At 61.2% G+C, this 57,671-nt stretch carries 44 protein-coding genes (1 of these 44 running past the window's edge); 18 read left to right on the top strand and 26 right to left on the bottom strand.

What is annotated here, in order from left to right; all coding sequences use genetic code 11:
- From AC1Q6Y_RS05855 to AC1Q6Y_RS05830, 6 genes are all read left to right on the top strand, one after another.
- Positions 1-14 carry the final stretch of a winged helix-turn-helix transcriptional regulator gene (locus tag AC1Q6Y_RS05855; RefSeq protein ID WP_090456076.1) on the top strand. 682 nt of this gene lie to the left of the window's left edge, so only the last 14 of its 696 coding nucleotides appear in the window; the start codon falls outside the window, past its left edge; the stop codon is at positions 12-14.
- A gap of 668 nt (positions 15-682) precedes the next feature.
- Positions 683-1,933, top strand: coding sequence for an OprD family outer membrane porin (locus AC1Q6Y_RS05850; protein WP_492624166.1), 1,251 nt, complete (start codon positions 683-685; stop codon positions 1,931-1,933).
- Between the two features lie 148 nt (positions 1,934-2,081).
- The gene (locus tag AC1Q6Y_RS05845; RefSeq protein ID WP_492624165.1) at positions 2,082-3,437 is read left to right on the top strand and encodes a spinster family MFS transporter; all 1,356 of its coding nucleotides are present in this window, start codon (positions 2,082-2,084) and stop codon (positions 3,435-3,437) included.
- Positions 3,438-3,522: 85 nt separating this feature from the next.
- On the top strand, positions 3,523-4,497 hold the full coding sequence (locus tag AC1Q6Y_RS05840) for an AraC-like ligand-binding domain-containing protein (protein ID WP_349736905.1): 975 nt from the start codon (positions 3,523-3,525) through the stop codon (positions 4,495-4,497).
- Positions 4,498-4,593: 96 nt separating this feature from the next.
- Positions 4,594-5,700, top strand: coding sequence for an NAD/NADP octopine/nopaline dehydrogenase family protein (locus tag AC1Q6Y_RS05835; protein WP_492624164.1), 1,107 nt, complete (start codon positions 4,594-4,596; stop codon positions 5,698-5,700).
- Positions 5,700-6,698 carry a 3-hydroxybutyryl-CoA dehydrogenase gene (locus AC1Q6Y_RS05830; RefSeq protein WP_492624163.1) on the top strand — a complete coding sequence of 333 codons (999 nt, stop codon included), beginning with the start codon at positions 5,700-5,702 and terminating at the stop codon, positions 6,696-6,698. Before AC1Q6Y_RS05835 ends, AC1Q6Y_RS05830 begins: the two co-directional genes overlap by 1 nt.
- A gap of 50 nt (positions 6,699-6,748) precedes the next feature.
- Here the strand turns inward: AC1Q6Y_RS05830 and AC1Q6Y_RS05825 are convergent, their stop codons facing one another.
- Positions 6,749-7,450: an EthD domain-containing protein gene (locus AC1Q6Y_RS05825; protein WP_492624162.1), complete on the bottom strand. Its 702-nt coding sequence runs from the start codon at positions 7,448-7,450 to the stop codon at positions 6,749-6,751.
- Positions 7,451-7,731: 281 nt separating this feature from the next.
- On the opposite strand from AC1Q6Y_RS05825, the gene AC1Q6Y_RS05820 reads away from it, so the two are divergent.
- Both AC1Q6Y_RS05820 and AC1Q6Y_RS05815 read left to right on the top strand, forming a co-directional pair.
- On the top strand, positions 7,732-8,889 hold the full coding sequence (locus AC1Q6Y_RS05820; protein WP_349736909.1) for an HD-GYP domain-containing protein: 1,158 nt from the start codon (positions 7,732-7,734) through the stop codon (positions 8,887-8,889).
- Positions 8,890-8,940: 51 nt separating this feature from the next.
- Positions 8,941-13,350 carry a response regulator gene (locus AC1Q6Y_RS05815; protein WP_492624161.1) on the top strand — a complete coding sequence of 1,470 codons (4,410 nt, stop codon included), beginning with the start codon at positions 8,941-8,943 and terminating at the stop codon, positions 13,348-13,350.
- Between the two features lie 4 nt (positions 13,351-13,354).
- Here the strand turns inward: AC1Q6Y_RS05815 and AC1Q6Y_RS05810 are convergent, their stop codons facing one another.
- Together AC1Q6Y_RS05810 and AC1Q6Y_RS05805 are read right to left on the bottom strand one after the other, a co-directional pair.
- A complete protein-coding gene (locus AC1Q6Y_RS05810) occupies positions 13,355-13,990 on the bottom strand; it encodes a response regulator transcription factor (RefSeq protein ID WP_102672425.1) in 636 nt (211 codons plus the stop codon).
- 10 nt (positions 13,991-14,000) lie between these two features.
- Positions 14,001-16,271 (bottom strand): PAS domain-containing sensor histidine kinase, encoded by a 2,271-nt coding sequence (locus tag AC1Q6Y_RS05805; RefSeq protein ID WP_154861928.1) that lies wholly within the window; start codon positions 16,269-16,271, stop codon positions 14,001-14,003.
- A 230-nt stretch (positions 16,272-16,501) separates the two neighbouring features.
- Here AC1Q6Y_RS05805 and AC1Q6Y_RS05800 point away from each other — a divergent pair, with 230 nt between their 5' ends.
- From AC1Q6Y_RS05800 to AC1Q6Y_RS05785, 4 genes are all read left to right on the top strand, one after another.
- On the top strand, positions 16,502-18,124 hold the full coding sequence (locus AC1Q6Y_RS05800) for an acyl-CoA synthetase (protein WP_150813940.1): 1,623 nt from the start codon (positions 16,502-16,504) through the stop codon (positions 18,122-18,124).
- 118 nt (positions 18,125-18,242) lie between these two features.
- Positions 18,243-20,015: an acyl-CoA dehydrogenase C-terminal domain-containing protein gene (locus AC1Q6Y_RS05795; RefSeq protein WP_492624160.1), complete on the top strand. Its 1,773-nt coding sequence runs from the start codon at positions 18,243-18,245 to the stop codon at positions 20,013-20,015.
- 86 nt (positions 20,016-20,101) lie between these two features.
- Positions 20,102-21,058 (top strand): LysR family transcriptional regulator, encoded by a 957-nt coding sequence (locus tag AC1Q6Y_RS05790; protein ID WP_492624159.1) that lies wholly within the window; start codon positions 20,102-20,104, stop codon positions 21,056-21,058.
- A 50-nt stretch (positions 21,059-21,108) separates the two neighbouring features.
- Positions 21,109-22,137, top strand: coding sequence for an AraC family transcriptional regulator (locus tag AC1Q6Y_RS05785; protein WP_492624158.1), 1,029 nt, complete (start codon positions 21,109-21,111; stop codon positions 22,135-22,137).
- Positions 22,138-22,204: 67 nt separating this feature from the next.
- Here AC1Q6Y_RS05785 and AC1Q6Y_RS05780 read toward each other — a convergent pair whose 3' ends face one another.
- The 12 genes from AC1Q6Y_RS05780 to AC1Q6Y_RS05725 all read right to left on the bottom strand — a co-directional run bounded on the left by AC1Q6Y_RS05780 (position 22,205) and on the right by AC1Q6Y_RS05725 (position 37,301).
- Complete coding sequence (locus AC1Q6Y_RS05780; RefSeq protein WP_492624157.1) at positions 22,205-23,128, bottom strand: transporter; 924 nt, start codon at positions 23,126-23,128, stop codon at positions 22,205-22,207.
- Between the two features lie 108 nt (positions 23,129-23,236).
- Positions 23,237-24,421 carry a methyl acetate hydrolase AcmB gene (gene acmB, locus AC1Q6Y_RS05775; RefSeq protein ID WP_492624156.1) on the bottom strand — a complete coding sequence of 395 codons (1,185 nt, stop codon included), beginning with the start codon at positions 24,419-24,421 and terminating at the stop codon, positions 23,237-23,239.
- 178 nt (positions 24,422-24,599) lie between these two features.
- Positions 24,600-25,280, bottom strand: coding sequence for a TetR/AcrR family transcriptional regulator (locus AC1Q6Y_RS05770; protein WP_492624155.1), 681 nt, complete (start codon positions 25,278-25,280; stop codon positions 24,600-24,602).
- Positions 25,277-26,905, bottom strand: coding sequence for a methyl-accepting chemotaxis protein (locus AC1Q6Y_RS05765; RefSeq protein WP_492624154.1), 1,629 nt, complete (start codon positions 26,903-26,905; stop codon positions 25,277-25,279). Before AC1Q6Y_RS05765 ends, AC1Q6Y_RS05770 begins: the two co-directional genes overlap by 4 nt.
- Before the next feature lie 66 nt (positions 26,906-26,971).
- A complete protein-coding gene (locus AC1Q6Y_RS05760) occupies positions 26,972-28,078 on the bottom strand; it encodes an acyl-CoA dehydrogenase family protein (protein WP_492624153.1) in 1,107 nt (368 codons plus the stop codon).
- 150 nt (positions 28,079-28,228) lie between these two features.
- Positions 28,229-29,317, bottom strand: coding sequence for an enoyl-CoA hydratase/isomerase family protein (locus AC1Q6Y_RS05755; protein WP_492624152.1), 1,089 nt, complete (start codon positions 29,315-29,317; stop codon positions 28,229-28,231).
- A gap of 2 nt (positions 29,318-29,319) precedes the next feature.
- Entirely contained in the window at positions 29,320-30,210 is an 891-nt protein-coding gene (gene mmsB / locus AC1Q6Y_RS05750) for a 3-hydroxyisobutyrate dehydrogenase (protein WP_492624151.1), read from the bottom strand.
- Between the two features lie 89 nt (positions 30,211-30,299).
- Positions 30,300-31,808, bottom strand: coding sequence for a CoA-acylating methylmalonate-semialdehyde dehydrogenase (locus AC1Q6Y_RS05745; RefSeq protein ID WP_492624150.1), 1,509 nt, complete (start codon positions 31,806-31,808; stop codon positions 30,300-30,302).
- A gap of 101 nt (positions 31,809-31,909) precedes the next feature.
- Positions 31,910-33,613, bottom strand: a complete 1,704-nt coding sequence (locus AC1Q6Y_RS05740) for an AMP-binding protein (protein ID WP_492624149.1) — start codon at positions 33,611-33,613, stop codon at positions 31,910-31,912.
- A 288-nt stretch (positions 33,614-33,901) separates the two neighbouring features.
- A complete protein-coding gene (locus AC1Q6Y_RS05735) occupies positions 33,902-35,152 on the bottom strand; it encodes an OprD family porin (protein WP_492624148.1) in 1,251 nt (416 codons plus the stop codon).
- Between the two features lie 173 nt (positions 35,153-35,325).
- Positions 35,326-36,975, bottom strand: a complete 1,650-nt coding sequence (locus AC1Q6Y_RS05730; RefSeq protein ID WP_090456028.1) for a cation acetate symporter — start codon at positions 36,973-36,975, stop codon at positions 35,326-35,328.
- Positions 36,972-37,301 (bottom strand): DUF485 domain-containing protein, encoded by a 330-nt coding sequence (locus tag AC1Q6Y_RS05725; protein ID WP_090456027.1) that lies wholly within the window; start codon positions 37,299-37,301, stop codon positions 36,972-36,974. The genes AC1Q6Y_RS05730 and AC1Q6Y_RS05725 overlap by 4 nt, the downstream gene beginning before the upstream one ends.
- Before the next feature lie 394 nt (positions 37,302-37,695).
- Here AC1Q6Y_RS05725 and AC1Q6Y_RS05720 point away from each other — a divergent pair, with 394 nt between their 5' ends.
- Positions 37,696-38,673, top strand: coding sequence for a LysR family transcriptional regulator (locus AC1Q6Y_RS05720; protein ID WP_090456025.1), 978 nt, complete (start codon positions 37,696-37,698; stop codon positions 38,671-38,673).
- Between the two features lie 183 nt (positions 38,674-38,856).
- On the opposite strand, the gene AC1Q6Y_RS05715 is transcribed toward AC1Q6Y_RS05720, so the two are convergent.
- The 6 genes from AC1Q6Y_RS05715 to AC1Q6Y_RS05690 form a co-directional block, all read right to left on the bottom strand.
- On the bottom strand, positions 38,857-39,294 hold the full coding sequence (locus AC1Q6Y_RS05715; RefSeq protein ID WP_407516412.1) for a DUF6130 family protein: 438 nt from the start codon (positions 39,292-39,294) through the stop codon (positions 38,857-38,859).
- 124 nt (positions 39,295-39,418) lie between these two features.
- On the bottom strand, positions 39,419-40,312 hold the full coding sequence (locus AC1Q6Y_RS05710) for a LysR family transcriptional regulator (protein WP_407516411.1): 894 nt from the start codon (positions 40,310-40,312) through the stop codon (positions 39,419-39,421).
- 80 nt (positions 40,313-40,392) lie between these two features.
- Positions 40,393-41,448, bottom strand: coding sequence for an alpha/beta hydrolase (locus tag AC1Q6Y_RS05705; RefSeq protein ID WP_492624147.1), 1,056 nt, complete (start codon positions 41,446-41,448; stop codon positions 40,393-40,395).
- 50 nt (positions 41,449-41,498) lie between these two features.
- A complete protein-coding gene (locus tag AC1Q6Y_RS05700; protein WP_492624146.1) occupies positions 41,499-42,569 on the bottom strand; it encodes an alpha/beta hydrolase in 1,071 nt (356 codons plus the stop codon).
- A gap of 2 nt (positions 42,570-42,571) precedes the next feature.
- A complete protein-coding gene (locus AC1Q6Y_RS05695; RefSeq protein ID WP_492624145.1) occupies positions 42,572-43,357 on the bottom strand; it encodes a carboxymuconolactone decarboxylase family protein in 786 nt (261 codons plus the stop codon).
- A gap of 73 nt (positions 43,358-43,430) precedes the next feature.
- Entirely contained in the window at positions 43,431-43,922 is a 492-nt protein-coding gene (locus AC1Q6Y_RS05690; protein WP_492624144.1) for a (R)-mandelonitrile lyase, read from the bottom strand.
- A 650-nt stretch (positions 43,923-44,572) separates the two neighbouring features.
- On the opposite strand from AC1Q6Y_RS05690, the gene AC1Q6Y_RS05685 reads away from it, so the two are divergent.
- Positions 44,573-44,917: a DUF6124 family protein gene (locus AC1Q6Y_RS05685; RefSeq protein ID WP_492624143.1), complete on the top strand. Its 345-nt coding sequence runs from the start codon at positions 44,573-44,575 to the stop codon at positions 44,915-44,917.
- A gap of 155 nt (positions 44,918-45,072) precedes the next feature.
- On the opposite strand, the gene AC1Q6Y_RS05680 is transcribed toward AC1Q6Y_RS05685, so the two are convergent.
- From AC1Q6Y_RS05680 to AC1Q6Y_RS05665, 4 genes are all read right to left on the bottom strand, one after another.
- Positions 45,073-46,812 (bottom strand): dipeptidase, encoded by a 1,740-nt coding sequence (locus AC1Q6Y_RS05680; protein WP_492624142.1) that lies wholly within the window; start codon positions 46,810-46,812, stop codon positions 45,073-45,075.
- Between the two features lie 160 nt (positions 46,813-46,972).
- Positions 46,973-47,272, bottom strand: a complete 300-nt coding sequence (locus tag AC1Q6Y_RS05675; RefSeq protein ID WP_090456009.1) for a hypothetical protein — start codon at positions 47,270-47,272, stop codon at positions 46,973-46,975.
- 167 nt (positions 47,273-47,439) lie between these two features.
- Entirely contained in the window at positions 47,440-48,654 is a 1,215-nt protein-coding gene (gene gltS / locus AC1Q6Y_RS05670) for a sodium/glutamate symporter (protein ID WP_492585788.1), read from the bottom strand.
- Between the two features lie 223 nt (positions 48,655-48,877).
- Positions 48,878-49,438 carry a lipid-binding SYLF domain-containing protein gene (locus AC1Q6Y_RS05665; protein WP_492585786.1) on the bottom strand — a complete coding sequence of 187 codons (561 nt, stop codon included), beginning with the start codon at positions 49,436-49,438 and terminating at the stop codon, positions 48,878-48,880.
- 941 nt (positions 49,439-50,379) lie between these two features.
- Here AC1Q6Y_RS05665 and nirB point away from each other — a divergent pair.
- The 4 genes from nirB (at position 50,380) to AC1Q6Y_RS05645 (ending at position 55,583) form a co-directional block, all read left to right on the top strand.
- Complete coding sequence (gene nirB / locus AC1Q6Y_RS05660) at positions 50,380-52,941, top strand: nitrite reductase large subunit NirB (protein WP_492624141.1); 2,562 nt, start codon at positions 50,380-50,382, stop codon at positions 52,939-52,941.
- The gene (gene nirD, locus AC1Q6Y_RS05655; protein WP_090456004.1) at positions 52,941-53,327 is read left to right on the top strand and encodes a nitrite reductase small subunit NirD; all 387 of its coding nucleotides are present in this window, start codon (positions 52,941-52,943) and stop codon (positions 53,325-53,327) included. The genes nirB and nirD overlap by 1 nt, the downstream gene beginning before the upstream one ends.
- 101 nt (positions 53,328-53,428) lie before the next feature.
- On the top strand, positions 53,429-53,869 hold the full coding sequence (locus AC1Q6Y_RS05650) for a CBS domain-containing protein (RefSeq protein ID WP_090456003.1): 441 nt from the start codon (positions 53,429-53,431) through the stop codon (positions 53,867-53,869).
- A 94-nt stretch (positions 53,870-53,963) separates the two neighbouring features.
- Entirely contained in the window at positions 53,964-55,583 is a 1,620-nt protein-coding gene (locus tag AC1Q6Y_RS05645; RefSeq protein WP_492624140.1) for a methyl-accepting chemotaxis protein, read from the top strand.
- 66 nt (positions 55,584-55,649) lie between these two features.
- Here the strand turns inward: AC1Q6Y_RS05645 and AC1Q6Y_RS05640 are convergent.
- The coding region (locus AC1Q6Y_RS05640; protein ID WP_492624139.1) for an Ig-like domain-containing protein at positions 55,650-57,671 on the bottom strand (2,022 nt) is incomplete at its 5' end.

Raw genomic sequence — 57,671 nt, 5'->3', positions numbered from 1 at the left:
AGCCTTTGCAATAGCCATCTCGAGATTGCGATAGAGCATCAGCAGCTTGTCCGCCTCCGGATGGCCCGGCGCCAGGGGATGGGCTTCCAGTTCGCCGGATGGCCCGGCGCCAGGGGATGGGCTTCCAGTTCGCCGAATGGCGCGGCGAAGTACTGTTGCTGCTGGGGGGCTCCCAGGCTGCAGTCCTGAGGCAGTCTGCATCAGGCTGCGCAATTGGAGAATCGCCTGCGCAATCGGGGAGGTTGGCAGGCAGGGCAATCGCTAGCTTAGGGCCCATCCAACAACAAGACCTCGCTTAAGGAAGGCTTATGCAATTCAGGCTTGCCATCTCCCACCGTGTGCCCTGCGCTTTTGAGTCGACTAAGGGAAACCTTTAGCCGGGTTGAAGTTTTCCCCTCAACGGATGCTGTTCATCTCGATATCGGCGCGGCGCCTACTCACTTACCTTGGGTAGACAAGAGGCGTGTCGTCTTGGCTGGCTGTTCCACTGAGCCCGCCTGGCGCTTTACCCCATAACAACAATAGGTCTGACAATGCTCGAACCCATCGTTCTTTATATCCCTGATGCAATCCGCCTTGCTGCTCAAGAGGGCTCGGTGTTCGGCTGCCGGCATTTTTAGTTTTAGTTCGAATCTGCTCCTATAAATACAGTGCCCAGCACATACAGATGTGGAGAAGTTAGATGTATCAGGTAAAGCAATTTTGCCGTGGGCTCGGTATTGCCGGCGTGTTGGGAATTATCTGTTCGCCATTGACAGCCTATGCCGATGTTGTTGATGACAGTCACTTGAAAGTGGATACGCGAAACTTCTACTTGCACCGTAACTACACCAATACCAATGCGCCGGTTTCTGAAGTGCATAGTTGGTCCCAGGGTTTCGATGCACAGTTTACCTCCGGTTACACCGACACGGCCCTGGCAATCGGCCTTGATGTGGATGCGCAGTACGCGGTGCGCCTGGACTCGTCGGGCAACGACGGTTCGCTGCCGTACAGCGTCCGCGACCAGCAGACGGCCGATGACTACAGTCGCGCCGGTGCAACTTTCAAGATGCGCTACAGCAAGACCGAGTTGAAGGTCGGTGACCTTCGTCCACAACTGCCGGTGGCGTCCGATGACCCCAGTCGGCAACTGGATACGATCTATCAAGGCGCCGTGGTCGAGTCCAGGGAAGTCGATGGGTTGATGATGACCGGTGGCCGTTTCTGGTCCGCCGTGACACGGGAATCTTCCAACCACGAGAAGCTATACAAGTTTGGCTCCACCGATAATCTCGACAGTGACGGCCTGGACTTCGGCGGCGCAACTTACGACATTACCAAGAACCTGCAAGCCAGTTATTTCTACGGCGTGTTGCACGACATTTATCAGCAACACTATTTCGGCCTGATGCATATGGCTGACCTGGGTAGTGGCTACAAACTTAAAACCGACTTGCGCTACTTCAATAACAATGAAGATGGCAATGCCTTGAGCGGTGAGATCGACAACCGTTCCTACGGCGCCTTGTTCACCTTGCTCAAAGGCGCCCACATGTTTGGCCTCAGTTACCAGCGCATGCTCGGTGACAGCGTGTTTCCAACGATGAACGGTTTTATCCCGCAACCTTACCTGGTGCACTGGTCGTCCCTGGGGTTTGTCCGCCCGGATGAAAAGTCCTGGGGGGCGCGCTACAGCTATGACTTTGCCGGAATGGGCGTGCCGGGGCTGAAGCTCTACACCCGCTATATCAAGGGTACCAACTGGGACCGTGGCAACAACCTGAGCGACAACCAGGAAAGCGAACGCTTTCTGGGGCTCAGCTACGTGGTCCAGAGCGGGGCGCTGCAAGGCCTGGGGCTGGACCTGCGCAACATCGACGTGAAACAGAAGTACGGCTACGACTACAACGAATTCCGTGTCGCCACGACCTACACCTGGAAGTTCTGGTAAGCCCGGTCCACCCGGGATTTGCCCCCATAACAATAAGAGGCCTGACCATGTTCGAACCCTTTGTCCTTTGCATCTGCCCCGCAACTTTCCAGTCGTTGTTCTGCGCATCGCTGCGCGCATGAGCGGATTCCAAGAGGAGCAAACACTAGTGAATATCCAGGTCGATAACGCGGTCCTGCAGAAGAAGAAAACCTACATTTACGAGTGGTATGTGGTCGGCCTGTGCATGATCGCCTACATCTTTTCATTCGTGGATCGGCAGATCCTGGCGCTGATGATCGAGCCGATCAAGGCCGACCTGCAGATCAGCGACACCCAGTTCAGTTTGCTGCACGGGCTGGCCTTTTCGTTGTTCTACGCGTTCATGGGCATGCCCATCGCCTATCTGGCCGACCGCTTCTCCCGACCGAAGATCATCGCCGTCGGCGTCGTGTTCTGGAGCCTGGCGACTGCAGCCTGCGGCCTGAGCAAGAACTTCCTGCACATGTTCCTCGCCCGCATTGGTGTCGGTGTCGGCGAGGCAGCCCTGTCGCCCTCGGCCTACTCGATGTTCAGCGACATGTTCCCCAAGGAGAAACTCGGCCGCGCGGTGGGCATCTACTCGATCGGCTCGTTCGTCGGTGGTGGCCTGGCCTTCCTGGTGGGCGGCTATGTGATCGCGATGCTCAAGGACATGAACACCATCGAGGTCGCCTTTCTCGGTGCGATGAAGGCCTGGCAGCTGGCGTTCTTCATTGTCGGCCTGCCCGGAATCGTGGTCGGCCTGTTGATCTGGCTCACCGTGCGCGATCCGGCGCGCAAAGGCCTGCAGGTGGATGCGCAGGGTCGGGCCAAGAAGGTCGGGATGAGCGATGGCTTGCGTTTCCTTGGCCGCCACCGCGCCACCTTCACCTGTCATTACCTGGGCTTTTCATTTTACGCCATGGCCCTGTTCTGCTTGATGAGCTGGAGCCCGGCGCTGTACATCCGCAAGTTCGGCCTGTCGCCGATGGAGGCGGGCTACATGCTTGGCACCGTGCTGTTGGTGGCCAACACAGGCGGGGTGCTGTTCGGTGGATGGCTCACCGATTATCTGGCCAAGAAAGGTCATCAGGACGCTGCCATGCGCACTGGCGTCATCGGTGCCCTCGGCATGGCGGTGCCGGCCGTGCTGTTCTCTCAAGTCGATCAACTGTGGCTGTCGGTGACCCTGTTGGTGCCAGCGATGTTCTTCGCCTCGTTCCCGATGCCGGCGTCCACGGCGGCGATGCAGATCCTCGCACCGAACCAGGTGCGCGCACAGGTCTCGGCCGTGTTCCTGCTGATCAGCAATCTGCTGGGGTTGGGCCTGGGCACCACGCTGGTGGCGCTGTTGACCGACCGCTATTTCGGATCGCCCGCGGCGGTAGGGTCGTCGATGTCGCTGGTGATCGCCGGTGCATCGGCGTTGACCGTGCTGCTGCTCTGGCGTGGTTGCCGTCGTTTTCGCGAAAGTTATGCCCGGGAGTATCCGACCCGGGCTTGATTGGTCATAGTCCACGATCGGCGCCCCGGCCTCGCTCCTGTCAAAGGGAGCGGGGCCGAGACGCTCCACGTCAGGAGAACCCTTGATGTTGAATGACGTACACCTGCTGGAACGGCACAGCCTGCTCAGTTCGGCCGATTACCGCGAGATCAAGGACAAGGTCAGCCAATACCTGTGCCCCCACAGTTTCAATGTGCTGCGTGACGAGCCGATCTACACCCGGCTCAACGGCGTATTCTTCGGCGATTCGGCGCTGCTCGATCTGCGTTATGGCGCGCCGGTGGAGATCACCATCGGCGACATTGCCGATCAGTATCTGTTTCGCATCACCTTGCAGGGGCATTGCGAGGTGGCCCACGGGCGGCGCAGCGCGGCGATGCAGTCGGGCTACCTGAGCGTTTCCTCGCCGTTCGCGCAAAGCCGCATCGTCACCGATGGCGAGTGCCGCAACCTGATCCTGCGTGTCGACCGTGATGCCCTGGAGACGCAGCTGCAACGCCTGCTCGGCCGCAGCCTGCGCCAGTCGGTGATCTTTGATGTCAGCGTCGACCACCTGGGCGCCGGCGTCGTCAGCCTCTATCACACCCTGGACTACATCTGCCGGCTCTACGGCAGCGGCGTTGACGGTTCGCGCCTCGCCAGCGGCCTGTCCGAATACCTGATGCAGTTGCTGCTCACACAGCTGCCGCATAACTACTCCGCGGATCTGATGATCGATTCGCGCGCGCCGCTGCCGCACCACGTGAAAAAGGCCCGTGACTACATCGAGGAACACCTCGACGAACCGATCAGCCTGACGACCCTGAGCGAACTGTGTGGTGTTTCGGTGCGCACCTTGCAGAACGGCTTCAACCAGTTCCTCCGGCAGGCGCCGGTCGAGTACATCCGCGACCGTCGCCTGGCGGTCATCCACGAGTCGCTCAAGCAGGGCAGGGCCGGCGAAACCGTCACCGATATCCTGTTGCGTCATGGCATCAACAGCTTCGGGCATTTCTCCAGCGCTTATCGGCAACGCTATGGTTGCCTGCCGTCGGACACCCTGCGGCGGCGGAAGCATTGAGACACCTGCGCAATCGGTCATTCGGCTGCGCAATCGGAGGAGTCTGTGGCGGTGCGGCTCGATAGGATCGAGTCTCTGACAAAAAGGAGTATCTGCATGAATATTACCGTGCTGGGTGGTGGTCACGGCTGTTACGCCGCTGCTGTCGAAATGGCTGAAAAGGGGCACCAGACCCGCCTGTGGCGTCGAGATTCCACAGCGCTCAAAGAGCTGCTGGCCATCGGCAGGCTGACCATCAAGGACTACCGGGGCACTCGCCAGTTGTCAGTCGGCCAGAAGGGCGACAAGTTGTCGTTCACCGACGACCTGGCCGAAGCCCTGGGCGACGCGCAACTGGTGATCATCCCGCTGCCGTCGACCTCCCACGAAGCCCTGGCCAAACATGTTGCGCCGCACCTGCACGACGGTCAGGTGGTGTTCCTGCCGCCGGGCACCTTTGGCAGTTTCGTGTTTGCCAAGGCCATGGCCGATGCGGGCAACCGGAGCAAGGTCGCCTTCGCTGAAACCGGTACGCTGCCGTACCTGGTACGCAAGCATGGCGCCAGCGACCTGGTGATCAGCGGCTACGCCACCCGCCTGCCGACCGGTGTATTCCCCAGCAACCTGTCCGAGCATGCTTTTGCGGTGCTGCGTGAAGCCTACCCGAGCGTCGAACCGATTGAAGACGCCCTGAGCGGTGCGTTGATGAACGCAGGCCCCATCATCCATCCGCCGCTGATCATGATGAACGCGGGGCCGCTGGAGCATTTCGAGGCCTGGGACATTCACAACGAAGGCACCCAACCGTCGATTCGTCGCGTGACCAACCAGCTTGATGCCGAACGCATGGCCGTGCGCGAAGCACTGACCTACGGCGCGCCGCACTTTCCTCTCGCCGACCACTACAACACCACCGAAGGTGATGAGTGGATGTACGGTCGCGGTGCCCATGGCAAGTTGACCGACAGCGGTGACTGGCGCGAGGACATCGACCTGCAGAAACATCGCTACATGCTCGAAGACACCCGCCTGGGCCTGTCCTTCCTGGTGTCCGTCGGCCGCTGGGCCGGTGTGTCGACGCCGGTCGCGCAGGGCCTGCTGAGCATTGCCTCGGTCGTCGCTGCACGGGATCTCTACGCCGAAGGCCGCACCCTGGAAAACCTCGGTCTGGCCACGCTGAGTCGGGCGCAGATGACCGAACTGCTGACCAGAGGCTACAACTGATGAGCGCCGCGCTGCCCCAAGTCAGCGTGGTCGGCGCCGGCCGGATGGGCGAGGGCATTGCCCTGGCGTTCATCCATGCGGGCCTGCCGGTCACCCTCATCGATATCAAGGATCGCGCCGAGGATGAGCGGCACGGCTACTTCGAACGTGTGCGCAACAACATCCGCAGTGAACTGCAGATGCTGGTACGCCTCGGCATGCTCCGGCTGGAACAGGCCGACATCGCGATAGCCCGGTTGACACTGCAATCCAGATCCCAGGCCGTAGAGGCATTGCGCAGGTGCGACCTGGTGTTCGAGGCGGTGCCGGAAGTCATCGCGGTCAAGCAGGAGACCTTCGCCTGGGTCAGCGAGCATGTGCCGGTGTCGACCATCATCGCGTCGACCACCTCGACCTTCCTGGTCACCGAACTGAGCGAAATGGTCAGTACGCCTGCGCGCTTCGTGAACGCGCACTGGCTCAATCCCGCGTACCTGATGCCGCTGGTGGAAGTCAGCCGCAGCGAAGCGACCTGCCCGCAGGTGGTCGAACGGCTGCTGCAACTGCTCAAGCGCATCGGCAAGGTGCCCGTGGTGTGCAACCCGGTGGCTGGCTACATCGTGCCGCGCATTCAGGCATTGGTGATGAACGAAGCGGCACGGATGGTGGAAGAGGGCGTGGCCAGCGCAGAAGATATCGACACGGCGGTACGCGTCGGCTTTGGTTTGCGCTTCTCGGTGCTGGGCCTGCTTGAGTTCATCGACTGGGGCGGCGGCGACATTTTGTACTACGCCTCGCGTTACCTGAGTGGAGCGCTGTCACCGCGTTTCGAGTCACCACAAGTGATCGCCGACAACATGCAAAACGGCCGCAATGGCTTGCGCGATGGCCAGGGTTTCTACGACTACCGTGACATGGACGTGGACGCCTACAAGCAGCAGCGTCTGGGCGACTTTGTCCGCAAGCTGGAGTTGTCGGGGCTGACGCCCGCATTCGATGGAGCCCTGAGGCAGGCTTGAGCATCAGGGCCCGGATGCCGGGCCCTGACACGCTTGACGATTTTCCGGTCCTACAGGCAGTACTGGCTGGTGGGCAGCACGTCGATCTTGTCGAAATCGATGAAGCGGCTGCAACTGTCCATCATCGCCGCCAGGTTGCGCTGGAATTTCACTTCGTCGCCCGCCGCATCGAAAAAGGCCATGGGATCGGTCATGGCCGCTGGCGGAAAACATTCTTCGACGATGGCATCGATCCGTGGCGCGCCGTGGGTCAGTGCCGACACCACCAGGTTTTGCACGTACTGGAAGTTGGCTTGGGTGTCCACGGCCACCGTCGTGTGATGGTTGCGCCAGATGTCCAGCCAGGCCTCGGGAGTCAGGCGTGGAGGGCGGGTCAGCAGGGCCAGTTGGGCAAACCCGTGGGTACGCTCACCGGGTGTTGCAGGGAAGCGGGTATTGGCGATGGCGACCGACTCGCAGACCAGGTAGGCGGCCATGCGCGCCGTTGCCGCGCTGATCAGGTTATCGAAAGGGCGACGAGCCGGCCCGTTGGCACTGTCCAGCCACAGCGACAGGCTGCCATCGGGCAATGGTCGGTTGTTTTCCTGGCGCAGGCCGGCGGCGGGTTGCACATCGGCATCGGCCAGGTTCAATTGCACACCACGGGCGCCGAGTGCCTGCAATTGCCCGGCGACCTCACTGCGCAGGCGATGGGCGAAGGTATCAGGACTGACTTGGGTATCACGCCACAGCAGATAGATGACTTTTTCCATAGCTATCAAGCTCCTCGTTGCGGTTGATGGATGGAGCGACGGTCGTGCTGCCTGGTCCATCCGGATGACCGAAAATCCCTGGCGTCATAGTCAATCAAGGTCAGCGTTGGGTAATACCTCAAACAGACTATTGACCCACACTATGAGGGCAACGGCTGACGCTTCTGGTTCGGGCTCGGCGCCGGGCAGGTCCGCAGAACAGCAGCTAAGCTCTCTTGCGCTGGGGCGGCGCTGGAAGTGTTGCCTCGGGATGTCCATTTCCGGCAAGGGAGCCATCCGCCATGAGTGCCGAACAGAGTCATTACAGTCCGCCGACCCTGCTGGTGGTCGATGACACGCCCGACAACCTGATGCTGATGACGGATCTGCTCAAGGATCGCTACCGGGTCAAGGCTGCCAATAGCGGTGAAAAGGCTTTGCGCGTACTACAGGGCGACGCACTCCCTGACCTGATCCTGCTGGACGTGATGATGCCCGGGCTGTCCGGCCATGAAGTGGCGCAGCAGCTCAAGCGCGACCCGCGTACCCGTGACATTCCGATCATCTTTCTGACGGCTATGGCCGACACCGAAGACGAGATCCATGGCCTGGAACTGGGGGCTGTCGACTACATCACCAAACCGATCAGGCCGGCGCTGGTCCTGGCGCGGGTGGATACCCAGCTCAAGCTCAAGGCGGCGGCAGACTTCCTGCGCGATCACAACGACTATCTGGAGAAGGAAGTGGCGCGTCGGACCCGCGAGGTGATTGCGATCCAGGATGTGGCCATCCAGGCCATGGCTTCACTGGCCGAGACTCGCGATAACGAAACGGGCAACCATATCCGGCGGACCCAGCATTACATCAAGGTGCTGGCCGAGCATCTGCGTGCTCATCCGCGCTTCAGTCACTTTCTCACCGAGGACACCATCGAATTATTGTTCAAGTCGGCGCCGCTGCACGACATCGGCAAGATCGGCATCCCCGACCATATTCTCCTCAAGCCGGGACGCTATACCGAGGAAGAATTCGAGATCATGAAGACTCATACAACGCTGGGACGTGACGCCATCCAGCATGCCGAGGATCAGCTCGGCATTCGCGCCGAGTTCCTCAGCCTGGCCAAGGAGATTGCCTACAGTCACCAGGAAAAATGGGATGGAAGTGGGTATCCGCAAGGGCTGGCGGGTGACGACATCCCCGTCAGCGCCCGGTTGATGGCAGTGGCGGACGTCTATGACGCATTGATCAGCCGTCGGGTCTATAAAGCGGGGATGCCCCACGCGCAGGCCGTCGAGATTATTCGTCAGGGGCGAGGTACGCACTTCGATCCCGATATCTGCGATGCCTTCCTCGATTGCCTCGAACAGTTCCAGACCATTGCCGAGCGCTTCGCCGATACCGACCAGGATATGGCCGGCAAGCGGGCTGCCCTGGAACGTATCGGCCAGGCTCCGTGAACCCGCAATTGCCCCTTCGTCAGTGTTTTCATCAGGTCCACGAGGATAGTCATGGCCGGATTGCGTACCCTGCTTGAGCGCCTCGCGCTGCTTCACAAACTGATCCTGGGGTTCTCGGCGCTGCTGCTGTTGGTGCTGGTGCTCGGTGTGCAAAGCCTGCGCACCCAGCAATCGCTGAAGCAGGACATGCAGAACCTCTATCTGCAGGAACTGGTCGGCATGGAGCACTTGCAGGAAGCCCGTGTGCAATTGCCCCATATGATGCAAGCACTGCAGCGTGCGGTGGGCACCGACAGCGCGCAGATTCGCGTCGAATCCCTGCAGCAACTGCATGATATCCGCGAAGGCCTGCAGCAGGCCGTGGCCCGCGCCAAAGTGACCTTAAGGCGCGCGGACAATCTGGCGCGCCTCGCCGAGCTCGACCTGCTGCTGCAACAGTTGCAGCGTCATAGCGACCAGGCCTTTCTATCGATCGACCAGGGCCAGCAGAACAAGGCGTTGGTGCTGCTCAATAGCAGTGAATTCCAGCAACTTGCCCGGCAGGCCGACGGCCTTTTGTACGCGATCGTCCAGATCAAGGAAGCCTCGATTCGCGACACGGCCAAGGACATTGCCGAGTTTGCCGAACACAGCACCAGGTTGACCTACGTACTGTTGTTCGGTGGTTTGTCGCTGGCGTTGCTGTTGTCCTGGGTCGTCAGCCAGTCGATCCGCAATCCACTGAACCGGGTGCGGGTGGCGGTAGACCAATTGGCCGCGGGGCAGCTCGATCAACCGATTCCCCACACTGACCTTAACAACGAAACCGGCGATCTGGCGCGGGCCATCGCCAAACTGCAGACCGAATCCCAACAGCTTGAGCGCCAGCGCTGGATCAAGGCGCATACCGCCCAGTTGCAGGTCGATCTGCAGCAGGCAGAAACCCCGGTCGAACTGGCGCAGGTGTTCCTGCAATGCATGGCCAGCCTGCACGGAATCTGCCAGGGGGTGCTGTACAGCGCGCAGGAGGATTCCGGCACGCTGCTGTTGATGGGGCGTTATGCCACCGATTCCGAGCGGCCACCCGAGGCGCAAATCATGTTCGGCGATGGCCTGTTGGGGCAGTGCGCGGTGGATCGCGTGCCGCGTCAGTTTCAGGCGATGCCGGAGCAATACTGGCGTTTGCGCTCGCCCCTTGGCGAGGTCCCGGCCCGTTGCCTGCTGCTGCAACCCATTGTCCGTGGCGAGCGGTTGTTGGGGGTGCTCGAACTGGCCGGGCTGGAGCCCTTGGGCGAGCGTGAACTGCTGCTGTTGCAGGAGGCCACCCCACGTTTGGCCGCAGCCATGGCGATTCTGGAGCGCAATCAGGCGGTCAAGACCCTGTTGGCGGAAACCCGTCGCCAGGCCAATGAAATGGCGGAACAGGCGCTGCAACTGGAGCAGCAGGCGCAGGCACTGGAAACCCAGCAATCGGCGTTGCGCGCCACCGAGGCCTGGTATCGCGGGATTATCGAAGCGGCGCCGGACGGCATGCTGGTGGTCGATGCCCAAGGACAGATCCTGCGCACCAATCGCCAACTGGATCAGCTGTTCGGCTATAGCGCCGGTGAGCTGCTCGGCGAGTCCATCGATCGTTTGGTGCCGTTGGCCAGCAGAGGGCGCCACGAGGCGCTGCGCCAGGGCTTCATGGCCCACGGCGCCACTCGCCAGATGGGGGCCAACCTGGACGACCTGCAAGGCGTGCGCAAAGACGGAAGTCTGTTCTCGGCAGAGATCAGCCTGTCGCATCTGCCGAGCCTGGAAGGGGACGGCGTATGCGTGTGCGCTTCGGTGCGCGACGTGAGTGAACGGCGTCATCTGCAGGCGGCACTCAAGACCAGCGAGGCACAGTTGCGCGCAGTACTCGACAGCAGCCCGGTGGCCATGGTGATCAGGGACGTCGATGGCCGTCCAACCTACTGCAATCCGCAGTTCGACAGTCTGTTCGGGACTCGTCTGGCTGAACTCGAAGGTGCGGATCCGGCGCAGTTCTGGGTCGACCCGCAGGCACACCAGCGCTTTCTCGAAGCGGCAGCGCAAGGTGCAGTGCTGAACTTCGAGACCACCCTGCAGCGCGCTGGAGGCGAGCGCTTCGACGTACTGGTTTCGGCCGTCACGATGACGCTGGGGGAGCGGGGCATGGGGGCCAACTGGTACTTTGACATCACCGACCGCAAGACCGCCGAGGCCGAGGTGCAGCGCGCACGAGAGGCCGCAGAAGAGGCGACCCGGGCCAAGAGCAACTTCCTGGCCACCATGAGCCACGAGATCCGCACACCGATGAACGCCATCATCGGCATGAGCTACCTGGCATTGCGAACCGAGCTCGACCACCGCCAGCGCAACTACATCGAAAAGGTCCATCGCTCGGCGGAATACCTGTTGGTGATCATCAACGACATCCTCGACTTCTCCAGGATCGAGGCCGGCAAGATGCACCTGGAGCACATTCCCTTCCACCTCGAGGCCGTGCTCGACGGCTTTGCCAGCATGATCGGCCTCAAAGCCGAGGACAAAGGCCTGGAATTGCTATTCAGCACCGATGCCGAACTGCCGACCGCCTTGATCGGCGACCCGTTGCGCCTTGGCCAGGTGCTGATCAACCTGGGTAACAATGCGACGAAGTTCACCGAGCAGGGCGAGATCGTACTCGGCGTAGAGCACCGGGGCGCGGCAGGAGAGCAGGCGCAGCTGCATTTCTGGGTACGCGACACCGGGATCGGCATGAACGCCGAGCAATGCTCGCGCCTGTTTCAACCCTTCAGCCAGGCCGATAGCACCACCACCCGCAAGTACGGTGGCACCGGGTTGGGCCTGGCCATCTCTCGGCATCTGGTGGAATTGATGGGCGGGCGCATTTGGGTAGAGAGCGAGCCGGGACTTGGTTCCACTTTCCATTTCGAGGTGAGCCTGGGGGTGCAGCGCGACAGCCATTTACGGCGCATGGTGACCGCCGACGAATTGCTGGGCAGCCGTGTGTTGGTGGTCGATGACAACGCCAGCGCACGGGAGATCCTGTCCAGCATGGCGCGCAGTTTTGGCGTGGAGGTGGACGTCGCGCAAAGCGGCCGGGCCGCACTGGCCATGCTGGTGGACGCCGAAGCGAAGGTGCTGCCCTATGATCTGGTGCTGATGGATTGGCGCATGCCTGGCATGGACGGCGTGGAAACGGTGCGGCAGATGCAGGCCGCCAAACTGGCGCAAACGCCGTCTGTGATCATGGTCACGGCGTTCGGTCGCGAGGAAGCCCGCGAAGAGGCCAGTCGGTACGGCATTCATTTGCCGGTGGTACTGACCAAACCGGTGACGCCGTCCACTTTGCTTGAGGCGCTGGGCACGGTGCTCGGCAAGATCCCCCAGGCCGATACCCGGGCCAGCTCGCGACTCGGCCAGAGTGCCAGCGCCATGGCCAGCCTGCGTGGCGCGCGACTGCTGTTGGTCGAAGACAATGAGCTGAACCGCGAGCTGGCCTGTGAACTGCTGGAGAGCGCCGGGATCGAGCTGTGCCTGGCCGTTCACGGCGCAGAAGCGCTCGACCAACTGGAGCGTGACGCAGACTTCGATGGTGTGTTGATGGACTGCCAGATGCCGGTGATGGATGGTTATACCGCGACCCGCAAGATTCGTGAGCAGCCACGCTGGGCGAATCTGCCGGTGATCGCCATGACTGCCGACGCCATGGCGGGGGACCGCGAGCGGGCGCTGGCCTGCGGCATGAACGACCACATCTCCAAACCCTTGAACGTCGACGACATGTTCGCCACGTTGGCCAAGTGGATACATCCGCGAGCTGACCGTGGCGCGATGTCGGCCGACGTTTCGCCGGTCACCACGGAGTCAGCGGCGAGCCTGCCAGCCAGCCTTCCTGGCATTGATTTGAAAGCGGGCCTGGGCACCTGCATGGGCAAGGTCGAGCTCTATCTGCGACTGCTGCGCAAGTTTCGCTCCAGCCACCAGGCTTTTTGCGCCGAGTTCCTGGCTGCCCGAGGCCAGGACGATCGTTCGGCGACGGTCAGGCTGGCTCATACCCTGCGCGGAACGGCGGGCAACATTGGTGCCGTTGAAGTGGCGAATGCAGCCGCCGCACTGGAGCAGGCGTGTCTGAACGATGGGACGAGCGATGGGGTGGAGCAGGACCTGGCTGACCGGCTGGTGGAGGTCGAGCGTTGCCTGACAACGGTGCAGGAAGGCTTATCGGTGCTCGGCGAGCCGACATCGTCCGCAGACTCATCAAGCGTGCCACCGGGCAACGAATGGCACGCGCAATTGGCCCACGTTCGGTCTCTGCTGGCCGAGAGCGACACCCAGGCGCTGACGGCCTTGCTCAAACTGCAGGGGCTGGCTTCAGACCCGCGAATGACCGAGCAATTGCTTCGGGTTGTGCGGCAAGCGGAGTGCTTCGATTTTGATCAGGCGCTGGAGCTGCTTGAAAACCTGTCCTGAGGAATCAACGCAACTTCAGCGGATCGACCATCTGCGCCGCGATGGCCATGCCCACCAGGTCCGGCAGCGTGTTGGCCTGCATGCGTTTCATGACGCGCGCGCGATACAGATCAACGGTTTTTGCACTTACGCCCAGTTGCTCCGCGATTTCGCGGGTGGTGTAACCCTGCACCAGTGGCAACAGGATATCGCGCTCGCGCGGGGTCAAGGTCAACAAGCGCGCCTGCAAGGCTTCGTGGCCCTGGTTGCCCGAACGGTTGGCGGCACAGTTGCTGAGCGCCTGTTGCACGCTGTCCAGCAACAGCTGTTCGTTGTAGGGCTTCTCGATAAAGTCATGGGCACCGGCCTTGAACGCGCGCACCACGATCGGCACATCCGCATGCCCGCTGACGAAGATGATGGGCAGGTTCAGTTGGCGCACACGCATTTCTTCCTGCACGTTCAACCCGCCCATACCGGGCATGCGAACGTCCAGCAGCACACAAGCATCGAGGCTTGCATCGCAGGCATCGAGGAACGCGACGCCACTGGTAAACGGCAAGGCCTTGAGCCCGACCGACTCCAGTAACCAGACCGTCGATTCGAGCATGCCCTGGTCATCATCGACCACGTACACAACGTGCTCCGTTACACCTGCCATTACCTGATTCCTATTGTTGTTTTGTTGGGCCGGCAAGCGGCAAGCGGCAACACATCAGCAGCCCGACAGGCTGGCGCCGGGCATTCAATTCGCCACCGAAACCTTCGATGATGCTGCGGCTCATGGACAGACCGAGCCCCAGGCCATCGGCCTTGCTGGTGTAAAACGGGGTAAATATCTGTTCCAGTTCCGGCTCGCTGACGCCCGGCCCCTGGTCTCGCACACTGATTTCCACGCAGGCGCCACTGCCATGCTCCACGGCCATCACGATCACAGAGGGTTGCCCGGGATGTTGCTCACGGTTGGCATCGATGGCATTGCGCAACAAATTGAGCAGCACCTGTTCCAGCAACACGCGGTCGGCATAAACGGGTGGCAGATTATCCGGCAGTCGATCCTCGATTGTCACTTGGCAATTACTCGCCTCCCAGGCACACAAACGCACGGCTTCGCGGGCGACGTCGGTCAAGTTCAGCGCCTGCATGCGACGCTGTCCCTTGCGCAAAAAGGAGCGTAACCGTCGGATCACTTCGGAGGCGTGGGTGGCGTGATGGGTAATGCGTTCCAGGCCCTGGGTCACTCTGGCAGCGGCCTGGGGATTGGAATCCAGCGTTTGTAGATAGCGCTGGCTTGCATTCGCATAGTTGACCACGGCAGCCAGCGGCTGGTTGATTTCGTGGGCGATCCCCGAGGCCAGTTCACCGAGAGTGACCAGCCGTGCGGTGTGTGCCAGTTCGTCCTGATGACGGCGCTGTTGCACTTCCCGCAGCTCGCGCTCGGTCATGTCGCGCGCGACCAATGAGTAATAACGCTCACCGCCGGCGGAACGGTGCGCCAGCAGTACCAGCGACACCGGCACCGATGTGCCCCCGCCCGGTGGTTGCAAACGCGCATCGGTGCTCCAGACACCGTCGCGCTCGGCGCGCCTCCAGCCATCGCGTTGCAGGCGCGCAAGGTCGCCGCTTGCGAACAACGTGGCCAGGGCCGGCATGGGTTGTTGCTCATCAATCCCGAGGATGCGTCGCGCGGCTGGATTGAGGTAAGTGACCTGGCCCTCGGGAGCGATGAACAACACCGGGTCAATGTTGGCCTCGACCACTTCGGCCAGGCGTCGCTTGTTCTCCTCGGCCTGCACCCGGGCCGTGATGTCCCGGGATATGCTGACGATTTCGACCACCGCCCCGGTGTAGGTTTCGCGGATCGCCCGGCTGGCGGTTTCGAACCACAGGTAATGGCCGTCGCGATGGCGAATGCGATAGGTCATGGTGTGATAGCCATCCTGCTCCAGCGCATCGCGCGCGCGCTGCACCAGAGCGGCCAGGTCCTGGCTATGAAACAGGCCCTGGGCCATTTGCCCGCGCAACTCTTCGGGCCAGTAACCGAGCAGGGTCCAGGACGCCGGTGATGCATCGATAACGCGACCTTCGGGGGTGTGACGGGATATCAGGTCAGTCGTGTTTTCGATGATCAGCCGGTACAGCCGTCGTGCGGTGGCCGCTTCACGCTCCGCCAGCACTTGCGCCGTGGCGTCGCGGCAACGGGCGAGCACTCGGTTGTCCTGGGGATCGGGAATGAACGTCCAGATCAGGATCTGCGTTTCAAACTGAGCTTCGACACCTTCGACGGCGCGTTGCTGGTCCAGGCAGGCACGCACCAGCACCCGATGATTGACCGGTAAAAAGCCCAACACATCGGTCAGTGACTTCTCGGCGAGCAGCGCCATCAGTGCCGCGTTGAACTCCAGCGGTCGACCTTGCGCATCGAGCAACAGGCTCGGTTGCGGATCGTGACCCAACAGTGGCGAACCACGCAGCAGGCCGTTGACGCTGCTCAGCAGCGTCGTCAGCAAATCCTGCACCCAGCCCAGCCAATCGAGACTCACGCCCTCGCGCACTTCCACCAGCAACAAGCCCGGCTGCCCCGGCTGCAAGGCCAGATCAAATACCTGGCCATGGCTGATCGCGGCCCGGCGCAACCGGCCGGACAACCAGCAATCGAGTTGACGGACTTGAGCCAGGTCCAGGCGGCCTGCCTCGACCAGATGCTCGAAGAGCAACTGGTCGCTGGCCAGCGCCGGGTCGCCAAGTCCCGGCGGCAAATGTTGGGCGGCGCCCTCATGGCTGTAGATCCGCGCATTGGGCTGCCAGCTCAGGTAAACCGCCCGCTGCACCTCAGGGCAATCCTGCAGCGCCCGACACAGCGCATCGGCCCGGGTGGCCAGAGACACACCCTCGCGCTGCAGGCGCAACCAACTGTGCAATCGAACGGGCGTCAGGGTCATTGCGGGTCCACTTTCTCAGGGAAACCAAGCATATACCAGCCTTGGAGCGTTGGCGGCATTGATTCGGACTTAATAGAAATAGATATAGTATTAATACTATACGACGTAGGTTCTACTTCCATATCAACGACGTAGTGTTATATAAAGTCATCCGGACTTTGAAGGTGACTGCGGCGACTACGCTGCAAGGTCAACCATAGAGCTAACAATCAGCCATCGAGTACCCGCACATGTCTATCTATGACCAAGGCCTAGGCCCTTCGGCTGTCAACCACATTGCCTTGTCTCCGCTGAGTTTCATCGAGCGCACCGCCAGCACTTATCCCGATCACCTCGCCGTCATCCACGGTTCGATTCGCCGCACCTGGGCGCAGACCTACACCCGTTGCCGACGCCTGGCCTCGGCGCTGGCCGGTCGCGGTATCGGCAAGGACGACACGGTGGCGGTGATGCTGCCCAACATTCCCGAGATGCTTGAAGTGCATTTCGGTGTGCCGATGATCGGCGCCGTGCTCAACCCGCTCAACGTGCGCCTCGATGCCGAGGCGATCGCATTCATGCTGCAGCATGGCGAAGCCAGGGTGTTGATTACCGACCGCGAGTTCCATGATGTGATCCAGGCAGCGCTTGGCATGCTGGATCACCCGCCTTTGGTGATCGACGTCAATGACCCGGAATACGGTGAAGGTCAGGCCGCGAGCGACCTTGACTACGAAGCGCTGTTGGCCGAAGGCGACCCGGCATTCGACTGGCAATGGCCGGGCGACGAGTGGCAGGCCATTTCGCTGAATTACACTTCAGGCACCACCGGCAACCCCAAGGGCGTGGTCTACCACCATCGCGGCGCTTACCTGAGCGCATTGGGCAACCAGATGACCTGGGCCATAGGCAACCATCCGGTGTACCTCTGGACCCTGCCGATGTTCCATTGCAATGGCTGGTGCTATCCATGGACCATCACTGCCCTGGCGGGTGTGCACGTTTTCCTGCGCCGGGTCGATCCACAGAAAATCCTCACGCTGATCCGCGAGCATCAGGTCACTCACCTGTGCGGTGCGCCGATCGTGCTCAATGCACTGGTGAACATGCCCGAATCAGCGAAAGCGGCCATCGATCACCCGGTCAATGCCTTGGTCGCGGGCGCTGCGCCACCGGCCAAAGTCATCGGTGCCGTCGAAGAGATGGGCATCAAGGTCACCCATGTGTTTGGCCTGACCGAAACCTATGGCCCGGTGACGGTCTGCGCCTGGCACGCCGAATGGGATGAGTTTTCCCTGGAGGAGAGGGCGCAGATCAAGTCGCGACAGGGCGTGCGCTACCCGACGCTGGAAGGCTTGATGGTCGGCGATAGCACAACGCTGGAGCCAACCCCGCGTGACGGCCAGACGATCGGTGAGATCTTCATACGCGGTAACACCGTCATGAAGGGCTACCTGAAGAACCCGAGCGCCACTGCCGAAGCGTTCGAAGGCGGCTGGTTCCACACCGGTGACCTGGCCGTCTGGCATCCTGACGGGTACGTCGAAATCAAGGACCGGCTCAAGGACATCATCATCTCGGGCGGCGAGAACATTTCCACCATCGAGCTTGAAGGGGTGCTCTATCGTCACCCGGGTGTGATGGAAGCAGCCGTGGTCGCCCGTCCCGATGAGAAATGGGGCGAAACGCCCTGTGCCTTCGTCACCTTGAAGGCTGATCACCAGGACGTTCGCGAGGCTGACATCATCAGTTTCTGTCGTGAGCATCTGGCCGGATTCAAAGTACCGCGCACAGTGATCTTCACGCTCTTGCCAAAGACTTCCACAGGCAAGATCCAGAAGTATGTGTTGCGCGAGCGGGCCAAGGCGCTCTGACCCGATCTGACATTGCATCCATCTGGCAGCAGGTGTTTGACCTGCTGCTGCGGGTTCGTGCAGGCCGAATTCGGCTGTGCCCTGCCCATGACACAACCGTGCCAACGAGGTTTACGTTATGCCCGAATTCAAAGTCCCGCTGCGCGACATGCGCTTTGTGCTGCACGAAGTGTTCGATGCTCCGGCCATGTGGGCGCGCCTGCCGGCCTTGACCGAGAGCATCGACACCGATACGGCAGACGCCATTCTTGAGGAGGCGGCCAAAGTCACCTCGCACCTGATTGCGCCCCTCAATCGCAGTGGCGACGAAGAAGGCGCGCAGTGGCACGAGGGCCGGGTCACCACCCCCATCGGTTTCAAACAGGCTTACGCAACCTACATCGAAGGCGGTTGGGTGGGACTGTCCGGCAACCCCGGGTTTGGTGGCATGGGCATGCCGAAAATGCTGGCCGTGCAGTTCGAAGAGATGCTCTACGGCGCCAACTCAAGTTTTGCGCTGTATTCCGCATTGAGTTCCGGTGCCTGCCTGGCGCTGGACGCCCATGCCAGCGATGCCCTGAAAAACCTCTATCTGCCGCCGATGTATGAAGGCCGCTGGGCCGGCTCCATGTGCCTCACCGAGGCCCATGCCGGTACCGACCTGGGGCTGATCCGCACCCGCGCCGAACCTCAGACTGACGGCAGCTACAAGATCACCGGCAGCAAGATTTTCATCACCGGGGGCGATCAGGACCTGACTGAAAACATCGTTCATCTGGTACTGGCCAAACTGCCGAACGCGCCTGTTGGCCCGAAAGGCATTTCGCTGTTTGTCGTACCTAAAGTCCTGGTCAATGCCGACGGTTCCCTCGGCGCGGCCAACGCCGTGAGTTGCGGTTCGATCGAACACAAGATGGGCATCAAGGCCTCGGCCACCTGCGTGATGAACTTCGACGGCGCCAGTGGCTGGCTGGTCGGTGAAGAGAACAAAGGCTTGGCGGCGATGTTCACCATGATGAATTACGAACGCCTGTCGATTGGCATTCAGGGCATCGGCTGCGCCGAGGCGTCTTACCAGAGCGCCGTCACCTATGCTCGCGAACGCGTTCAAGGTCGGGCGCCCACCGGTGCATTGGCCCCGGACAAACCGGCCGACCCGATCATCGCTCACCCGGATGTGCGGCGCATGCTGCTGGGCATGAAAGCCATGACCGAAGGCGGTCGCGCATTCGCCTGCTATGTCGGGCAACAACTGGATCTGTCGAAGTTTTCCGACGATGCCAGCGAGCGCGATTGCGCGCAGATCCTGGTTGCGCTGCTGACGCCAGTGGCCAAGGCGTTTTTTACCGACACCGGCCTGGAAAGCTGCATCAACGGCCAGCAGGTTTTCGGCGGCCATGGCTACATTCGCGAATGGGGTCAGGAACAATTGGTCCGTGATGTGCGCATTGCACAGATCTACGAAGGCACCAATGGCATCCAGGCATTGGACCTGCTCGGACGCAAAGTGCTGGCCAACGATGGCGTCGCGCTACGCCTGTTCGCACGGGAAGTCCGCCACTTCGCGCTGCACCACGAAAGCGCGTATGGCAGCGAACTGCTGAAGGCCCTGGAACGCCTGGAGGGCCTCAGCAACTGGCTGCTGGAGCGGGCCAAAGCCAACGCCAACGAAGTCGGCGCAGCCTCCGTGGAGTACCTGCACCTGTTCGGCTATGTCGCCTACGCCTACATGTGGTCGCGCATGGCCGCCGTGGCCCGGTCCAGACTTGACCGGGACCCGCCGTTCTACGCTGCCAAACTGGCCACCGCCGAGTTCTACTTCGCCCGCCTGCTGCCACGGACGCTGAGCCTGGAAGCCAGCATCCGCGCCGGCAGTGCGCCCCTGTACGGCCTTGCTGACGAACAGTTCTGACGATTGAGCGTTGCGCGGCGCCTTGCCACTCCCAGGTCCCGCGCTTTTTATTCACTGGCCCTCTCAAAGTACGGCAGGAAAGCCTGATGAATATGCAAACAAGTACAACGCAAGGTCACTTGAACTGGGACGACATGCGCTTCTTTCTCGAGGTCGCTCGTGCCCGCACCGCAAGCGGTGCAGCCCGCCGCCTGGGGGTGGACTACACCACGGTAGCGCGACGCATCCGCGCCCTGGAGCAGAGCCTGGGCGCCATGTTGTTCGAGAAATCGCGAACCGCAGGCTTCGTGCTGACCGTGGAGGGGCAGCGCCTGGTCTGCCACGCCGAAACCCTGGAAAGTACACTGCTGGTAGCCTGCGAGCAGGTTTTCGGCACCACCGGAGGGCTTGCCGGGCACCTGCGCATCGGCTGTACCGAAGCCTTCGGGTCCTGTTTCATCGCAGCGCAGATGAGCCACTTCCTCGAGCACTACCCGAATATCTCGGCGGATATTTTGCCGGTCCCGCACTTCGTCAACTTGTCACGGCGCGAGGCGGACATTGCCATCACCCTGGAGCGGCCCGAGCGCGGTCCGTACGTGTGCTCGCGGCTGTGCGATTACCGCCTGCGTGTGTATGCGACGCCGGAGTACCTGGCCAGTCATCCGCCGATTGGCTGTCGCGAGGATCTGGCCGGTCACCCGTTCGTGACCTACGTCGATGATCTGGCCTTCAGCTTCAAGCTGCTCTACCTGAACGACCTGATGCTCGGCGCGCGCAGCCGCCTGCGCAGCACCAGCGTGGTCGCCCAGTACCATGCGGCTCTGGAAGGGCGTGCGCTGGCGATCCTGCCTTGCTTCCTCGCCGGTCCCGACCCGCGCCTGTGCGAGGTGCTGCCGGATCAGGTGGAGGTCACGCGACAGTTCTGGATGTACTACTGTGAGGACCTGCGCAACCTCAAGAGGATTACCCTGGTGGCCGACTACCTGCGCACTTGCGCGAAGCTCAATCGTCCGCTGCTGATGGGCGAGTCACACCAGATGGTCTACCCGTCGTTGCTCTGAGTTGCAGGTCTGGCCATCGATTGGACCCTAAAAAAAAATCAGGTGTCTCTATGCTTCTCGAACATGCGTTGTTAACCGATGCCAGCGGCAAGCCGATTCACCAGCATCACAAAAGTTTTTCAACCGAGTGGGATGAAATCAGCGACTGGTCGGATCGCATGTATATGCCCTACCGTGTGGCACCCAAAGGGCAGGCCATCAAGCCGCACGCCACCATGCATTCGTCCAGGATTGGCGAGTTGACGCTGACTCGTTTTGCCTATGGCGTGCCGGTGAGCGTCGATGAATTTTCGCCCGAAGCCGGGAATGCGCTACTGCTCACCACTATTCGCGGCAATGCCCGGCACTGGACCCGGCGTTCCGTCACCGAGGATACGGCAATGGGTGAATCATTCGTTGCCGATTGCAGTCGTGTCGATTACCGGATCGACCTCGACCCTGATCACCTGCAACTGAATCTGACCATTCCTCATGCCGTATTGGAGCGGATGGCGCTGCAGTGGTTTGGGTTCGTGCCCGATGATCAGTTCTGGAGACACAAGTGCGTCATCGGCGGAGTCGGATCGAGCTGGCTGAGTTTGCTGGAGTACACGGTTCGTTGTGTTGCCGAAGCTCCCGCACACATGGCTGAAGGGCGTATGGGTACTCACCTGGAGCAAAGTCTTTGCGTTCATATGCTGCAAGAATGGGCTGGCCGCGCCGGGCGGGCAGGGCTTGATTTGAATAGTCCCCTGAACCGGATTGCACCCCGTTATGTCAGGGCTGCCGAAGAGTTCATGAGTGCCAATGCTGCGAACCTGCCGACGATGGGTGAGATTGCCAGTGCGGTAGGGACCAGTGTGCGGACATTGAGTGGTGCCTTCGCGCGTTTTCGCGGCATGACGCCCGGTGCGTTCTTGCGTGAGCAGCGATTGCAGGGGGCGCACCGCGATTTGCTGGCGGCGGACCCGCAATCGGGAACCACCGTTTCGGCCATCGCCTTTCGCTGGGGTTATCTGAACCTGGGTGAATTTGCGGGGATCTATCGCAAGCGTTTCAGTGAATTACCCTCCCAGACCTTGCAGCGCCGGCTGCGCTAGCGATTCGAGGCGGTACGAGGGTACCGAGAGCGGTGTCCATCCCGCTCTCGGTGTCATTCACTGTGGGTCAGAACACCCACAACAGCCTTAGGTTAACCCGCTGGTTTTCCTTGAAACCGTTGTCGACCGAGACGTCCTGGCCGTAGTTGAGCAGGGCCTGGAAGGAGGGGGTTATCCAGTATGACGAGCCGACACGGTATTTGCTGGTGTCGGGTTCATCGTTCTGATCCTGACCGTCAATGCGCGTCTCACCGCCCCAGAGTCGAGACGCACCGACATGCACCGAAAGCTTTGGTGTCACGGCGTACCTCAGGTAGGTCTGGGTTTGCCACTGCGGCTTCTGGCGCAACGTCAGGTCTTGACTCGTGAGGTCGTCATTTTTGCCAAAGAAGGTCACATCCGCGGTGAGGTCCAGGGAAAGTTTTTCAGTGAGACCGGTCACATAGCCTGTCTGCAATGTCATCTTCCAACGGTTTTCGCCAAGGTTGAGTGCATTGTTGCGGTCATAGTTTCCGGTCGGCACGTACAGGTAGGGTGCAATACCCCAGTAACGATTTTTCGCCGGGTCATTCACGAGCCATAGAGTGGACGCCAGAATCAGATCGCCCATGCCACTGGTTTGTCCCAGCGAGTCGTTATCGCGTGTTCCTTCCAGGCGGCCGAAGGGCAACAGGAACTGTGTATTGATCGTGTAGTCGCCCAACTGCTGGTAATGCGCGGCGCGCAGTATGCCGATATCCGAGTCGAGCCCCGCTTTGATCGCAACCTTGTGACCATCACTGTAAAGCGACCGCCGCTGCGCATGCTGCAGGTAAAGCAAACCGATATTGCTGCCGGCTGGAAGCGCAGCGGTGTATTCGCCGGCGTCCACATCGATGGCCTGGGCGTTGCCCGCCAGAATCGCCAGCACGAGGCCGGCACCGATCGTTGAAGTGTCAAATGCGCGCACCAGGGGCCGAACGCGCGCAGGGGTACGTGTGGAGATCTCCATGAATCACCTGTTTTGTTTTTGTTGGTTTTTGGAGAGGAATTTTTTTCGTGCAACATCGCCTGGAGCCCCAGGGGGCTCTCATGCGATCTGCATCGAATCAGTGCCGGGTCAGCGGGTCAGATAGCGGTAGGCCGCCGTTTCGAAATCCAGATAGGCATTGACCGAAACGGAATCGGCGAACGGCAATATCTGGGTGGCCCAAAAGCCGCCGATGCCGTTCTTGCGGTCGATCCAATAGAAAAGATTGGCCAATCCGGCCCACGCCAAAGAACCCGCAGGGCGACCGGTGGGGGCGTCTTGATCGTTGATCATGAAACTCATCGCCCACGACTTGGGCATGCCCGGGAAGAACTCTGCGGTATTGGTGAGACTGGGGATAACGCCGGGGAGGGCTTTTACTTTCAGGTTTTCGAGACCATTTTTTTCAGCGAAACGAATCGTTTCCGGTTTGAGAATCCGTCCGTGATCCCCCTGCCCATCGTTAAGCCAGGCACGGATAAACTGACAGTAATCCTTCACGGTCGAATACAGGCCATGGCCTCCCATGTGCACTTCGGGAGCCTGTGGCAGGATGAAATCCTCGAGTGCGCTCAGCGATCCATCCTCTGCGCGTTGGTGCAGGCTGGCTCGCCGCTGGAGCATCGACGGGGTCATGGTAAAGGCGGTATCGGTCATGCCCAGCGGCTCGAAAATACGCTGCTGCATGACTTCACCCAGACGCTTGCCGGTGATGGCCTCGACCACCAGGCCGGCCCAATCCATGTTGGAGCCGTATTCCCACTGTTCACCCGGCTCAAACAGCAAGGGTGTTTGAAGCGCCGCCAACGACCCGCTGATGATGCTGGGTTGTCCTTGTTCCTGGGCTAGTCGGTTGTAGTTTTCGTTGAAGAACTCATAACCCAGACCTGCCGTATGAAGCAGAAGCATTCGAGTGGTGATGTGTTTTCTGGGGGCGCGAAGGCGAGGCGTTCCGTCGCTATCAAACCCCTCGAGCACCTTCAGTTCGCCGATCATCGGCACATAGTTCCTGGCAGGCGCATCGAGATCCAGTCGGCCCTCTTCGAACAACTGCAGCACCGCCGTGGCGGTTATCGCTTTGGTCGTGGAAAACATGGCGAAAACGCTGTCGGTCGTCATGGCAGGGGCTTGACCGAGCGTCCGTTGACCTGACGCACCCTCATAGACCAGACCGTCACGCCCGACTATTGCCGCGACTACGCCTGGGACGCGCTGCGATCCAGCCGTGGCAGCATCGAGCAAGTGGTTGAGTGATGATGTAAAACCTGGATTCATTATTTTTATTCTCCTTACACCCGACCCATAGCCCGCTGGGCTGGAGCTTATGGTGGGGTGTGCAGTGGCAGGACTGATTGGCCCGACGTGAAGCGATGAACATCGGGGCCAGTGGAGAGTAAGAAAATAAAATCCGAGGGTTTGTCGGCTGCCGGCAGAGGGTGTCGGAATCAGGTACTTATTTAAGTGTCTGGGAGGAGGGCGATGCGTGAATGACTGCCGCCTCAGTTGCCCGCAATGCACCCTGCAGGGTACTCATCACCATCTCATGCAGCAGCTTGCGGCGTGCTCCAATGCCGGCCTTGGGCTGCCCAACCCAGGCCGGTAGTTGATTGAGCAAGGACACGATGCCGCTTACGGTCGCGCGCCGGGTGACGCTAGCCGGTTTACCGGTGAGTTGGTCTATGGTCTCCACCAGATGCTGCTCGTAGCGTCGGCGCAGGGTCAGAATCGAGGCTTGCTGTTCGCAGCTCAAACAATGGAGGTCGTACTCAGCCAGGCGGAAATGCGCGGCCATACGCTCGTGGAGCCGCAGGTGCGCCTCAAGCAGGCCGTGCAGTCGTACAGTGGGGGCGGATTTGCGACGGGTCACCAGGCTGGCGCCGTCAAGCAACGCTTCGTAGAGCTCCTCGATCAACTCAAACAGCAGTTCCTCTTTGCTATCGATGTGGTTGTAGAGGGAGCCAGCGGTGATCCCCAGACAAGTGGCCAGGTCGCGCATGCTGACTCGGCTGAAACCATGCCTGGCGAACAGCTCGACAGCCTTGTGCCGGGTTTCCAGGTAACGCGTGTTGCGTTCTTCGTCGACAGGCACGGCAAAAAGGGTTTTGGAGGGCTGCATGTGACTCATCGACCTCATACGCGAAACTGTCCCAATAGCCGATTGAGCTGACCCGCAAGTTGGCCCAGTTCCTGGCTCGCCTCGTTGGACCGGTCTGCTGCCTGGGCACTTTCGTGGGCCAGAGAGGCTGCGCGGGTCACGTTCTGGTTGATGTCCTCGACCACGTGTGACTGCTCCAGGGTGGCGCTGGCGATCGAGGCGTTCAGTTCAGTGACATTGCGCAGTGCGCCGAGTACCTGGTGCAGGCTTTCAGCCGTTTGGTGGGCCTGTTCCACGGTTTGTCGAGCGGCTTGGCTGCTGGCATTGATGACATCTACTGCAGCTTGCGAGTTGCCGTGCAGGCGCTCGATCATGTCCTGGATTTGCGCGGTGGACTGCTGGGTGCGCTGGGCCAGCAGGCGCACTTCGTCTGCTACCACAGCGAAGCCGCGACCCTGTTCGCCAGCGCGCGCCGCCTCGATGGCGGCGTTCAGCGCGAGCAGATTGGTCTGCTCGGCGATGGCGCGGATCACTTCCAGCACGCTGCCGATCTGGGTGCTTTCCCGGGCCAGGCTCTGGATCACCTCGACGGCCTGGCCGATGGTATCGGACAACTGGTCGATCTGGAGCAGGCTGATGTCGATGTTGTGCTGGCCCCGACGTGCCTGTTCTTCGGCCTGGCGAACTTCGTTGGCAGCGTGCTCGGCGTTCTTCGCCACTTCCTGCACGGCGTAGGAGACCTCGTGGATGGCGGCGGCCACCAGTTCCATCTGCTGCGATTGCTGCTGGCTGTGGTTGTGGCTATCGGCGGCGATTTCGCCGAGCGACTTCGAAGCCTGGTCCAGGCTGTCAGCGGACTGTATGGATTGACCGATCACGCCACGCAGCTTGTTGGTGAATACGTTGAAATGGCCGCTCAAGTCTGTCAGTTCATCGCGCCAGCGGTTATCCAGATTGCGGGTCAGGTCGGCTTCGCCGCTGGCGATGTTCTCCATGGCATCGACCACCCGCGCCAGTGGCGAGGCGATACTGCGGGCAATCAGCAGGATCAGCGCACTGAGCAGCAGGGTGATCGTCAGCAATATGACGCAGGTCTGAATCAGCTGGCGGCGGAACTCGACTTGCACGTCGTCTATGTAGATCCCCGAGCCGACAATCCAGCCCCAGGGCTTGAACAATTCGACGTAGGAAACCTTTTCCACTGGCGCGTCGGAACCCGGTTTGGGCCAGCGGTAGTGCACCAGGCCGGCGCCATCGCGTTTGGCCGTGGCGACCATTTCGTCGAACAGCGCCTTGCCGTCCGGATCGAGTGTACCGGCCATGCGCTTGCCCTCGAGCCCGGCATTGGGGTGCATGACCATTCGCGTGTCGAGGTCTTCGAGCCAGAAGTAATCCTCGCGGTCGTAGCGCAAGTCGCGCATGACTGCGATGGCCTGCTGCTGCGCCTGCTCACGACTGAGACCCTGACCTTCCAGGCTTTGGAAGTGGCGCAGGATGCCGCTGGCGGTCTCGACCACGTGACGGGTTTTCAGCGCCTTGGCGGTATAAAGGTCGTTATAGCTCTGCTTGAGCATCAGGCCGGCAAGTATCAGCAGCATCAGGATGGATGTCAGCAAAATCAGCCACAGACGGCGGCTAATGGAAATATTGCGCAAGCCGGGCATGGGCAGCTCCACAAGGGGCAAGACAGGGAAAAGCCGGACGCGGCAGTCGCGTCCGGCTGGAGGAGGTCAGAGCGCGTAGTGGCTCAGTTCGCGGGCGATCAGCAGGCGCTGGACCTCGCTGGTGCCTTCGTAGATCTGGGTGATGCGCGCGTCGCGGTAGTAGCGCTCTACCGGGTAGTCTTCCAGGTAACCGTAGCCGCCATGGATCTGCATGGCGCTGGAGCACACGCGTTCGGCCATTTCCGAGGCGAACAGCTTGGCTTGGGAGGCTTCGGACAGGCACGGTTGCCCGGCGCTTTTCAGGCGCGCCGCATGCAGTACCAGCAGGCGGGTGGCGTTGAGCCGGGTGTGCATGTCGGCGAGCAGGTTGGACACGCTCTGGTGCTCGATGATCGGCTTGCCGAACTGGGCGCGTTCGCGGGCATAGCCGAGGGCTGCCTCGAAGGCGGCGCGGGCGATACCCAGAGCCTGGGCGGCGATGCCGATGCGGCCGCCTTCCAGGTTGGACAGGGCAATGGCCAGGCCCTTGCCGCGTTCACCCAGCAGGTTGGCCTCGGGGATGGTGCAGTTGTTCAGGGTCACCGCGCAGGTATCGGAGGCCTTGATGCCCATCTTGTGTTCGCTGCGGTCGACCACGAAGCCGGGGTTGTCGGTCGGTACCAGGAAGGCCGACAGACCCTTCTTGCCCAGTTGCGCATCGGTCACGGCGAAGACGATGGCCAGCCTGGCGCGCTTGCCGTTGCTGACGAACTGCTTGGCGCCATTGAGTACCCATTGACCGTCGCGCAGTTCGGCACGAGTGCGCAGGTTGTGCGCCTCGGAGCCAGCCTGTGGCTCGGTCAGGCAGAAGCAGCCGATCGCTTGACCACTGACCAGCAGCGGCAGCCAACTGTCCTGCTGCGCGGGGGTGCCGTATTTCAGCAGGGGGCCGCAGCCTACCGAGTTGTGGATGCTCATCAGCGCGCCGAGGGCACCGTCGCCGGCCGAGATTTCTTCCACGGCCAGGGCGTAGGCCACATAGTCGGTGTAGCTGCCGCCCCAGGTGTCCGGCACGACCATGCCCAGCAGGCCCAGCTCGCCCATCTGCGCCACCACGGCGTCATCGATCCAGCCGGCCTTCTCCCAGGCCTGGGCATGCGGCGGGGATTCGCTGTGGGGGGAGTTGCGTGCCATGTCGCGGANNNNTACCTACCCCCCCCCCCCCCCCCCCCCCCCCCCCCCCCCCCCCCCCCCCCCCCCCCCCCCCCCCCCCCGCGCCATGTCGCGGATCATGCGTTGTTCTTCGGTCAATTCGATATCGAGCATTGCAAAGTCTCCTGCCGATCAGGCGGTGCGTACGGGCTTGCCGCAGGCGCGTTGAAACTCGTTGAAGAAGGCCTGCACCCGGGCAGGTTCCAGCTCTGCCAGGGTTGGCGGGTTCCAGCGTGGGAACTTGTCCTTGTCGATGATCAGGGCGCGCACACCCTCCATCAGGTCGCCCTTGTCGAACCACTGGTAGTCCAGGTGCAACTCCAGAGCGAAGCACTCGGCCAGGCTCAGGTAACGACCACGGCGCAACAACTCAAGCGTCGTGGCCATCGCCAGTGGCGAGCGGCTGTCGAGCAGTTTCACCGTCTGTTCGGCCCAGTCTTGCAGCTCAGGGCGTTGTTCTCGCTGCAGCGCGGTACGAATGGCCGGGACATCGGGCAAGGCGAAGTACTCGTCGATCGCCTGGCGACAGGCCTTGAGCTCGGACCCGGCAAGACGCTCTGTAGCCATGTCGGCAAGCAGGTCCTGCAAGTCTTCGTCGGGCGCAGCGGTCCAGTTCAGGTGGTCCAGACAGGCATCCAGCTCGGCCAGCCGTTCGCTGGGCAGGTAGTAGTCGGCAAGGTTCGCATAGAGGGCATCGGCGGCACGCACCTGGCAGCCGGTGATGCCCAGATAGGTTCCCAGTTCCCCCGGCAGGCGCGGCAGGAAATAGCTGCCACCGACATCGGGGAAAAAGCCGATGCCGACTTCCGGCATGCCCATCCGCGTGCGCTCGGTGATCACCCGTAGCGAGGCGGCCTGGGCCAGGCCCATGCCGCCGCCGAGGACGAAACCATCGAGCAGCGCCAGCACTGGCTTGGTGTAACCATGCAGGTATTCGTCGAGGGCATACTCTTCCTCGAGGAACAGCTCGTGCTGGTTGTCGCCGGCCTTGTAGCTGTCGTACAGCATGCGAATGTCGCCGCCGGCGCAGAAGGCCTTTTCACCGGCGCCGCGAATGGTCACGGCGACGATCTGCGGGTCCTGTTCCCAAGCCCACAGGTGCCGGCATAGCAGGCGCACCATGGGCAGGTCCAGGGTGTTCAACGCGCTTGGCCGATTCAGTGTCAGGTGGCCGACGCGGTTGCGTACGCTGGCCAGCACCGGGGCTTGCTGCTCGCTCATGCTCAGGCTTCCCCGCGGAACAGTTGGATGATGGCGGAGAAGTCCAGGCCGCCATTACCTTGCAGGCTGAAGGTCTGGTACAGCTGTTGGGCTACAGCACCGAGCGCGACCGGTTGACGCGCGTGCCTGGCCGCTTCGGTGGCCAGGCCCAGATCCTTGAGCATCAGGTCGCTGCCAAAGCCGCCGCTGTAGCCGCGTGAGGCCGGCGCGTTTTCCAGTACACCCGGGAACGGATTGTTGATCTCCGAGCTCCAGCAGCGACCGCTGGAGGTATTGATGATCCCGGCCAGCACCTTGGCTTCCATGCCCAGGGCCACACCCAGGGCCATGGCTTCGGCGACGCCGACCATGGAGATGCCGAGCAGCATGTTGTTGGCGATCTTGGCCACTTGGCCGTTGCCGGCTGCGCCGCAGTGCACGATGTTCTTGCCCATGGCCGATAGGATCGGCAGGGCCTGGTCGAACACACTGTCCGGGCCACCGACCATAAAGGTCAGGGTGCCTGCCGCCGCGCCGCCGGTGCCGCCGGATACCGGCGCGTCGAGCATCGGGTTGCCTTGGGCGAGGGCATATTTGGCCACTTCGCGGGTGCTCAGCGGGTCGATGGTCGAACTGTCGATAAGCAACACGCCTGGGCCGATATTGGCCAGCAGGCCGTCCTTGCCGCGATAGACCTGCTTCACGTGTTCGGCGGTCGGCAGCATGGTGATGATCACCTCGACCCTGGCCTTGGCCACGGCGGCGGGCGAGTCGGCGGCGCTGGCGCCGGCCTCCACCAGGGCGGCGACCGCCTGGGGGAAGGGATCAAAGACGGTCAGGCTGTGGCCAGCCTTGAGCAGGTTACGGGCCATTGGGCCGCCCATGTTGCCGAGGCCGAGAAATCCGATATGCATGTTGGCTACCTTTTACGATAGGGGGCAATGGCGCAGGAAATCCTGCGCGCGCTTGTCGTCGGCCGACGCAAGGCGCCGACCGGCAAAGGTCATTTCAGGGTGATGGTGGTGTTCACCGCGCCGACGGTGTCGTCCTCGTCGAACCAGCGCTGGGTGATCGTCTTGGTCTGGGTGTAGAAGGTCACCACTTGCTTGCCGTAGGGACCCAGGTCGCCCAGCTTGGAGGCGCGCGAACCGGAGAAGGAGAACAGCGGGACCGGTACCGGGATTGGCACGTTGATGCCCACCTGGCCGACGTCGATCTCTTCCTGGAAGTGACGAGCGGCAGCACCGGAACGGGTGAACAGGGCAGTGCCGTTGCCGTTCGGGTTGGCGTTGATGATCTCGATCGCCTCATCCAGGTTGGCGGCGTGCATCACGCTCAGCACCGGGCCGAAGATCTCTTCGCGGTACACGGACATTTGCGCCGTGACGCCGGAGAAAATGGTCGGGCCGACGAAGTTGCCGTCCTGGTAGCCCGGCACGCTCGGGTTGCGCCCATCCAGTTCAAGCTTTGCACCTTCTTCGATGCCGCTGGCGATCAGGCCGTTGACGCGGTCCAGGGCGGCGCAGGAAATCACCGGGCCGATGTCGGTGCCTGGCTCGGTGCCGCCATTGATCTTGAGGGTCTTGGTTCGCTCAATCAGGTCCGGTAGCCAAGCCTGCGCTTCACCGACCAGGATCACCACGGGCAGAGCCATGCAGCGCTGGCCGGCGGCGCCGAAGGAGGCGCCCAGCAGGTTGTTCAGGGTTTGCTGCCGGTTGGCATCGGGCAGGACGATGGCATGGTTTTTCGCGCCCATCATGCATTGCGCGCGCTTGCCGTTCTGGGTGGCGCGGTTGTAGACGTGGGTGCCGACCTTGGTCGAGCCGACGAAGGACACGGCCTTGATATCCGGGTGGTCGCAGATCAGGTTCACCGCGTCGACGCCACCGTGGATGACGTTGAGTACACCCTTGGGTACACCGGCCTCCAGCGCCAGTTCCACCAGGCGCATGGTCACCAGCGGGTCCTGCTCGGACGGCTTGAGGACGAAGGTGTTGCCGGTGGCAATGGCCATCGGGAACATCCAAAGCGGGATCATCGCCGGGAAGTTGAACGGGGTGATGCCGGCGCACACGCCCAGCGGTTGCAGCAGGGTGTAGGTGTCGACGCCGTTGGCCACGTTGTTGGCCAACTCGCCCATCTGCAGGTTGCCGATGCTGGCGGCGTGCTCGACCACTTCCAGGCCGCGGAACACGTCACCTTCGGCATCCGGCAGGGTCTTGCCTTGCTCGGCGGTCAGCAGGGCGGCCAGTTCCTTGATGTTCTCGCGGATCAGTTGCTGGTACTTGAGGAAGACACGGGAACGGGTACCGATCGGGGTCTTGCGCCAGGTCTTGAAGGCTTGCTTGGCGCTGGCGACGGCGGCGTTCATTTCCTCGGCGGTGGCGAAGGGGACGCGGGCCAGGACTTCCTGGGTGGCCGGGTTGACTACGTCGCGCCACTGAGTGCTGCGCGATTCGACGAATTCGCCGTTGATGAGAAGCTTGACGCTTGGAATGCTGGAAGAGGTCATTTTCAGTTCTGCCTACTTTCTTTGGGTCGAGTTAAGCCACTCGGCCTGGATGGCCGAGCGGTCGGATTTGGATTCAGAAGGGCCGGCGTACCAGCCTGGGTTCAGCCCTTGAGTTGCGGGAAGTCTTCTTCGAAGTATTCCTGCGGGCCACGTGCGTCGCCCTGACGGCGCTGCGTTTCCATTTGCCGCAGTTCCACCCGGCGGATCTTCCCGGAGATGGTCTTGGGCAGCTCGCTGACAAATTCGATGCGCCGCACCCGCTTGTAGGGCGCCAGGTGCTCGCGGGCGAACGCGAAGATGCTGCCGGCCAGTTCGTGGCTGCCCTGGGCTTCATGGGCCAGGATCAGATAGGCCTTGGGCACTGCCAGGCGCACCGGGTCGGGGCTTGGCACCACGGCCACTTCCATTACCGCCGGGTGCTCGATCAGCGCGCTTTCCAGCTCGAAGGGGCTGATGCGGTAGTCGGAAGCCTTGAACACGTCGTCGGCGCGGCCGACGAAGGTGATGTAGCCCTCTTCGTCGATCTGCGCGGTGTCGCCGGTGCGGTAGTAGCCGTCGCGCATCACTTCGGCGGTCTTTTCCGGGCTGTCCTCGTAGCACAGCATCAGGCCGAGCGGGCGCACATCCAGCGGCAGGGCCACTTCGCCTTCGTTACCCGGCACGCCATCAGGGTCGAGCATGGTCACCCGGTAGCCCGGCAGCGGACGGCCCATGGACCCCGGCTTGAGCCGCTGGCCAGGCGTGTTGCCGACCAGGGCGGTGGTTTCCGACTGGCCGAAACCGTCGCGCAGCAACAGGCCCCAGGCGTGCAGGATCTGCTCGATGATCTCCGGGTTGAGCGGCTCACCAGCGCCCACCAGTTCGCGCAGGCGCAGGCGTGTCTTGTAGCTGGCCAGGTCTTCCTGGATCAGCATGCGCCACACGGTAGGCGGCGCACACAGGCTGGTGACGCCGTAGCGTTCCAGCACGCCGAGCAGGGCTTGCGCGCTGAAGCGTGCGGTGTTGTGGATAAAGATGCAGGCACCGGCATTCCATGGTGCGAAGAGGCAACTCCAGGCGTGCTTGGCCCAGCCCGGGGACGAAATGTTCAGGTGCAGGTCGCCCGGCTGCAGGCCGATCCAGTACATGGTCGATAGGTGGCCGACCGGGTAACTCTGGTGACTGTGCAGCACCATCTTCGGCTTGGAGGTGGTGCCGGAGGTGAAGTACAGCAGCATCGGGTCGGTGGCGAGCGTTTGGCCCTCGACTTCGAACTGTTCGGAATATTCGCTGCCAGCGCTGTGCGGGGTCCAGCCGGCGGGGGTCGGGCCAACACAGATGCGGCTGCAGCCTTCACCCAGGCCGTCGAACTTGTCGACATGAGCGGCGCCGACCACCAGATGACGCACATGGCCACGCTCGATGCGATCACGTAAGTCTTCAGGGGTCAGCAGGGCGGTGGCGGGGATGACCACGGCGCCGAGCTTGAAGGCAGCCAGCATGGTTTCCCACAGGGCGATGTCGTTACCGAGCATCAGCAGGATGCGCTCTCCGCGGCGCACGCCCAGGGCACGCAGGTGATTGGCCACCTGGTTGGAGCGCGCGGCCAGCTGCTGGAAGCTGTAGCGTTGTTCGCTGCTGTCCTCTTCGACGATCCACAGGGCATTGGCCTGGTTGCCCTCGGCCATGGCGTCAAAGTAATCCAGAGCCCAGTTGAACTCGGTCAACTGTGGCCAGCGGAAGTCACGCACGGCGGTGGCGTAGTCGGTACGGTGGGCCAGCAGGAAGTCACGAGCGGCCAGGAAGGGTTGGCAGTTGTTGTTCATTGGAGTCTCCCGGAACGCGCGCGGGTACCTGACAGTGGGGAGACGACGGCAAGCAAGAATGGCTTCACGGTGGGTGCCCTGTTTATTTTTATTGGGACTGACCTGGTTCATGACCAAGCGGTTGAATCGAGTATAGGCATGCATAAATCAAATAAAAATGCTCAAAAAGTCCCGTGCGTTGTGCAAAAAAACACAGGCTGGCGGCATCCCCGATGCGCCAGAAATGCACAAGGCGGGTGCTGCCCGCACCGTCAAGCGATGTGAGCGGCACCCGCCTTGTGCGAGGGATTACCAGAGCGCCAGGGTATAGCTGAGGATCAGGCGGTTTTCGTCGAGATCGTTGCCGAAGTGGGCGGTGCGCACCGTAGCGTTGCGCCACTTCAGACCGAGGTTTTTCAGCGGGCCGCTCTGCACCACGTAGCCGATGTCGGTGTCGCGCTCCCATTCGCGACCCTCAGGCCTGCGGGCGCCCAGATCGATGCTGTCGCCGGCCAGGTAGCGGGTCATGAAGGTCAGGCCGGGAATGCCGAGTGCCGCGAAGTTGTAGTCGTAGCGCGCCTGCCAGGAACGCTCGTCCTTGTTGGCGAAGTCGTTGATCTGCACGAAGTTGACCAGGTAGGCGTCGCTGCCATTGACGTAGGCAAAGCCGGTGTCGCCACTCATGCGTTGGTAGCCCAGACCGAAGGCATGGCCGCCGAGGGCATAGGTGAACATGGCGCCGAAGGCGTTGTTGTCGATGTTGCTGTTGCCGTCGTCGGTGGAGCGGGCGTAGCGCAGGTCGCTCTTGAGCGTCTGGCCTGCGCCCAGCGGCAGCACGTGGACCAGACTGAACTGGTGTTGGTGGTAGAAGTCGTCCAGGCCGCCGTAGTTGTAGCCGGTGTTCAGCCGGTCGTTCCACTGGTAGGCAAGGCCGGCGAAATTGAAGGCATCACTGCGGGCCTGGCCACTGACAATGCCCTTGGCGCCGGTGGTGGTGATCGCCATTTTCTCGTAGTTCGAGGAGTCGCGCTGGTTGACCCGATCCACGCGCCCGGCATCGACGCTCAGGCCTTTGATCTCCTGGACGTTCAACTGCCCACCGCGGAATGTTTGCGGCAACAGGCGCGAGTCATTGGCCAGCAGTACCGGCAACTTCGGGGTCAGGGTGCCGAGCTTGAGCACGCTGTTGGACGCTTTGAACTTGGCCGTCAGGCCCAGTTCGCCATACTCGTCCTTGGCGCGTTTGGGCGGCTCGTTATCGCGCTTGAGCAGGCCAGAGCCGGAGCGATCGGGACTGGAATCGAGCTTGACGCCGAGCTGGCCAAGAGCGTCGATACCGACGCCGATCATGCCGTCGGTATAGCCGGATTCGTAGCGCAGCAGGAAACCCTGGGCCCATTCTTCTTGCTTGGACTGGGCGGCATTGGCCTGGCGGAAGTCGCGGTTGAAGTAGAAGTTGCGCGTTTCCAGCCTGGCCGTGCTGTCTGCGAAGAAGTCGGCGTGAGCCTGTGCGGCGAGGCCGGTGCCGGCCAGGAACAGGGTGAGGGTGGTGGGTTTCATTGGTTGCCTTTTGTTGTTTTTGTTGTCGACGAGCCGCTCCCGCGCCGCTTGGCGTTGGCGAGGGAGGGGCGCTTCTGGGGTGTCCTGCGCCGAGCGGCGCAGGTCGGGCGTAAAAAAGCGCGAAGCAAAGGAGCGGACTCGCGCTCGGGGCGTCAGCCCCGGAAAAAGCAGCGTCAGTGACTGCTGGCCATGGCAGCTCCAAGGCCGGTCTGGGCACGGACGAACTGGTCGGCATAGGCGGCGCGTTCGCGGTCGGCGCGTTCGCTGCGGTCAAGCCTGGAAGCGACCACTATGACCAGGAAGGCCAGTGGCATGGAGAACAGCGCCGGCTGGTCGTAAGGGAAGAGCGCCTGGGCATGCCCCAGTACGCCGACCCACACCGACGGCGAGCCGATCACCAGGGCCAGTGCGCTGACCAGCCCGGTCAGGCCGCCATAGAGGGCGCCGCGGGTGGTCAGGCCGCCCCAGTACATGGCCATGATCAGTACCGGGAAGTTCGCCGAGGCGGCGATGCCGAACGTCAGGCCGACCAGGAAGGCGATGTTCTGCCCCTCGAACAGAATGCCGAGGGCGATCGCAACGATGCCCAGGCAGATGGTGGCGATGCGCGACACACGCATTTCCTGTTTCTCGTCGGCGCAGCCCTTCTTCAATACCGAAGCGTAAAGGTCATGGGAGATGGCCGAGGCACCGGCCAGGGCCAGGCCAGCCACCACTGCGAGAATGGTGGCGAAAGCCACGGCAGAGAGGAAACCGAGAAACAGGTTGCCACCCACCGCCTTCGCCAGGTGCATGGCTACCATATTGCTGCCGCCAATCATGGCCCCGCCGAGCTTGCCATCGACGTAGTACTGAGGATCGGTGCCGACGATGACGATGGCGGTATAGCCCAGGACGCAGACCACCAGGAAGAAGAAACCGATGAACACCGTGGCGAACAGTACGGATTTACGCGCTTCCTTGGCATTGGGCACCGTGAAGAAGCGCATCAGGATGTGCGGCAGGCCGGCAATGCCGAAGACCAGTCCAAGGGATAGGGACACCGCGTTGATCGGGTCGGCCAGCAAGGTGCCCGGGCCCATGATCTGCACGCCGCTGGCATGCACGGCCACAGCCTGGGCGGCCAGCGTCTCGAAGCTGAAATCGAAACGACTCAGGGCCATCAGCACCAGTGTCGTGCCGCCCGCCAGGAGCAGGACCGCCTTGGTGATCTGTACCCATGTGGTGGCGAGCATGCCGCCGAAGATGACATAGACCAGCATCAGCAGTCCGACTACCACCACCGCCGTGCGGTAGTCGAGGCCGAACAGCAGTTTGATCAGTTGACCGGCACCGACCATCTGCACCACCAGATAGCAGCACACCACGGTCAGCGATCCGAGGGCGGCGAAGCTGCGCACGCGGGTTTGATCGAGGCGGTAGGAGACGATGTCGGCGAAGGTGTAGCGCCCCAGGTTGCGCAAGCGCTCGGCCATCAGGAAGGTGACGATGGGCCAGCCGACGAAGAAGCCGATGATGTAGACGAAGCCGTCGTAGCCCTTGGCGAAGACCAGGCTCGACAGACCCAACAGAGTTGCCGCCGACATGTAGTCACCGGCGATTGCCAGGCCATTCTGGAAGCCGGTGATGCCGCCACCGGCGCTGTAGAAGTCGGCGGCGGAGCGGGTGCGTCGTGCCGCCCACCAGGTGATCAGCAGGGTGGCGAGGACGAAGACGAAAAACATGCCGATGGCGTGCAGGTTGAGCGGTTGCTTCTGCGCAATGATGGGCTCGGCATGGGCCAGCACAGGGCTGAGGGCGAGAAGGGCGAACAGGCGTTTCATGCGCGGGACTCCTGCAGGATCTGCGAGCTGAGTACGTCGAAGCGGGTGTTGGCGCTGTGCACGTACCAGGCGGTGAGTAGCCAGGACAACAGGATGATCGTCACGCCGATTGGCATGCCGAGGCTGAGGTGGCTGCCGTCGTAGAGCGGCAGGTGCAGCCAGGCAGGGGCGAAAGCCACCACCATGATGAAGCTGTAATAGATAGCCAGGACCGCGCCGCTCAGCGTCCAGGCCAGCAGTGCACGCTGGCGCGCGAGGCGGTGGAACTTGGGGTTGGCCCTGACCAGTGCACAGGTCTGGACGTGGTTCGGATGGTCGGTCGTCATGGTGCAGCTCCGCATTTCTAGTTGTTTTTGTTGTTCGGCCTTTTGAGGGGCGTACGGGTACCCGGGCAGCGACCCGATGCGGGACGCCACCTGAATGCTGATGTGCTGGAGTTATTGCCGCCCGGATGACCTTGCGGTGGAGAGAGGGCGGTGCAGGAGGGCGAGCCCGATCCGCTGCGCGGCGAGCAGCGGATCGGGCCAACGGCAGACGAGAACCGTGGCCGCGATTGCGCTGTTGCGCAGCTGTTTGTGTCCGGCGTGCAAGCCGGTGTTTATCCATGCGCTCATGCTGTCAGCCCTCGGTATTTATTATTGGGGTGGGGGGCTTTCCTGGCCTGAAAACGACGCTGGCCAAGTTGGGTGAGATGCGAGTATATAAGTGCATATTTCCCATATGTATTGGCAGAAAAGCCCGATGGATATGCAAAAAAGCACAACGCAGAACCCACTGAACTGGGACGACATGCGTTTCTTCCTCGAGGTCGCCCGTGCCCGCACCGCCAGCGGTGCAGCTCGCCGCCTGGGGGTGGACTACACCACGGTGTCGCGGCGCATACGCGCCCTGGAGCAGTGTCTGGGTGCTCTGTTGTTCGAGAAGTCGCGAACCGCAGGTTTTGTCCTGACCGTGGAGGGGCAGCGTCTGGTCAGCCACGCCGAATCCCTGGAAAGTACGCTGCTGGTAGCCTGCGAGCAGGTTTTCGGCACCACCGGGGGGCTCGCCGGGCACCTGCGCATCGGCTGTACCGAAGCCTTCGGGACCTGTTTCATCACTGCGCAGATGAGCCACTTCCTCGAGCACTATCCGCATATCTCGGCGGACATTTTGCCGGTCCCGCATTTCATCAACCTGTCACGGCGCGAGGCGGACATCGCCATCACCCTGGAACGGCCCGAGCGCGGTCCCTATGTGTGCTCGCGATTGTGCGACTACCGCCTGCGTCTGTATGCGACGCCGGAGTACCTGGCCAGTCATCCGACGATCGGCTGTCGCGAGGACCTGGCCGTTCACCCGTTCGTGACCTACGTCGAGGATCTGGCCTTCAGCTTCAAGCTGCTCTACCTGAACGACCTGATGCCCGGCGCCAACAGTCGCCTGCGCAGCACCAGCGTGGTGGCCCATTACCACGCAGCCCTGGAGGGGCGGGCGCTGGCGATCCTGCCTTGCTTCCTCGCCGGCCCCGATCCCCGCCTGTGCGAAGTGCTGCCCGGTGAAGTGGAGATCACGCGGCAGTTCTGGATGTATTACAGCGAGGACCTGCGCAAGCTGAAGCGGGTCACCCTGGTGGCCGAGTACTTGCGTGCTTGTGCGGAACTGAATCGCCCGCTGCTGATGGGCGAGTCACGTGTGATGGGCTATCTACCGTCACCCTGAGGGTGGAGTTGTGCTGCCAGAAGTAAAGCGAAGTGCAGGTTGGCGAAAAGACTTGAAAACAGCGTAGTCAGTCAGAGGTGTTTTCGAAATCAGAGGCTACTCACACCACCGCAGTCAGTTATGAACACTCAATCGTTATGGTTTGACTGCGTGATCACTGTCAATGTGGGGAGCGTCCGCCGGTTACTTCTGCGGAACGATAAAACTCACTGTCGTACTGGCGAGGATTTTGTGAGTCGGATCGGCCACTTCAAGAAGGACCTTGTGAGTGCCGGGCGTCAGTCCAACCAGGATGATCGGGTCTTCGCTGGTGTGCGCCCATGTGCCTTTCCAGTCGTCGACGGTCACGTGGAGGTGACCGAGACGTGGTGATACTTCAACAGCTGCCTTGCCAAATACCGGCATGATCCTGGCGTGTTCTGTTCGATACTGGATAATGACAACACCGCGGGCAAGGGGCTCGGCAAGCGGCGGGTAGGCAATGAGTTTTGGCGCAGTCTCGGATGCCAATGGAAGTATTGCCGGTGGGGAATCGGTGTCTGCTACCCCTTGTCCGTACACGGCTGTGCAAAAGAAGACACCCAAAGCCAGGGCCAATAGATTTCCGGGGGCGAGGGACATGGTTTTTTTCCCGCGTGATTTCATTCAAGCCTAGATCAACCCGAGTATCTCCCAGTGTTTATTTGAAGTTGGAATCACTCACGTATTTCATCCGTGCCATCCAGGCAGGTTGACCATGGACGAATCAGCGCTTGTAACGCAGCGCGTCCACCACTACGCCGAACGCTGAAGAATGCTCACGGCGATTGGGGTAGTAAAGGTGGTAACCGGCAAAAGGCTGGCACCAGTCTTCGAGTACCCGCACAAGGCTTCCGTCGGCAAGCTCCCTGGCTACCATATCTTCTGGCAGGAACCCCAGCCCGCATCCGGCGACAGCAGCGCGCAGGATCGGCAAGCTGCTGTTGAACGTCCACTGTCCTTCGACACGCGCCTTGAGTTCGTGACCGTCCTTCTCAAAGTCCCATTGCATCAGGTTCCCGTGGGTGGGCAGGCGCAAATTGATGCAATTGTGTGCGGCCAAATCCCTTGGCTCTTTCGGATACGGCCGCTGTTTGAAGTATTCGGCAGACCCCACTACGGCGATGCGCAACGGGGGGCCGATCGGGACGGCGATCATGTCCTTGGCCACCTGATCGCCCAGGCGCACGCCCGCGTCGTAGCGCTGCGCGACGATGTCGCAGAGGGCGTAGTCGACGGTGATTTCGACCTTGATGTCCGGGTAGTCGGGAAGCACCTTCGACAGCTTGGGCCAAAGGATGTTGTTCGCCGCATGTTCGGAAGCTGAAATCCGCACGTTGCCTGCCGGGGTATCGCGAAACTCGCTGACCGCAGCCAATTCAAGTTCAATTTCGTCGAAGCGCGGCGCCATGGACTGATACAGCCGCTGGCCAGCCTCTGTGGGGGATACGCTGCGCGTGGTTCGGGTCAACAGGCGAACGCCGAGCCTGGTTTCGAGAGCGCGCATGGTGTGGCTCAGCGCGGACTGCGAGACGCCCAGCTGTGCGGCGGCGCGAGTGAAGCTGCCTTCGCGGGTAATGACCACGAAGGCTTGCAGATCGTTGAGATTGGCGCGGGACATTGATGAGAGCCTCTCATGCGGAGCGCGGGATTATTCCATGTAATCAGGTTCCGCATGGATGCGCGACCCCAACGAGCCAGTCACAAGGTTCTTGCGTAGAACGGCGTCAACTTGCCGAGTGCAGCGTCCACATACTTGGGAACCCAGTAGGTTTCGATGTGCGTTGCGCCGTCGATGATGAACAACTCTTTGTCTTTCGTACCGGTGGCCTTGGGGAACGCATCCTGGGTCATGTACAGGCTGTCGGCCTTGCTACCGGCGATCATCAGCAATGGCTGATTGATCAGTTCGATCTGGTTGGTGGCGTCGAAGCGCATCAGGTCCAGCAAGCTGCTCGTGGTGTACTTGAAGGTCGAGTCTGGGTGGGCATGGGTCTTCCAGTAGTACTCATAACCCTGGCGATACAGCTCGAACGGCAGTTTGGCGATCTGCTCATCGGTGAGGTTGGCATCGCCCGAATAGAGCACTTCACCTCCGGCCGCTTCCTGGGCGCGGGCAGCGGAAGCCTGTTGCAGGCGTTGCTCGATGGTGCCCAGTTGCGAGTCGTTGTAGCCATTGCGACGCACCCGGCCAGAGTTGAACATGCTCACGGTCGCCACCGACTTGAATCGCTTGTCGGTTTGCGCGGCGGCCAACGAGTAGCCACCGCCACCGCAGATGCCAAGCAGGCCCAGACGCTTGCCGTCGACGCCAGCATACTGGGTGATGAAGTCCGCCATGCCGTGGATATCCTCGATGCGGTACGCCGGCTTGTCGATGCTGCGCGGTTGTCCGCCACTTGCGCCCTGATACGCGGCATCGGCGGTAATCGTGATGTAGCCTTGTTCAGCCAGTCGCTGGGCATACAAACCGGCGACTTGCTCTTTCACGCCGCCATTGGGGTGCGCCACCACCACCGTCGGATAAGCCTTCTTCGCATCGTAGTTGGCAGGGGTGTAGACGTTGGCAGCGATGTCCAGGCCATTGAGCTTGTAGGTGACCGGATGGATGTTGACCTTGCCGGGTTCATTCTTGGTAATTGCACCGTCGTAAGCCAGGGTGAACGGGTTCTTTTTGTAGTCGGCGGCGCCGGCTTCGCCAGCAGAAATACCGACCATGGCGGCCATCAGCGAGGCTTTCAAAATTGTGTTTCTCATAAGTGTCTCCGGAGCATTAAAAGGCGCGTTAAAAAAATGTGCTGAAGCCGTCAATCCAGATGCTTTTCTGTCAGAAACCCGGACACCAGGTCCGCGATCTGCACGTTGTTCAGATCCGACATGGGGAAGTGGGTATTGCCCTTGATGCCAATCTCCGGCAAGTGGATCAGCCTCACGTCACCGCCGTGTTTGTTGACGGCATCGCGCCAAAGCCGGGCCATGGTGAGTCGGGCGCGCCAGCTGTCCTGAGCGGGCAGGTCGACGGCTTGCTCCGGGATGTTGTCGCCGTAGAGGATCAGGACCGGAATGCGCGTGAGCGCCATGAACTGATCCATCGGCACCGCTGCACCTTGTACCGTGTCGAACGCGCTGGGAATCGGCGCGGGTACTTCACCCTGCGGGAAAACGAAGCTGCTGCCCGGCTCGAAAGCCACGATGGCCTTGACCTTGTTGTTCTTGATCGCCGTCAACCAACCAGGCCCGCCACCCTGAGAGTGCGTGAACAGGATGCCGGGGCCGATTTTGTCGAAGACCGCCGACACGCCATCGGAGACCACGGCCATGTCGAACGGACCGGTGTTCGGCGTCATCGCGCGGAAAAACTGATCGCGCGTTTGCGCATCCCGGGCAACCTGCACACCCTCGAAATAGTTGGGCCACAAGCCGATGCGGAACTGGTTGAACCAGAGCTGCTCGTCCGGGACAGGCTTGACCGTTGCTTCGACCATGCTGCGGCCGGCATCGCCACGACGCGGCTGGTCGATCAGATACACGCCGAACTGGCGCCGCAGAAAAATATTCTGGAAGCCTTCGCGGCCATCCGCGGTGGTTTCCCAGGTCTTGGAAAACTGGCCTGCGCCGTGCCACATGACGATGGGCAGTTTTCGCGCATCGACCGGGATTTGGTAGAAGGTGTACGCATGGTCGCCGTGGTAAGTCTGGCCATCAGGATTCATGGGGTTGCGCGGATTGAACGAGCCCGGTGCGGTGATCATCGTCCCGCCGGCGGCGAAGCTGCCTTGCTCCTGAATCATCAAGGGGGCGGCGGCATTGGCATGGCCCGCACAGGCGGCAAGCACGCTCAGCAGGGTGATGTTCAGCAGGTTTTTTCCAGTCTTCATGTTCAACCTCCCGAGGCAGCAAGTGCCTGTGTCAGGGCTGTGCTTGCACGTTTGGCGGATTGTTCATCGCCGTGCTCGGCCAGTACCTCGATGACTTGGCGCAATTGCTCCACGCTCAACCCCACCCGCAGGCTCGCCCGCATGTGCGAGCGCAACTGCGACTCCACACCCGGCGTTGCGGCCAGAGCGCCGACGGTCGCCAGTTCGCGGCTTTGCCAGTCGAGGTTGTCGCGCTCGAAGATGTCGCCGAACAGGTGGGTTTGCAGAAACCGGTTGATGACCGGGGCGAAATCGAACACCGGCCCCTTGACCGGGCCACCGGAAATTCGGGTTTGATTGGCCGTTCCTGCTGCGAGCAATGCCTCACCGGTTGCAATGGCACGGCTGGGTTCGCGTCCAGGCGCATCCTGGATGCCGCGTTGTTTGCGCGCTTGCACCACCGTCATCAGTTCATTCAACGCATTGAGGCTGCGGGGGAAGCCGACATAGGCGTAGAGCTGCACCAGGATTTCCTTGGTCTCGCTGACCGTCAGGCCGGCGTCCAGGCCTTGGTTCAAGGCAGCGTTGAGCCTGGGCATGTCACTGGTTGCCATGAACGCTGCGATCAGTGGAATGGCCTGTTGCCTGGCCGACAGCGTTTGTGCCGCAGGTTGTGTGCTGGTCATGGGTTGCGATGCCTCGGCGTTCTGAGTGGCCACACCCGATATCAAGCCAAGGCCCAGACACAGGGCTATCAGCGCGGGGAGGGCACCGGTCTTGCGATGTGCAATCGGTGTATCAGTGGTCATCGTGAAAGCTCCATCCATTGCTCATCACTGCCTGGCAGGCGGTGCTCGAGTGAGGTTGATCTACAACAAACAGCTACAAGCCCTGCGCGGGCGATTGACCTTCGTACTGCGCATCCGAGACTTTTTCCGCCCAAGTGACAGCCTTGCCGTCCTCGGCTTCGGCGATGGCGATGTGAGTCATTCCGTGGGTGGCCGTCGCGCCATGCCAGTGACGTGTTTGCGGCGGGATCCAGACAATGTCGCCCGGACGGATTTCCTGACGTGGGCCGCCCGCTTGCTGCACGTAGCCGACTCCGGCGGTGACGATCAGCGTTTGCCCCAGCGGATGGGTATGCCAGGCCGTGCGTGCGGCGGGTTCGAAGGTCACCGTGCCACCGCCGATGCGAGCAGGGGAATCCCCCTTGAACAGGCCATCAACCCGAACCGTGCCGGTGAAGTTTTCCGCAGCCCCCTTGATGGAGGGCTGGGAGCCGGCGTGGGTAATGCGGATCTCGTTGGAGGACTGGGCGCAGGCTTCCCCGGCCATGAGCGATAAGGCCACCAATGGGGCGATCAAGGGATTCATCAATGTTGCTCCTAAAGGCGGGTCAGCCAACTGCGAGGCAGCCGCCGTGGGTGTTGAAGGGGAGATGGTTTTCCCTCTCAGGTCGTGGGCCGTAAGGAACGAGCACACAACGGGCGGGATGGTTTCACCCCAAATTCCCGTTTTTGATGGTCAGGCTGCACGTCAGTGGTATCGGCTGGGTGCAGGACCGCTGGGGAAACAGTAAGCGAGCTAACGGATGAGCACTAGACGGGTAAATCGGCAAGGGTTCATGAGGCTTATTCATCAATCCGGGCAAGTGCGCCATGTCACTCAACATCGCCGGAGAGCGTTTGTTTAACGGTGTTTAAGGTTACTTCATGCAAGCTACAAGACCTTGCGCCGTTGCCTACGGTTACGCCAGAATCCGCCGGCTTGTGCGCCTCGCAGGCCGTCGGTAACTTGATTCGTGTCACTGCTCATCAGTGATCGGGTTTAGTCGCCCGTTGGTAATTGAAGTCGCACAAGTGTCCGTCAGACAGGTATTTTCTCCTGTATTTGATGGTGGCTGTGCGCAGGGCACCTTTGGGTGCGCCGGCTTCTTCAATTCCCCGGTCGACTAACCTGCGTACAGCTGCCACCCCTTCGTTTAGTCGCGAAGTGGTGACCGCATCACTCAGGAATTGAAGATCATGTTCAAGGTAACGCCAAACCCACCGGAGGCCGATCCGGTCTCCCCACATGAACCCGACTCAACCAGGCTCAACGAAGCCGCCCCCGATTTTCACATCCCCTCGATTGCCGATATCAAAGCCACACCGCGCACACCCGGTACCCTGTTCTCCGTGGACCCGCAGGCGAGTCCCGAAACCTTGATGGTTTATCTGGTCGAAACCCTCGCGTCGGTCGACGTGATGGTCCATCAGTTGGTGGATCACCTGGACGGTGGGTCGCGCAATGCGTTGCTGGGCATTTCCAACAGCGTGATGCTGGCGGAGATCACGGCGAACCGGGTGCTGGATCAAATCGACCCGTAGGAGCGAGCTTGCTCGCGATGGGGGGTAACGATGACGCGGGAAACCAGACTTACCGTGACGTCCTCTGGTTTTTCGCGAGCAGGCTCGCTCCTACAGGGGCCGGCATGTGATTTGGGAGCAATGGACCCGCCAGGGTGGCGGGTCCGAAGGGGGGATCAAAGCTTCGGCAATTGCCCGATGCGGCCCATCATTTCGGTCACGATCTGCAAGTCCAGCAGGAACTGCTCGGTGGTCTTGAACTCGTTGTCGTTGTGACCGGTGTATTTGACGTCCGGCATGGCCAGGCCGAATTGCACGCCGTTGGGCAGTTCATGCACGGAGGTGGCGCCGGCGGAGGTGCCGAACTTGTGTTCCATGCCGAGGTTTTCGCTGGTCACAGCGAGCAAGGCCTTGACCCATTCACCCTCGGGGTTGCGGTACATCGGTTCGGCGATCGACAGGTCGAAGGTTGGTGCGATGCTGGTCTTCTTGCTCCAGGCGTCCAGCTTTGCGGCGATTTCGGACTTGAGCACATCCGGCGTCTTGCCCTTCGGCACGCGCAGGTTGACTGCGAGTTTGAAGGCTTTGTCATCCATCCCGACATAGGTCAGGGACGTGGTCAGCGGGCCCATGAATTCATCGGAAAAACCGACTCCCAACTTGCCACCCAGGTAGTCCAGCCCCCAGTTATCGGCAGCGTAGCGGGCGGCGTCGGTGATCTGGTTGTGCTTGAGCGCGACCTTGCCGTCGAGGCCATTGATGAAGTCGAGCATCCTGGCCACCGGGTTGACGCCGGACTCGGGCTCGGAGGAGTGGGCGGACACACCAGTGACCGTCAGTTTGACGTCCTTGCCGTCGACCTTGGCAGCGACCTCGAAGTTGCCGCCGTTACGCTTGGCATATTCGGTGCCGGCCTTTTGCAGGCTGGCGGCCAGTTCGGCGGGCTTGTCGGTCACCAGGGTCGCAACCGATGTCGATGGAATCTGGTTGGTGGCCAGGCCGCCGGTCATCGAGGTGATCTCTGCGCCCTTGCCTTGCGCGGTGCGCTTGGCGAAGCTGGCCATGACCGTGCCGTAGCCTTTCTCGGCGATCACCACCGGGTAGCCGCCATCCAGCGCCAGGTTGTAGTTGGGTGTGGGGTTGCGTTCGAAGTAGTAGGGGATGGCGTCGCCCGTGGTCTCTTCGGTGGTGTCGACCAGCAGCTTGAAGTTGCGGGCCAGCGGCAGCTTCTCCTCCTTGATGATCTTCATGGCGTAGAGCGCCACCACGATGCCGTTCTTGTCATCCTCGGTGCCGCGGCCATACATGCGATCGCCGATCAGGGTGACCTTGAACGGGTCGAGGCGGGTGCCGTCCTGCAGCACCCAGTTTTCCGGCGTCACCGGCACCACATCGGCATGGGCGTGAATGCCCACGACTTCATCGCCGCTGCCTTCCAGGGAGATCTCGTAGACGCGGTTGTCGATGTTGCGAAAGTTCAGGTTGAACGCCTGGGCCAGGCCCTTGATCTTCTCGGCAATCTTGAGGAATTCGGGATTGTCGTGCTGGTCGACACCGTCCACGCGCACGGTCGGTATGGCCACCAGCTCCTTCAGGGTTTCGGTGGCCGCGCTGCCGTATTTCACCCGGGCATAGAGGCCGAGCAAACGATGGATTTCGTTTTGTTGCCCGGCGGTAAGCGTCTTGTTGTCGAGGAAGGCACGGATGGCCGGGCCGAGGTTGTCGGTCTTGGCGATATCGCTCTTGGCCAGGCTTCCCAGGAACTGCCTGAAATCCTTGACCGATGCATCACTGAAGGTCTTGAGGATGATCGCGTTCTGTTGCGGGGTGATGTTGGCGTGGGCAGCGGTGGTGAACGACGAAAGGCTGGCGAGCATGAGGGTGGTCGCAGCCAGGTGCTTGAGGGAGAAATCCATTGCTGGGGGCATTCCTTTGCAGGCGGTTCGTAGGAAATATCTGATCGACTGATCAGAAACATCTCAAAGCTAACACCGCGAGCGTGTGAAACGGGAGCCCCTGAAGTGGGATCTGTCGCACAGAAATGCAAAAGCGGCGCAGAAATGAAAAACCGCTCTATCAATGCTTACATTCCGCCATCACCACTTTGCAGGTACTTGGCGTGCCGCCGGACCGGCCGGAATAGCGTATGCAATTACTCAGGGATTTCTGGCGAGCCATGTCCAGGGTGTCGCCCCAGGCGAGGCCTCCTTCGCCGACAGTGGGGAGGGCTTTTGCATAGCAGGTCGAGCCGACGCTGGGGGCTGAATATTGAGCCGTACTGGCTTTGCCTGAACAGCCGGCTATCAGCGCCAGATCGACGGCGAGCAGGGATAGCAGGATCCATGACGAGCATTGGCGCACAGTGTGTCCCGTCATCCCGGTTCCCCTGTAGCAAGAGGCGCATTTGAGATCGTACCTGGCCGGATCAGGGCTGGGGCACTCTCTTACTCTGAGCCTATCCTTGCGGCATCGATCCTGCTGCTCCTTTCGTCCGCTTTCCCAGGTTCGGTGTGTCCGGCCGTCCGAGAGCCGGGCCGAGGTCGCTACAGACCACTGAACATGCTGATGATCACGGCATTGACCAGGTCAATGAAAAAGCCACACACCAGCGGCACGATCAGGAAGGCCTGGTGCGCCGCGCCGTACTTTTGCGTCACGGTCGACATGTTGACGATGGCCGTCGCCGTGGAACCGAGGGCAATCCCGCCGAACCCGGAAGCAATCACGCTGGCTTCGTAATTGCGCCCCATAAAGCGGAAGACCACAAAATACGTATAGGCGACCGTCAGCAGGATTTGCAGGGTCAATGCGCAAAGAATGAACATCAACGCGCCGCTGAGTTGCCAGAGCTGAAGACCCATCAGGGCCATGGTCAAAAACATGCCCAGACAGATATCGGAGATCAGCGACAGGCCCAGGCTGGCACCGCTCCAGGTTTTCAGTCGCAGGTCACCGACAAAGGCCAGAACGAGGTGGTGAATGACAATGCCGGCGAACAGGCAGCTGACAAACTTGGGCAGGGTGATGCCGGCATCGACCAGCAGCAGGTTGAGTCCATAGCCGAGCATCAGGGTCAGGTTGAGCCACATCCAGGCCCAGAGCACGTCGTAGTAGTCCAGCGCCTTGCTCGGTTGTTGCTCGAGAATGCCGACTTCCAGCTCCGCATCCCTGGACGGCGTCAGTTGATAACGGCGTATCAGCTGGTTGGCGATAGGGCCGCCGATGACGCAAGCAGCAATCAGGCCGACAGTGTTGCTGGCGATGCCCAGTTCGTGGGCGTTGCTGATGCCCAGCTTTTCGACGAAGAGCGGTGCCCAGGCCAGGGTCGTGCCCACCCCACCCGTGAGGGAAATGGAGCCCACCATCAAGCCCGCCTTGGGATCAAGCCCAAAAGCCTCGGCCACGCCCATGCCCAGCGAGTTCTGCAGCAGAATGAACACAGCGGCGAGTAACAGCAGGATCAGCAGCGGGCGCCCGCCCTTGAGCAGTTGGCGCATGTCCGACTTCAAGCCGATGCCGGCAAAGAAATAGAGCAGCAGGGTGTCGCGAACTTGCAGATCGAATTCGATCTGGATATTCAGGCCAAAGTAAAGCAAGGACGTAACCGCCGCACAGACGAAGCCGCCGACGACCGATTCGGGGATACAGTATTGACGGAGAAAGGCGTTGTGCTGGACGAGGGTTTTGCCAAGGAAAAGCAGGAGGATGGCAAGGGTAAAACTCACGAGGCCGTGAACCTGGAAGAGCTGTGAAGTCATTTAAGGCCTACCTAAAACTGAAAAGTCATTATCAGGATTCGGTCATTCAATGTTTAGACCTGGATCAATGAACGGTCGAAACAGCCTTGCTCGTCCAGATGGCTTCCCAATCATCAGGTGCGTCTGTACGCCAGGAGTGAGGACAGCCTAGCCTAAAGGGGAACCCCCATCCGGGTTGGCATAGGCCGCCATCACGCTCCCGATGGCCAGTCAGACGGTGACTTCAGCGCTTGATCAGAGAAATCTTCGTTCCCTCGATACTGACCCCCGCCATTAACCCTTGCTGGTCGAAGATAAACGCGTAGGCGTCGTCTTTGAGCGTCGAGCTGGACAGGTTCTTCGCAACCCCTTCATCCACAAACACAACTGTTGGCCCTACACCGATTTCCCAACCCTTGGTTTTGGCTACATAGTCCACGGCTTTATCGGTCATCAGGAAAACCACATAGCCGTACGACTGGGCGCCGGCCTGCAGCCCCCATGAGCCGCTGACGGAGTTGTAGTAGTTCTCGACTTTCGTGCCCTTCATTAAAACGCCTTCGCCATAACTGCCGCCGAATACAAGTCCTGCCTTGATGATGTTCGGGAAGACCAGCACAGCCTTGGCTTGGTGCGAGATGGTTTCGGAGAATGGATTGGTCTTGTAGAGCGCCTGCAACGCTTGCCGAGCGTCGGCATTCAGATCCTCGGCGGTGGCCGCTGCGGCATTGTTCAGGAAACCGGCCGATGCCAATGTTGCAATCGCGAGGAAGAACGACAGGAGGAACCGCATTGATTGAGTCATTTGCGTACTCCGCTGAGGGAGCAGGGGGATGAGAGCAGCGGCAAGTGCCTGCGTCATGCAGGAACCGAATCCACTGAGGTTATCCGGCGCGCCCTGAAATGTGTGAATTGCAGGCCTCGCTCGTGAATGAAGCCGGCCCGGGGGCCACTGATCATTTGCGCTGCCATCAGCTGTTATGACCGTTGAGTATCGGCCGGGTTCGCTGTCAGTTCTGCTTCTGGCTGCCAGTTTCACTTTATGAAGCGGTTGAATCCCGGTTGAAATCGATTCATCACGCGCTCAATGCAGGCAGCAAAAGGCCCGCGCAATGGCGGGCCTTCTGTTTGGGGTCAAATCCTTTTGTGCTTCCAATCTGCGCTCCATTCTGTGAGCGTTTCGTGAAAAGCATGTCGTCGTAGCAATGAAAAAGCCCGGCGTCGGCCAAGCTCTCTGTAGATGGGCCAAATCCATTTGGCTGATCCCATTGTGATTGGTGGATGTGACGGCGACATGACAGGGCTGACAGGAAAAGCAGATCGAGGCTTCAGTGCTGACAAGCTGTGGAATCGAACGGTCCATGCACTTTTATAAAGCGCCATGCCTAACAACGTGCACCAGTGGGAAGCGCCGCAAAGCGCTATCGCCTGCGGTAGCTCCAGCGTCGTGACAATCCCCCCAGGCTCAAAAGTCAGTGTTTCCAGATAGTTGAAGTCTCTGTGTCGCTGGCTGGCACAAAGGCTGCAAGGCTGACTTCAGGTCCACCTGGAACGCATTCGTGTGGACAGCCCCCTCGGTCAACGACGATCGATTGGCCGAACAGGTCGTGGGCAGCATCGGTGGATCAGGCATAGATGCCTGGTTTGAACACCGCAAAAGAACAGGCAAAGACGCCTGGAACCGAAAGGTTTCAGGCGTTTTTTTTTGCTTTTAAAACCGTGATTGGCTCGGGCTGGGTGCTTTCTATGAATTCCAATGTTGCCACGTTGAACAAGATGCAAACGCTGATCGTGATCGGTAATGGCATGGTCGGACATCATTGTGTCGAACAGCTGATCGAGCGTGGAGCGCTTGACCATTACCGGCTGCACGTCTTCAGTGAGGAGCCGATGCGCGCCTATGACCGTGTGCATCTTTCCGAGTACTTCTCCGGTCGTGATGCCGAGTCGCTGGCGCTGTCCGATGCGTCGCTTTACCAGACGCCCGGCGTTACGCTGCACTTGGGTGTGCCGGTATTGGAAATCGACCGCGCCCGTCGCCAGGTGGTCACCTCGCAAGGTTGCGTCTCGTATGACAAATTGGTTCTGGCCACCGGTTCTTATCCGTTCGTTCCGCCAATCGAAGGCGCCGAAGGTGAATCGCGCCTGGTCTATCGCACCCTGGAAGACCTCGATGCCATTCGGGCTGCGGCGGCCAATGCCCGGCGCGGCGTGGTGGTCGGCGGTGGCTTGCTGGGGCTGGAAGCCGCGAACGCGTTGAAGAGCCTGGGCCTTGAAGCCCACGTGGTGGAGTTCGCGCCGCGCCTGATGCCGGTACAGCTGGATGACCTCGGTGGCCAGGCGCTCAAGGCGCAGATCGAACGATTGGGCGTCGGTGTACACCTGTCCCGCGCCACGCAATCGATCAGTGCGGGCGAGCAGTACCGCTATCGCATGAATTTCGCCAATGACGAATTCCTCGAAACCGACCTGATCGTGTTTTCCGCCGGTATCCGCGCTCAAGACGCGCTGGCTCGTCGATGCGCGCTGGAGATCGGTCCGCGCGGTGGCGTGGTGATCGACGACACGTGCCTAAGTTGCGACCCGAACATCTACGCCATCGGTGAATGCGCTTCATGGAACGGCAGCCTGTTCGGCCTGGTCGCACCGGGCTACCAGATGGCGCGCAGCGTCGCGGCCCGTCTGTGCAACGAAGTCGCCGAGCCGTTCACCGGTGCCGACATGTCGACCAAGCTCAAGCTGCTGGGGGTGGATGTCGGCTCCATCGGCGACGCCCACGGCAACACCCCGGGCGCGCGCAGCTATCAATTCATCGACGAAGCCAGCGCCAGCTATCGCCGCCTGGTGGTGGATGCGAGTGGCAAACACGTCCTCGGTGCAGTGCTTGTCGGTGACAACAGCTATTACGACACCCTGCTGCAATACATGCAGAACGCCATTGCCCTGCCGTCGGAACCGGCCAGCCTGATTCTGCCGTCCTCCGAAGGCGCGCCGACCCTGGGCCCGGGTGCGCTGCCCGAGTCGGCCACGGTGTGCTCATGTCATAACGTCACCAAGGGCTCCATTTGTTCGGCCATCGACGGCGGCTGTACGGACCTGGGCCAGCTCAAGTCGCAGACCAAGGCTTGCACCGGCTGCGGCGGTTGCGCCGGCCTGCTCAAGCAAGTGTTCGAGCATGAGCTGATTGCCCGCGGCGTCAGTGTCGACAAGAGCCTGTGCGAACACTTCGCCTATACCCGTCAGGAGCTTTATGCGCTGGTACGGGTAGAGGGAGTGATCACCTTCGAAGAACTGTTGGCCAAACATGGCCGTGGCCACACCGGTTGCGACGTCTGCAAACCGGCGGTGGGCTCGATCCTCGCCTCGTGCTGGAACCAGCCGATCATGGACACGTCGCTGGTGCCGTTGCAGGACACCAACGACACCTTCATGGCCAACATGCAGAAAAACGGTACGTACTCGGTGGTGCCGCGTATTCCCGGCGGCGAGATCACCGCCGACAAGCTGATCGCGATTGGCGTGGTGGCGAAGAAATACGACCTCTACACCAAAATCACCGGCGGGCAGCGCATCGACCTGTTCGGCGCTCAGTTGCATCAGTTGCCGGACATCTGGGCCGAGCTGATTGAAGCGGGTTTTGAGACCGGGCACGCCTATGGCAAATCGACCCGGACGGTGAAGTCCTGTGTCGGCAGTACCTGGTGCCGTTATGGCGTACAGGACAGCGTACAAATGGCCCTGACCATCGAAGACCGCTACAAGGGCCTGCGCTCGCCGCACAAGCTCAAGTTCGCCGTCTCCGGATGCACCCGTGAATGCGCCGAGGCGCAGAGCAAGGACGTGGGCGTAATCGCCACCGAGAAAGGCTGGAACCTCTACGTGGCCGGTAACGGCGGCATGCGTCCGCGCCACGCCGAGCTGTTTGCCACCGACCTCGATGACGCGACCCTGATTCGTTACATCGACCGCTTCCTGATGTTCTACATCCGCACCGCCGACAAGTTGCAGCGTACCTCGGTCTGGCGCGAGAGCCTGGAAGGCGGCCTCGACTACCTCAAGGACGTGATCATCAACGACAGCCTCGGGCTGGGTGAGGAGCTCGAGTCGCAGATGCAGCTGGTGGTCAACCGCTACGAGTGCGAATGGGCCAATGCCCTTAAAGACCCGGAAAAGCTCAAGCGCTTCCGCACCTTCGTCAACGATCAACGCCCGGACCCGGACATCCATTTTGTCCAGGAACGCGGTCAGCGCCGGCCGATCATGGCCGCAGAACTCCACCTTATCCCTGTCATTGAGGAGATTGTCTGATGAGCCAGTCCGATACCCAGCGAGCCTATTCCAGTTCCTCCCTGGTCCATCCCGATGCCTGGCAAGCGGTGTGCAGCCAGGATGATCTGGTGAGTAACTCAGGCGTCGTCGTCTGGCTGGACGGTGCACAAGTGGCGCTGTTCTACCTGCCGGCTGCCGAAGGCAAGACCCTCTATGCCATCGATAATCATGACCCGCAATCCGGGGCGAATGTCATCGGTCGCGGGCTGATCGGCAGCATCAAGGGCGATCTGGTGATTGCCTCGCCACTCTACAAACAGCATTTCCGCCTTGAGGACGGCAGTTGTCTGGAGTATCCGCAGCAGCGCCTGCGGGTCTGGCCTGTGCGCCTCAATGGAGGCCAGGTGGAGGTCGCGGTGGCCTGACCACGCGGATTTCGACGCGGTCTGAACGCTCACTCAATTAATGATTCATGCCTGGCTCCGGCGGAGTCGATGATCAATGACAAACAGTATCGGAGGCTTGTATGAAAACAGCCGCACAACTGCTCAAGCTCAAGGCCGTGCAGAACCGACGGGTGCATAGCATCGCGCCAGACCAGACGGTGCTTGAAGCGTTGAAGATGATGGCCGAAAAAAATGTCGGTGCGTTACCTGTCATGGAGGAGGGGCAGGTGGTCGGCGTTATCAGCGAACGCGACTATGCGCGCAAGGTCGTTCTGCAGGGGCGCTCTTCGGTCGGTACGCCGGTCCGGGCCATCATGAGCGCGCCCGTGGTGACCGCAGACAGTCAGCAGAGTATTGAGCGTTGCATGGCGGTCATGACCGACAGTCACCTGCGCCATCTACCGGTGGTTGAGGGCGACCAACTGATTGGCCTGTTGTCGATTGGTGATCTGGTTAAAGAAGCCATCGTCGAGCAGGCCGAACTGATCCGGCAACTGGAACACTATATTCGCGGACATTAAAGCGACCGGGGCAGGGTGGATCGAAGGCTTGTGAGTACATGCTGTTTTCAGATGTGCCGGGGGTCGGGCGGGAATTAATCAGGGAGCATATGACATGGCCAGGTTGAGCACGGCACAACGTATCGTCATCGGCTTTGCAATTGCGCCGTTGGTACTGACAGGTTTGGTGTTATATGCGTTGCACGATCTGGCAACGCTAAAGGAACAGGCCATGCTGATCGTCAAACGGGACTGGCCGAAAATCGATCCGATCATGGTCATTGCCACAGGTGTACGGGACAACGCCAGGAACACCCGGGACTTGCTGATCGACAAAGACAATCAGCAAGTGCAAGAGGCCATCGATGCCACCAAAAAGCGCATCAGCCAGGCACTGAAAACCCTCGAGCCGCTGTTCGATCTGCCGGAAGGCAAGACCGCCTATGCTGCCCTGAAAAAGAACCGCGAGGCTTACGTCGACGCATTCACCCAGGTGCAGGTGTTGATCCGGCAAGGCGCTTTTGATGCCGCGATGGCGCAGTTGAAACAGCACGTCGTTCCCGCCGAACAGCAGGTTTATAAAAGTCTGGACGCCTTGATGGCGCTGCAGGGGCAGATCTTCGCCGATCGTGAAAGATCGGCGCAGGCCCTGTACGAAGAAGCGTATCTGAACATGTTGGGGCTGCTTGTATTCTGCCTGGCCTCGGTCATCGCCGCGGCGGTCATCGTGACGCGCAGTGTCACCCGGCCCTTGGGTGGCGAGCCCGATGATGCCGCGCGGGTCTTGAGTCAAATCGCGCAGGGCGACCTGACGATTCAAGTGCCAGTGAATGCAAATGCCGACGGTAGCGTGATGATGAACATGCACCGGATGCAGCAAAGCTTGAACGCGATGGTCAAGCACATCGCCGTGTCGGTCGATCAGGTGGCCAGTTCGTCCGAAGAGCTGAGCACGGTCAGCAGTCAGACCAGCAGCAGTTTGCAACTTCAGGGCCTGGAGATCGAACAGGCTGCGGCGGCGGTCAATCAGATGACGGCGGCCGTCGACGAGGTCGCACGCAATGCCGTCAGCACCAGCGAGGCGTCCCGGGTTTGCGAGCAAACGGCACAACGCGGCCGCGAGCAAGTTCAGGAAACGGTGGCCTCGATAGGTGCGCTGGCGGACGGCATGATGGATACCTCCGAACGTGTTCAGCAATTGGCCGGACGTGTGCAAGACATTAGTGCGGTGCTGGACGTGATTCGCAGCATTGCCGAGCAAACCAATTTGCTGGCCCTCAATGCAGCGATTGAAGCGGCTCGTGCCGGTGATGCCGGGCGTGGTTTTGCGGTAGTCGCCGATGAGGTGCGGGCGCTGGCTCATCGCACTCATGTGTCGACCCAGGAAATCGAGCAGATGATTGGCAATATTCGGCTCGATACCGGGCATGCGGTGACCGCAATGCAAAGCAGCGGTCACCTGGTGCAGACGACCCTGGAAGTCGCGCAACGCTCCGGCGAGGCACTGGAGGAGATCACCCGGTCGATCTCGCAGATCAATGAACGCAACCTGCTGATCGCCAGTGCCACGGAGGAGCAGGCCCTGGTGGCGCGTGAGGTGGACCGCAACCTGGTGGGCATTCGTGACTTGTCCGAGCAGATCGTATTGGGTGCCCGACATACCCACGCAGCCGGTCAGGAGCTGGCGCAGATGGCTGGAGCGCTGCACCAGACGGTGGCGCGCTTTAAAACCTAGGCAGATTCGTTTTGCTTGTAGCAAGAGGGCCTCAAGGAGACCCTCATCGCTAAAGCCAGGTTGTACTCAGTTCGCCTTTATCGGCACCGTCACGGTTTTGCCGAAGGCCGATTTGATGGTCGCCGTCGGGCTAGGCGACGGGCCGCTGCCGGCGGTTGTCACCGCTATGTTCCAGCGCGCGCCTGTCGGTGTCTGCGTCAGGATGGCGGCGCCAAGGTTCACCGTACCGGTTGTGGTGGTGGCCGTTGCCGTGATGGTATTGCCCGTGCCACGGGAGGTGGTGCCGGACAGGACCCAATACCAGCGGCTGTTGCTGCGGGCGGTGACGGTGGCGCTGGTGACGATCAGGCTCTCGTTGATCGCTGCCGAGACCGCCACGGATACCATCGCCGGTTCCGACTCCGCGTTCCTGGCATCGCTGGCGCTATAGGAAAAGGTCGCGGTGAACGGCGCGGGGACCGTGGCCGGTGGTGTATAGGTCACACGCAGGCCATCGGTGCTGACCACGCCCTTGCCGGAGTCCGGTTGCTCCAGACCTACCACTTTAAGTGGCACGTTACCGTCAGGGTCGGTGTCGTTGGCCAGTACGTTGATGATCACCGGTTGGCCGGTGTTACTGATGGCGCTGTCGGGGTTGGCAATCGGTTTTTGGTTATCGCCGTCCTCTTCACGTCTATCGCCAGTGCGGAAGGTCGGCAGCGCGGCGGAATTGACGTAGGTGACGCCGTCCCAGCCGGGCAGGGGTGTTGGCATCAACTGGAACTGGCCGGGGTGCTCGACATCCCAGCGCAGCAGCATGGAGGTGTCCTCGTGCTGGGTGTTGTGGCAATGCTCCAGGTAGGTCCCGGCGAACTCGCGGAAGCGGATCGCAATGTCCACGTCCTGCGAGCTGTCGATGCCTTCGCCGATGTTATAGACGTCTTTGCGTGCCCATTTTTCCCATTCCGGCGGCGCCTTGCCGTCACGGTTGAGGACGATGCCTTCTTCGAAGTGCACGTGCACCGGGTGGCTCCAGCCGTTGCCGCCGTTCCTGATTTTCCATACTTCCAGGGTGCCGTCGCCGGAGAAGCCGGCAGGGGTCGGGCCGGTGGCCAGTTGCGGAGCGGCGCTGATGATTCGAGGGTCCATCTGGAAGCCGAAACCGCCGTCGGTCTTGATGGTCCAGGGTTCTTCGTCGGTACCGTCGGAGCGGCCGAAGGTGAACTCGCGATGCCGCGCGGCGTTGAGCTTGGCCTGCACCGCCGGGTCGTCACGGTTAAGGGTCAGCGCGATCATGCTTTTACCCACCGGCTTGCCCGGCTTGGCGGGTTCGAAGTCGGCGGGGTTCATGCTCACGTCCTGGCCGGCATAAGGCTGGACCACCATCTGCATGAACTTGCCGACCACCGGATCGCCGGCGTCCCACTCCAGCCCTTTGCTGCCCAGCTTGAGCACCGCCTTGTACCTGCCGGACAGGACATCGGCCAGACTCAGCGGTAATGCCTCCGGCCCCTTGCCGTCGTGGTGCTCCATCAGGTTGACGAAGTACAGCTTGTCGCCGGTCCTGATCCCGTGTTTCGAGAAATTGATGATGATGTCGAAACGCTCGGCGATGCCCATGCTGGGCAGGATGGCGTTGTGGTCCTGCACATCGCCGTCGGCGTCCAGGTCCATGCTGCCGTCGAATGGCACGGCGTGTTCCATTATGTTGCCGTCGTTGGCGATCAAGTGGAACGGCACGCGGGTATAGGACAGACCGGAACCTGCCGGACCGGGGAATTCGCCACCGGTGCCGACGATTTCACGCACCAGCGCGATCCTGAAGAAGCGCGAGACCGAGCCATTGAGGATGCGGAAACGATAGCTGCGCGCCCGCACGTTCAGGCGCGGCTGGTACTGCCAGTTGACGAGGATCTGGTCGCCGAGAAAACCATCGGTGTTGAACGGGTTGAACCACAGCTGGCCATTGGTATCCCAGGCCTTGTCGGCCACGGTCAGGTTCACATCGTAGTCGCGGTTGCCCCAGGGCAATGCCGAACCGCTGGGCAGGCGCAGGTTGACGCCGTCTACAAACGCTTCGTTACCGCGATCCAGGGCGCTGTAGTAGTT

Source organism: Pseudomonas sp. GW823-FHT06E10 (assembly GCF_058794995.1).
Note: the sequence above shows the minus strand (reverse complement) of the source record. Positions and strands in the feature narration are given on the sequence as shown.

What these genes read in the sequence shown, in the direction of transcription:
- AC1Q6Y_RS05795 (WP_492624160.1), top strand. Translation starts at nt 18,243, where the DNA reads ATGCCCGAATTCAAAGTCCCGCTGCGCGACATGCGCTTTGTGCTGCAC.
- AC1Q6Y_RS05770 (WP_492624155.1), bottom strand. Translation starts at nt 25,280, where the DNA reads ATGAGGTCGATGAGTCACATGCAGCCCTCCAAAACCCTTTTTGCCGTG.
- AC1Q6Y_RS05725 (WP_090456027.1), bottom strand. Translation starts at nt 37,301, where the DNA reads ATGACGACCGACCATCCGAACCACGTCCAGACCTGTGCACTGGTCAGG.
- AC1Q6Y_RS05780 (WP_492624157.1), bottom strand. Translation starts at nt 23,128, where the DNA reads ATGGAGATCTCCACACGTACCCCTGCGCGCGTTCGGCCCCTGGTGCGC.
- AC1Q6Y_RS05720 (WP_090456025.1), top strand. Translation starts at nt 37,696, where the DNA reads ATGTATTGGCAGAAAAGCCCGATGGATATGCAAAAAAGCACAACGCAG.
- AC1Q6Y_RS05645 (WP_492624140.1), top strand. Translation starts at nt 53,964, where the DNA reads ATGGCCAGGTTGAGCACGGCACAACGTATCGTCATCGGCTTTGCAATT.
- AC1Q6Y_RS05805 (WP_154861928.1), bottom strand. Translation starts at nt 16,271, where the DNA reads ATGACCCTGACGCCCGTTCGATTGCACAGTTGGTTGCGCCTGCAGCGC.
- AC1Q6Y_RS05755 (WP_492624152.1), bottom strand. Translation starts at nt 29,317, where the DNA reads ATGAGCGAGCAGCAAGCCCCGGTGCTGGCCAGCGTACGCAACCGCGTC.
- AC1Q6Y_RS05690 (WP_492624144.1), bottom strand. Translation starts at nt 43,922, where the DNA reads ATGAATCCCTTGATCGCCCCATTGGTGGCCTTATCGCTCATGGCCGGG.
- AC1Q6Y_RS05705 (WP_492624147.1), bottom strand. Translation starts at nt 41,448, where the DNA reads ATGAGAAACACAATTTTGAAAGCCTCGCTGATGGCCGCCATGGTCGGT.
- AC1Q6Y_RS05765 (WP_492624154.1), bottom strand. Translation starts at nt 26,905, where the DNA reads ATGCCCGGCTTGCGCAATATTTCCATTAGCCGCCGTCTGTGGCTGATT.
- AC1Q6Y_RS05800 (WP_150813940.1), top strand. Translation starts at nt 16,502, where the DNA reads ATGTCTATCTATGACCAAGGCCTAGGCCCTTCGGCTGTCAACCACATT.
- AC1Q6Y_RS05680 (WP_492624142.1), bottom strand. Translation starts at nt 46,812, where the DNA reads ATGGATTTCTCCCTCAAGCACCTGGCTGCGACCACCCTCATGCTCGCC.
- AC1Q6Y_RS05810 (WP_102672425.1), bottom strand. Translation starts at nt 13,990, where the DNA reads ATGGCAGGTGTAACGGAGCACGTTGTGTACGTGGTCGATGATGACCAG.
- AC1Q6Y_RS05785 (WP_492624158.1), top strand. Translation starts at nt 21,109, where the DNA reads ATGCTTCTCGAACATGCGTTGTTAACCGATGCCAGCGGCAAGCCGATT.
- AC1Q6Y_RS05815 (WP_492624161.1), top strand. Translation starts at nt 8,941, where the DNA reads ATGGCCGGATTGCGTACCCTGCTTGAGCGCCTCGCGCTGCTTCACAAA.
- AC1Q6Y_RS05700 (WP_492624146.1), bottom strand. Translation starts at nt 42,569, where the DNA reads ATGAAGACTGGAAAAAACCTGCTGAACATCACCCTGCTGAGCGTGCTT.
- AC1Q6Y_RS05740 (WP_492624149.1), bottom strand. Translation starts at nt 33,613, where the DNA reads ATGAACAACAACTGCCAACCCTTCCTGGCCGCTCGTGACTTCCTGCTG.
- AC1Q6Y_RS05760 (WP_492624153.1), bottom strand. Translation starts at nt 28,078, where the DNA reads ATGGCACGCAACTCCCCCCACAGCGAATCCCCGCCGCATGCCCAGGCC.
- AC1Q6Y_RS05850 (WP_492624166.1), top strand. Translation starts at nt 683, where the DNA reads ATGTATCAGGTAAAGCAATTTTGCCGTGGGCTCGGTATTGCCGGCGTG.
- AC1Q6Y_RS05675 (WP_090456009.1), bottom strand. Translation starts at nt 47,272, where the DNA reads ATGACGGGACACACTGTGCGCCAATGCTCGTCATGGATCCTGCTATCC.
- AC1Q6Y_RS05695 (WP_492624145.1), bottom strand. Translation starts at nt 43,357, where the DNA reads ATGACCACTGATACACCGATTGCACATCGCAAGACCGGTGCCCTCCCC.
- AC1Q6Y_RS05830 (WP_492624163.1), top strand. Translation starts at nt 5,700, where the DNA reads ATGAGCGCCGCGCTGCCCCAAGTCAGCGTGGTCGGCGCCGGCCGGATG.
- nirD (WP_090456004.1), top strand. Translation starts at nt 52,941, where the DNA reads ATGAGCCAGTCCGATACCCAGCGAGCCTATTCCAGTTCCTCCCTGGTC.
- acmB (WP_492624156.1), bottom strand. Translation starts at nt 24,421, where the DNA reads ATGAATCCAGGTTTTACATCATCACTCAACCACTTGCTCGATGCTGCC.
- AC1Q6Y_RS05745 (WP_492624150.1), bottom strand. Translation starts at nt 31,808, where the DNA reads ATGACCTCTTCCAGCATTCCAAGCGTCAAGCTTCTCATCAACGGCGAA.
- nirB (WP_492624141.1), top strand. Translation starts at nt 50,380, where the DNA reads ATGAATTCCAATGTTGCCACGTTGAACAAGATGCAAACGCTGATCGTG.
- AC1Q6Y_RS05840 (WP_349736905.1), top strand. Translation starts at nt 3,523, where the DNA reads ATGTTGAATGACGTACACCTGCTGGAACGGCACAGCCTGCTCAGTTCG.
- AC1Q6Y_RS05650 (WP_090456003.1), top strand. Translation starts at nt 53,429, where the DNA reads ATGAAAACAGCCGCACAACTGCTCAAGCTCAAGGCCGTGCAGAACCGA.
- AC1Q6Y_RS05685 (WP_492624143.1), top strand. Translation starts at nt 44,573, where the DNA reads ATGTTCAAGGTAACGCCAAACCCACCGGAGGCCGATCCGGTCTCCCCA.
- AC1Q6Y_RS05735 (WP_492624148.1), bottom strand. Translation starts at nt 35,152, where the DNA reads ATGAAACCCACCACCCTCACCCTGTTCCTGGCCGGCACCGGCCTCGCC.
- AC1Q6Y_RS05825 (WP_492624162.1), bottom strand. Translation starts at nt 7,450, where the DNA reads ATGGAAAAAGTCATCTATCTGCTGTGGCGTGATACCCAAGTCAGTCCT.
- AC1Q6Y_RS05715 (WP_407516412.1), bottom strand. Translation starts at nt 39,294, where the DNA reads ATGTCCCTCGCCCCCGGAAATCTATTGGCCCTGGCTTTGGGTGTCTTC.
- AC1Q6Y_RS05730 (WP_090456028.1), bottom strand. Translation starts at nt 36,975, where the DNA reads ATGAAACGCCTGTTCGCCCTTCTCGCCCTCAGCCCTGTGCTGGCCCAT.
- gltS (WP_492585788.1), bottom strand. Translation starts at nt 48,654, where the DNA reads ATGACTTCACAGCTCTTCCAGGTTCACGGCCTCGTGAGTTTTACCCTT.
- mmsB (WP_492624151.1), bottom strand. Translation starts at nt 30,210, where the DNA reads ATGCATATCGGATTTCTCGGCCTCGGCAACATGGGCGGCCCAATGGCC.
- AC1Q6Y_RS05790 (WP_492624159.1), top strand. Translation starts at nt 20,102, where the DNA reads ATGAATATGCAAACAAGTACAACGCAAGGTCACTTGAACTGGGACGAC.
- AC1Q6Y_RS05665 (WP_492585786.1), bottom strand. Translation starts at nt 49,438, where the DNA reads ATGACTCAATCAATGCGGTTCCTCCTGTCGTTCTTCCTCGCGATTGCA.
- AC1Q6Y_RS05820 (WP_349736909.1), top strand. Translation starts at nt 7,732, where the DNA reads ATGAGTGCCGAACAGAGTCATTACAGTCCGCCGACCCTGCTGGTGGTC.
- AC1Q6Y_RS05710 (WP_407516411.1), bottom strand. Translation starts at nt 40,312, where the DNA reads ATGTCCCGCGCCAATCTCAACGATCTGCAAGCCTTCGTGGTCATTACC.
- AC1Q6Y_RS05835 (WP_492624164.1), top strand. Translation starts at nt 4,594, where the DNA reads ATGAATATTACCGTGCTGGGTGGTGGTCACGGCTGTTACGCCGCTGCT.